The sequence below is a fragment of the Pseudomonas sp. zfem002 genome (assembly GCF_032621685.1).
Lineage (GTDB): Bacteria > Pseudomonadota > Gammaproteobacteria > Pseudomonadales > Pseudomonadaceae > Aquipseudomonas > Aquipseudomonas japonica.
The window spans coordinates 55631-111681 of record NZ_JAVYJH010000008.1 but is presented as its reverse complement, the minus strand read 5'-3'; the positions used below and the strand labels follow the sequence as shown (position 1 = coordinate 111681).

Annotated in this window: 56 protein-coding genes (2 of these 56 running past the window's edge); 26 read left to right on the top strand and 30 right to left on the bottom strand. The window is 65.9% G+C overall.

Features of this window, described 5'->3' with window-relative positions; genetic code table 11:
• Positions 1-935: the 3' portion of a TonB-dependent siderophore receptor gene (locus RTI28_RS11785; protein ID WP_316920609.1), read on the top strand. The gene continues 1537 nt to the left of window position 1, outside the view; the window shows 935 of its 2472 coding nt (coding positions 1538-2472); its start codon lies off the left edge, out of view; the stop codon is at positions 933-935.
• A 190-nt stretch (positions 936-1125) separates the two neighbouring features.
• Here the strand turns inward: RTI28_RS11785 and RTI28_RS11780 are convergent, their stop codons facing one another.
• From RTI28_RS11780 to RTI28_RS11770, 3 genes are all read right to left on the bottom strand, one after another.
• The gene (locus RTI28_RS11780) at positions 1126-1716 is read right to left on the bottom strand and encodes an HAD family hydrolase (RefSeq protein WP_316920608.1); all 591 of its coding nucleotides are present in this window, start codon (positions 1714-1716) and stop codon (positions 1126-1128) included.
• Positions 1713-2582, bottom strand: coding sequence for an acyl-CoA thioesterase II (tesB, locus tag RTI28_RS11775; protein ID WP_316920607.1), 870 nt, complete (start codon positions 2580-2582; stop codon positions 1713-1715). The genes RTI28_RS11780 and tesB overlap by 4 nt, the downstream gene beginning before the upstream one ends.
• Before the next feature lie 75 nt (positions 2583-2657).
• Positions 2658-3227 carry a GNAT family N-acetyltransferase gene (locus RTI28_RS11770; RefSeq protein ID WP_316920606.1) on the bottom strand — a complete coding sequence of 190 codons (570 nt, stop codon included), beginning with the start codon at positions 3225-3227 and terminating at the stop codon, positions 2658-2660.
• Positions 3228-3336: 109 nt separating this feature from the next.
• On the opposite strand from RTI28_RS11770, the gene RTI28_RS11765 reads away from it, so the two are divergent.
• Together RTI28_RS11765 and RTI28_RS11760 are read left to right on the top strand one after the other, a co-directional pair.
• Positions 3337-4251, top strand: a complete 915-nt coding sequence (locus RTI28_RS11765) for a histone deacetylase (RefSeq protein WP_316920605.1) — start codon at positions 3337-3339, stop codon at positions 4249-4251.
• A gap of 151 nt (positions 4252-4402) precedes the next feature.
• Positions 4403-5650, top strand: a complete 1248-nt coding sequence (locus RTI28_RS11760; protein ID WP_316920604.1) for a TIGR03862 family flavoprotein — start codon at positions 4403-4405, stop codon at positions 5648-5650.
• 129 nt (positions 5651-5779) lie between these two features.
• On the opposite strand, the gene RTI28_RS11755 is transcribed toward RTI28_RS11760, so the two are convergent.
• Together RTI28_RS11755 and yedA are read right to left on the bottom strand one after the other, a co-directional pair.
• Positions 5780-7102 (bottom strand): DEAD/DEAH box helicase, encoded by a 1323-nt coding sequence (locus tag RTI28_RS11755; protein ID WP_316920603.1) that lies wholly within the window; start codon positions 7100-7102, stop codon positions 5780-5782.
• Positions 7103-7160: 58 nt separating this feature from the next.
• Positions 7161-8084: a drug/metabolite exporter YedA gene (gene yedA, locus RTI28_RS11750; RefSeq protein ID WP_316920602.1), complete on the bottom strand. Its 924-nt coding sequence runs from the start codon at positions 8082-8084 to the stop codon at positions 7161-7163.
• 143 nt (positions 8085-8227) lie between these two features.
• Here yedA and RTI28_RS11745 point away from each other — a divergent pair, with 143 nt between their 5' ends.
• Positions 8228-8686 (top strand): Lrp/AsnC family transcriptional regulator, encoded by a 459-nt coding sequence (locus RTI28_RS11745; protein ID WP_042123797.1) that lies wholly within the window; start codon positions 8228-8230, stop codon positions 8684-8686.
• Here RTI28_RS11745 and RTI28_RS11740 read toward each other — a convergent pair.
• From RTI28_RS11740 to RTI28_RS11730, 3 genes are all read right to left on the bottom strand, one after another.
• Positions 8673-9278 (bottom strand): 3'-5' exonuclease, encoded by a 606-nt coding sequence (locus tag RTI28_RS11740; RefSeq protein ID WP_316920601.1) that lies wholly within the window; start codon positions 9276-9278, stop codon positions 8673-8675. The genes RTI28_RS11745 and RTI28_RS11740 overlap by 14 nt on opposite strands.
• Positions 9279-9289: 11 nt before the next feature.
• Complete coding sequence (locus RTI28_RS11735) at positions 9290-9769, bottom strand: NYN domain-containing protein (protein WP_316920600.1); 480 nt, start codon at positions 9767-9769, stop codon at positions 9290-9292.
• Positions 9770-10065: 296 nt separating this feature from the next.
• Entirely contained in the window at positions 10066-10779 is a 714-nt protein-coding gene (locus RTI28_RS11730) for a DUF2076 domain-containing protein (protein WP_316920599.1), read from the bottom strand.
• 141 nt (positions 10780-10920) lie between these two features.
• Between RTI28_RS11730 and RTI28_RS11725 the strand changes: the two genes are divergently transcribed.
• The 3 genes from RTI28_RS11725 (at position 10921) to RTI28_RS11715 (ending at position 14279) form a co-directional block, all read left to right on the top strand.
• A complete protein-coding gene (locus RTI28_RS11725; protein ID WP_316920598.1) occupies positions 10921-11586 on the top strand; it encodes a hypothetical protein in 666 nt (221 codons plus the stop codon).
• Positions 11587-11632: 46 nt separating this feature from the next.
• Positions 11633-12718: an endonuclease/exonuclease/phosphatase family protein gene (locus tag RTI28_RS11720; protein ID WP_316920597.1), complete on the top strand. Its 1086-nt coding sequence runs from the start codon at positions 11633-11635 to the stop codon at positions 12716-12718.
• A gap of 208 nt (positions 12719-12926) precedes the next feature.
• Entirely contained in the window at positions 12927-14279 is a 1353-nt protein-coding gene (locus RTI28_RS11715; RefSeq protein WP_316920596.1) for an APC family permease, read from the top strand.
• Between the two features lie 6 nt (positions 14280-14285).
• Here RTI28_RS11715 and hrpB read toward each other — a convergent pair whose 3' ends face one another.
• Positions 14286-16805 (bottom strand): ATP-dependent helicase HrpB, encoded by a 2520-nt coding sequence (hrpB, locus tag RTI28_RS11710; RefSeq protein WP_316920595.1) that lies wholly within the window; start codon positions 16803-16805, stop codon positions 14286-14288.
• Positions 16806-16924: 119 nt separating this feature from the next.
• On the opposite strand from hrpB, the gene RTI28_RS11705 reads away from it, so the two are divergent.
• Both RTI28_RS11705 and RTI28_RS11700 read left to right on the top strand, forming a co-directional pair.
• Positions 16925-17344, top strand: a complete 420-nt coding sequence (locus RTI28_RS11705) for a polyribonucleotide nucleotidyltransferase (RefSeq protein ID WP_316920594.1) — start codon at positions 16925-16927, stop codon at positions 17342-17344.
• Position 17345: 1 nt separating this feature from the next.
• Entirely contained in the window at positions 17346-18245 is a 900-nt protein-coding gene (locus tag RTI28_RS11700) for a cation diffusion facilitator family transporter (RefSeq protein ID WP_316920593.1), read from the top strand.
• A gap of 123 nt (positions 18246-18368) precedes the next feature.
• Here the strand turns inward: RTI28_RS11700 and RTI28_RS11695 are convergent, their stop codons facing one another.
• Positions 18369-19187, bottom strand: a complete 819-nt coding sequence (locus tag RTI28_RS11695) for a DUF6515 family protein (protein ID WP_316920592.1) — start codon at positions 19185-19187, stop codon at positions 18369-18371.
• A 399-nt stretch (positions 19188-19586) separates the two neighbouring features.
• Between RTI28_RS11695 and RTI28_RS11690 the strand changes: the two genes are divergently transcribed.
• Both RTI28_RS11690 and RTI28_RS11685 read left to right on the top strand, forming a co-directional pair.
• Entirely contained in the window at positions 19587-20063 is a 477-nt protein-coding gene (locus tag RTI28_RS11690; protein WP_009394930.1) for an Lrp/AsnC family transcriptional regulator, read from the top strand.
• Between the two features lie 39 nt (positions 20064-20102).
• The gene (locus RTI28_RS11685; protein WP_316920591.1) at positions 20103-20309 is read left to right on the top strand and encodes a DUF2788 domain-containing protein; all 207 of its coding nucleotides are present in this window, start codon (positions 20103-20105) and stop codon (positions 20307-20309) included.
• A gap of 3 nt (positions 20310-20312) precedes the next feature.
• Here RTI28_RS11685 and RTI28_RS11680 read toward each other — a convergent pair whose 3' ends face one another.
• The 4 genes from RTI28_RS11680 to RTI28_RS11665 all read right to left on the bottom strand — a co-directional run bounded on the left by RTI28_RS11680 (position 20313) and on the right by RTI28_RS11665 (position 26195).
• Positions 20313-20942, bottom strand: a complete 630-nt coding sequence (locus tag RTI28_RS11680; protein WP_316920590.1) for a pseudouridine synthase — start codon at positions 20940-20942, stop codon at positions 20313-20315.
• Positions 20943-20948: 6 nt separating this feature from the next.
• Positions 20949-22421, bottom strand: a complete 1473-nt coding sequence (amn, locus tag RTI28_RS11675; RefSeq protein WP_316920589.1) for an AMP nucleosidase — start codon at positions 22419-22421, stop codon at positions 20949-20951.
• A gap of 66 nt (positions 22422-22487) precedes the next feature.
• Positions 22488-24140 (bottom strand): acyl-CoA dehydrogenase family protein, encoded by a 1653-nt coding sequence (locus RTI28_RS11670; protein WP_316920588.1) that lies wholly within the window; start codon positions 24138-24140, stop codon positions 22488-22490.
• A gap of 81 nt (positions 24141-24221) precedes the next feature.
• Positions 24222-26195, bottom strand: a complete 1974-nt coding sequence (locus RTI28_RS11665) for a sensor histidine kinase (RefSeq protein WP_316920587.1) — start codon at positions 26193-26195, stop codon at positions 24222-24224.
• 260 nt (positions 26196-26455) lie between these two features.
• Between RTI28_RS11665 and RTI28_RS11660 the strand changes: the two genes are divergently transcribed.
• From RTI28_RS11660 to RTI28_RS11645, 4 genes are all read left to right on the top strand, one after another.
• Positions 26456-27253 carry a hydroxymethylpyrimidine/phosphomethylpyrimidine kinase gene (locus RTI28_RS11660; protein WP_042123765.1) on the top strand — a complete coding sequence of 266 codons (798 nt, stop codon included), beginning with the start codon at positions 26456-26458 and terminating at the stop codon, positions 27251-27253.
• Between the two features lie 25 nt (positions 27254-27278).
• Positions 27279-27905: a thiamine phosphate synthase gene (thiE, locus tag RTI28_RS11655; protein ID WP_316920586.1), complete on the top strand. Its 627-nt coding sequence runs from the start codon at positions 27279-27281 to the stop codon at positions 27903-27905.
• Positions 27906-27921: 16 nt separating this feature from the next.
• The gene (gene hemL / locus RTI28_RS11650) at positions 27922-29205 is read left to right on the top strand and encodes a glutamate-1-semialdehyde 2,1-aminomutase (protein WP_316920585.1); all 1284 of its coding nucleotides are present in this window, start codon (positions 27922-27924) and stop codon (positions 29203-29205) included.
• A gap of 267 nt (positions 29206-29472) precedes the next feature.
• Positions 29473-30027: a tetratricopeptide repeat protein gene (locus RTI28_RS11645; protein WP_316920584.1), complete on the top strand. Its 555-nt coding sequence runs from the start codon at positions 29473-29475 to the stop codon at positions 30025-30027.
• Between the two features lie 6 nt (positions 30028-30033).
• Here RTI28_RS11645 and RTI28_RS11640 read toward each other — a convergent pair whose 3' ends face one another.
• A complete protein-coding gene (locus RTI28_RS11640) occupies positions 30034-30360 on the bottom strand; it encodes a DUF1820 family protein (RefSeq protein ID WP_042123754.1) in 327 nt (108 codons plus the stop codon).
• A gap of 206 nt (positions 30361-30566) precedes the next feature.
• On the opposite strand from RTI28_RS11640, the gene RTI28_RS11635 reads away from it, so the two are divergent.
• Genes RTI28_RS11635 through lnt form a run of 4 tightly spaced genes read left to right on the top strand, consistent with a single transcriptional unit; the run spans position 30567 to position 34423 of the window.
• Positions 30567-31565, top strand: a complete 999-nt coding sequence (locus tag RTI28_RS11635; protein ID WP_042123752.1) for a PhoH family protein — start codon at positions 30567-30569, stop codon at positions 31563-31565.
• Complete coding sequence (gene ybeY / locus RTI28_RS11630) at positions 31558-32052, top strand: rRNA maturation RNase YbeY (RefSeq protein ID WP_316920583.1); 495 nt, start codon at positions 31558-31560, stop codon at positions 32050-32052. The genes RTI28_RS11635 and ybeY overlap by 8 nt, the downstream gene beginning before the upstream one ends.
• A gap of 5 nt (positions 32053-32057) precedes the next feature.
• Positions 32058-32897: an HlyC/CorC family transporter gene (locus tag RTI28_RS11625; protein WP_042123748.1), complete on the top strand. Its 840-nt coding sequence runs from the start codon at positions 32058-32060 to the stop codon at positions 32895-32897.
• Between the two features lie 8 nt (positions 32898-32905).
• On the top strand, positions 32906-34423 hold the full coding sequence (gene lnt, locus RTI28_RS11620) for an apolipoprotein N-acyltransferase (RefSeq protein WP_316920582.1): 1518 nt from the start codon (positions 32906-32908) through the stop codon (positions 34421-34423).
• 3 nt (positions 34424-34426) lie between these two features.
• Here the strand turns inward: lnt and RTI28_RS11615 are convergent, their stop codons facing one another.
• Entirely contained in the window at positions 34427-35188 is a 762-nt protein-coding gene (locus RTI28_RS11615; protein WP_316920581.1) for a YdcF family protein, read from the bottom strand.
• A gap of 126 nt (positions 35189-35314) precedes the next feature.
• Positions 35315-35632, bottom strand: a complete 318-nt coding sequence (locus RTI28_RS11610) for a hypothetical protein (RefSeq protein WP_316920580.1) — start codon at positions 35630-35632, stop codon at positions 35315-35317.
• Between the two features lie 238 nt (positions 35633-35870).
• Here RTI28_RS11610 and leuS point away from each other — a divergent pair, with 238 nt between their 5' ends.
• The 5 genes from leuS (at position 35871) to RTI28_RS11585 (ending at position 41826) form a co-directional block, all read left to right on the top strand.
• A complete protein-coding gene (gene leuS, locus RTI28_RS11605; protein ID WP_316920579.1) occupies positions 35871-38477 on the top strand; it encodes a leucine--tRNA ligase in 2607 nt (868 codons plus the stop codon).
• A 67-nt stretch (positions 38478-38544) separates the two neighbouring features.
• A complete protein-coding gene (gene lptE, locus RTI28_RS11600; protein WP_316920578.1) occupies positions 38545-39150 on the top strand; it encodes an LPS assembly lipoprotein LptE in 606 nt (201 codons plus the stop codon).
• Positions 39151-39184: 34 nt separating this feature from the next.
• Entirely contained in the window at positions 39185-40222 is a 1038-nt protein-coding gene (gene holA, locus RTI28_RS11595) for a DNA polymerase III subunit delta (protein ID WP_316920577.1), read from the top strand.
• 67 nt (positions 40223-40289) lie between these two features.
• Complete coding sequence (gene arfA / locus RTI28_RS11590; protein ID WP_042123734.1) at positions 40290-40454, top strand: alternative ribosome rescue factor ArfA; 165 nt, start codon at positions 40290-40292, stop codon at positions 40452-40454.
• A gap of 61 nt (positions 40455-40515) precedes the next feature.
• Positions 40516-41826 carry a lytic murein transglycosylase gene (locus RTI28_RS11585; protein ID WP_316920576.1) on the top strand — a complete coding sequence of 437 codons (1311 nt, stop codon included), beginning with the start codon at positions 40516-40518 and terminating at the stop codon, positions 41824-41826.
• 162 nt (positions 41827-41988) lie between these two features.
• Here the strand turns inward: RTI28_RS11585 and lipA are convergent, their stop codons facing one another.
• From lipA to RTI28_RS11525, 12 genes are all read right to left on the bottom strand, one after another.
• On the bottom strand, positions 41989-42987 hold the full coding sequence (lipA, locus tag RTI28_RS11580) for a lipoyl synthase (protein ID WP_042123730.1): 999 nt from the start codon (positions 42985-42987) through the stop codon (positions 41989-41991).
• A gap of 2 nt (positions 42988-42989) precedes the next feature.
• Positions 42990-43637: a lipoyl(octanoyl) transferase LipB gene (lipB, locus tag RTI28_RS11575; RefSeq protein ID WP_316920575.1), complete on the bottom strand. Its 648-nt coding sequence runs from the start codon at positions 43635-43637 to the stop codon at positions 42990-42992.
• The gene (locus RTI28_RS11570; protein ID WP_316920574.1) at positions 43637-43912 is read right to left on the bottom strand and encodes a DUF493 domain-containing protein; all 276 of its coding nucleotides are present in this window, start codon (positions 43910-43912) and stop codon (positions 43637-43639) included. The genes lipB and RTI28_RS11570 overlap by 1 nt, the downstream gene beginning before the upstream one ends.
• 72 nt (positions 43913-43984) lie before the next feature.
• Positions 43985-45145 (bottom strand): D-alanyl-D-alanine carboxypeptidase family protein, encoded by a 1161-nt coding sequence (locus tag RTI28_RS11565; RefSeq protein WP_316920573.1) that lies wholly within the window; start codon positions 45143-45145, stop codon positions 43985-43987.
• A gap of 146 nt (positions 45146-45291) precedes the next feature.
• A complete protein-coding gene (locus tag RTI28_RS11560; RefSeq protein WP_316920572.1) occupies positions 45292-46290 on the bottom strand; it encodes a septal ring lytic transglycosylase RlpA family protein in 999 nt (332 codons plus the stop codon).
• Positions 46290-47300, bottom strand: coding sequence for a lytic murein transglycosylase B (mltB, locus tag RTI28_RS11555; RefSeq protein ID WP_316920571.1), 1011 nt, complete (start codon positions 47298-47300; stop codon positions 46290-46292). Before mltB ends, RTI28_RS11560 begins: the two co-directional genes overlap by 1 nt.
• 17 nt (positions 47301-47317) lie before the next feature.
• On the bottom strand, positions 47318-48421 hold the full coding sequence (gene rodA, locus RTI28_RS11550; protein WP_316920662.1) for a rod shape-determining protein RodA: 1104 nt from the start codon (positions 48419-48421) through the stop codon (positions 47318-47320).
• A 38-nt stretch (positions 48422-48459) separates the two neighbouring features.
• Positions 48460-50361: a penicillin-binding protein 2 gene (mrdA, locus tag RTI28_RS11545; protein ID WP_316920570.1), complete on the bottom strand. Its 1902-nt coding sequence runs from the start codon at positions 50359-50361 to the stop codon at positions 48460-48462.
• A gap of 17 nt (positions 50362-50378) precedes the next feature.
• Positions 50379-50846 (bottom strand): 23S rRNA (pseudouridine(1915)-N(3))-methyltransferase RlmH, encoded by a 468-nt coding sequence (rlmH, locus tag RTI28_RS11540; RefSeq protein ID WP_042123718.1) that lies wholly within the window; start codon positions 50844-50846, stop codon positions 50379-50381.
• Positions 50847-50855: 9 nt separating this feature from the next.
• Positions 50856-51278, bottom strand: a complete 423-nt coding sequence (gene rsfS / locus RTI28_RS11535; RefSeq protein ID WP_042123715.1) for a ribosome silencing factor — start codon at positions 51276-51278, stop codon at positions 50856-50858.
• A gap of 50 nt (positions 51279-51328) precedes the next feature.
• Complete coding sequence (nadD, locus tag RTI28_RS11530; RefSeq protein WP_316920569.1) at positions 51329-51982, bottom strand: nicotinate-nucleotide adenylyltransferase; 654 nt, start codon at positions 51980-51982, stop codon at positions 51329-51331.
• Between the two features lies 1 nt (position 51983).
• On the bottom strand, positions 51984-53255 hold the full coding sequence (locus tag RTI28_RS11525) for a glutamate-5-semialdehyde dehydrogenase (RefSeq protein ID WP_316920568.1): 1272 nt from the start codon (positions 53253-53255) through the stop codon (positions 51984-51986).
• 211 nt (positions 53256-53466) lie between these two features.
• On the opposite strand from RTI28_RS11525, the gene RTI28_RS11520 reads away from it, so the two are divergent.
• Both RTI28_RS11520 and RTI28_RS11515 read left to right on the top strand, forming a co-directional pair.
• Positions 53467-54159 carry a DNA-3-methyladenine glycosylase gene (locus tag RTI28_RS11520; protein WP_316920567.1) on the top strand — a complete coding sequence of 231 codons (693 nt, stop codon included), beginning with the start codon at positions 53467-53469 and terminating at the stop codon, positions 54157-54159.
• Between the two features lie 4 nt (positions 54160-54163).
• Positions 54164-55480, top strand: a complete 1317-nt coding sequence (locus tag RTI28_RS11515) for a bifunctional DedA family/phosphatase PAP2 family protein (RefSeq protein ID WP_316920566.1) — start codon at positions 54164-54166, stop codon at positions 55478-55480.
• A gap of 3 nt (positions 55481-55483) precedes the next feature.
• Here RTI28_RS11515 and RTI28_RS11510 read toward each other — a convergent pair whose 3' ends face one another.
• A protein-coding gene (locus tag RTI28_RS11510; protein WP_316920565.1) for an LON peptidase substrate-binding domain-containing protein crosses the window boundary here: on the bottom strand, positions 55484-56051 show its 3' portion. Its footprint extends 23 nt past the window's final position; the window shows 568 of its 591 coding nt (coding positions 24-591); its start codon lies beyond the right edge, outside the window; its stop codon occupies positions 55484-55486.

Genomic DNA, 56051 nt, shown 5'->3' with positions numbered 1-56051 from the left:
CGAAGAATGGCAAGTACGAACAGAACAAACGCCAGAACGGCGCATACATCGCGACGCGGCTGAAGCCGGTCGACGACCTGTCGCTGATCCTCGGCACCCGGGTCAGCACCTTCAAGTACGACGAGAACTACGACTACGACGGCCTCAGCCCGAGCTTCCCGGACAGCCAGGCCGACTACGAGCAGCACGGCGTGGTCACGCCCTACGCCGGGATCGTCTATGACCTCGACGAGACCTGGTCGGTGTATGCCAGCTACACCTCGATCTACCAGCCGCAGACCTACAAGGACAGCACGGGCGCGACGCTCGATCCGGTGGAAGGCAAGAGCTACGAAACCGGGCTCAAGGCGGCGTTTCTCGGCGGCAAGCTGAATGCCAGCCTGGCGCTGTTCCGCATCGAGCAGGACAACGTCGCGCAGTCCATCGGCAGCAACCCGCTGACCAACGAAGGCATCTACGAAGCCATCGACGGCGCCACCACCAAGGGGCTGGAACTGGAGATCGCCGGCGAACCGCTCGATGGCTGGAACCTCGGTGCCGGCTACACCTACGCGCGCACCCGCGATGCCGACGAGCAGCGCATCTTCGGCTTCCCGATGAGCACCAGCAAACCCGAGCACCTGCTGCGCCTGTTCACCACCTACCGCCTGCCCGGCGCACTGGAGCGGGTCACCGTCGGTGGCGGGCTGAACTGGCAAAGCGCGTTCTACGGCAACATCTGGAACCCGGCGGACAACGACTACAGCCGCATCAAGCAAGGCGGCTACACCCTGGTCGACCTGATGACCCGCTACCAGTACGACGAACACCTGAGCTTCACGCTCAACGCCAACAACGTGTTCGACAAACGCTACCTTAGCGGGCTGGGGAACTTCGATACGACCTGGTATGGCGAGCCGCGCAACCTGATGCTCACCACGCGCTGGGATTTCTGAGGGGGACTGCGGGGACCGCTATGCGGTCCTTTCGCAGCGGTTCGGCGCCCCGACGAGCCACGCTCCTACGAGGGACATGGCCGCCTGCGCGAATCCGCCGATCCCATGAGGGCGGCGGCCCAGCCACCTGTAGGAGCTGGCTTGCCTGCGAACGGGCGCGAAGCGGCCGCAAATCCGGCAAGCCAGGCGCCTACCCGAGCAGAGCCCGCAACGCCCGGCAATCCGCCGCATGCCAGTCGGTCAGCTCCGGCCACGGGTTGTCCGGCAGATTGACCAGCACCGTGTGCGTCCCCGCCGCGCGACCGCAATCGAGGTCGAAACGGTAATCCCCCACCATGACCATCTCCGCCGGCGCCACCGCCCAGGCTTCGGCCAGCTTCAGCAACCCGCCCGGGTGCGGCTTCGGCGGCGCTTCGTCGCGGCCGAGAATGCTCTCCCGGGCAAAGCAGTCGGCCAGGCCGATGGCTTCCAGGGTGACATGGGCCAGCTCACGGGCATTGCGAGTCAGGATGCCCAGTCGGCAACCGCGCTCGGCCAGCCCGCGCACCAGTTCCACCGCACCGACCGCCGGCTGCGAGGCGATCGCCAGGTCGCGTTCGTGTTCCAGCAGCCAGGCGTGCTTGGCCTGTGCCTCCGCCGCGGGCAAGGCGGCGAGGTGGGTGAGGATGTCGTCTTCGGGCGGAATGTTCAGCGCCACGCGGATCGCGGCGAAGTCGTGCACGGCCACGGTCAGAGTGCCGTCCATGTCGAACACCCAGTGGCGAATCCCCGCGAGACTCATGTCCAGTCCTTGCGATGACGGATCAGGCCTTCCTGGCAGGACGACGCCACCAGTTTGCCCGAGCGATCGAAGATGCTGCCGCGGGTGAACCCGCGACCGTTGCCGGCCCAGGGGCTGTCCATGGCGTACAGCAGCCACTCGTCCGCGCGCAGGTTGCCGTGGAACCACAGGGCATGGTCGAGGCTGGCGACCTGCATGTCCTTGTGCCACACCGACTTGCCATGGGGCATCAGCGAGGTGGTCAGCAGGCCGAAGTCCGAGGCGTAGGCAAGCATGTACTTGTGCAGGGCCTGGGAGTCCGACAGGGTGCCGTCGGCGCGGAACCAGGCGTACTTCACCGGATCGCCGGGCTTGGGATTGAACGGGTCTTTCTCGGTGACCGGACGCACCTCGATCGGCTTGGCGCAGAGCAGCTTGTCGCGGATCGATTCGGGCAAGCGGTCGGCCATGGCCTGGACCACCTCCACTTCCGTGGGCAGGTTTTCCGGACCGACCACGTCAGGCATCTGACCCTGATGCTCGAAGCCTTCTTCGTCGTACTGGAACGAGGCGCTGCAGGTGAAGATCGGGTTGCCCTTCTGGATCGCGGTCACCCGGCGGGTGCTGAAGCTGCCGCCATCGCGCACGCGATCGACCGAATAGACCACCGGCATGCTGGCATCGCCCGGACGCAGGAAGTAGCCGTGCAGGGAGTGCACGTGCCGCGCTTCATCGACCGTCTGGCTGGCCGCCGACAACGACTGGCCGAGCACCTGGCCACCGTAGAGCTGGCGAAAGCCAAGGTCCTGGCTACGGCCGCGGAAGAGGTTTTCCTCGATCGCTTCCAGACTCAACAGATCGACCAGATCGTCCAACACATGGCTCATTCGAGATTCTCCAAAGCAGGGCCCAGACAGCAAATGATACAGGATCTGTCATTGCTGGCCCGTATGTTCGCTGATTCAGCCGCGCAGGGTCGCCTGCCACTGGGCGCGGTCGATGCGGTACAGCACGTGCGGGCGCAGCGGGTGGCCCGGGGCGAGTCGCGGATGCTCGAAGTCGCCGGCGGGATCGGCCTGCATGCCGATGGCCTGCATGACTTTCTGCGAGGCCAGGTTGTCGCGTGTGGTGAACGACACCACCTCCTTCAGGCCGAGCTGGGCGAAGCCGCAGCGCAGGCTGGTCCAGGCCGCCTCGCTGGCAAAACCCAGCCCCCAGTGGCGGCGGGCCAGGCGCCAGCCGATCTCGACCGCCGGGGTGAAGGCGGCGTCGAAACTCACGTTGAGCAGACCGGTCATGCCGATGAAGGCCCCGGTGTCCTTGCGTTCCAGGGCCCACAGGCCAAAGCCGTATTCGGCGAAATGACCGCGTAGGCGACCGATCAGCGCGGCGCTTTCCAGGCGGGTCAGCGGCGCGGGGAAATAGCGCATCACCTGCGGGTCGGCGCACAGCGCGGCGAACTCCCTGAGGTCGTCGTCCTGCCACTGACGCATGACCAGGCGGGCACTTTCCAGTTCGAGTATCGGCGTCATCGAGGGCTCCAGGATCGGTGATCCAGCACTCTACAGCGTAGGCAGGCAATGCTGGCGCTGCCCGCCGGGCAACTGGCAAGATCGCCCGACGCCCACCGCCGGACCCACCATGCGCCTGCCCCTGGTTTACCACGACGACTACAGCCCGGCGTTTCCCGCCGAGCACCGCTTTCCCATGGACAAGTTCCGCCTGCTCCACGATCACCTGATCGCCAGCGGGCTGACCACCGACGCCCAGCTGCTGCGCCCGCAGATCTGCCCCAACGACATCCTCGCCCTGGCCCATGACCGCGCCTACATCGAGCGCTACATGAACGGCGACCTGTCCCGCGAAGACCAGCGCCGCCTCGGCCTGCCCTGGAGCGAAGCCCTGGCCCGGCGCACCGTGCGCGCCGTCGGCGGCTCGCTGCTGACCGCGGAACTGGCCCTGCAGCACGGCATCGCCTGCCACCTGGCCGGCGGCACCCACCATGCCCATTACGACCACCCGGCGGGCTTCTGCATCTTCAACGACCTCGCGGTGATCAGTCGCTACCTGCTGGAAGCCGGGCGGGTGCACCGGGTGCTGATCTTCGATTGCGACGTGCACCAGGGCGACGGCACCGCGCGGATCCTCGAACACACCCCGGAAGCCATCACCGTGTCGCTGCACTGCGAACAGAACTTCCCCGCGCGCAAGGCCCGCAGCGACTGGGACATCCCGCTGCACCGGGGTATGGGCGACGCCGAGTACCTGAAGGTGGTGGACGATGCGCTGAACTACCTGCTGCCGCTGTACCAGCCTGACCTGGTGCTGTACGACGCCGGCGTCGATGTGCACAAGGACGATGCCCTCGGCTACCTGCAGCTCACCGACGAAGGCGTCGCCGCCCGCGATACCTGCGTGCTGCGCCATTGCCTGGGGCGCGATATCCCGGTGGTCGGGGTGATCGGTGGCGGCTACAGCAAGGACCGCGAAGCCCTGGCGCGGCGCCACGGCATCCTCCACCACTGCGCGCAACAGGTGCTGGATTACCCACAATGACTGTGGAACCGCTTGTGGATAACCTGCGGGAAAGCCGTTTTGCCCCCGTGAAACCGGGACTGCGCGGCAACTGAGCATTTTTTGTACAGTGCCTTGCCCAGCGCGCCTCGGGTAGAATGGCCGGCTCACTTATCCCCAGCCTGCCGCCGCCATGACCGATTCCCGCGCCACCCTCCCCGCCCACGTCGCCATTATCGGCGGCGGTCCCGCCGGCCTGATGGCGGCCGAAGTCCTCAGCCAGGCCGGGGTGCAGGTCGATCTGTACGACGCCATGCCCTCGGTGGGGCGCAAGTTCCTCCTGGCCGGGGTCGGCGGCATGAACATCACCCACTCCGAGCCCAGGCCCGCCTTCATTTCCCGCTATGCCGAGCGCGCCGGCGAGATCGCTACGCTGCTCGAAGACTTCGACGCCGATACCCTGCGCGAATGGATTCACGGCCTGGGGATAAGTACCTTCGTCGGCACCTCGGGGCGGGTATTCCCGACGGACATGAAAGCCGCGCCGCTGCTGCGCGCCTGGCTCAAGCGCCTGCGCGACGCCGGGGTGGTTATCCACACCCGGCATCGCTGGCTGGGCTGGAACGCGGACGGCAGCTTGCGGATCGGTTATCCACAGGGCGAACTGGCGGTCCGCGCCGATGCCGTGGTCCTCGCCCTGGGTGGCGGCAGTTGGGCCCGCCTGGGTTCCGACGCGGCCTGGCTGCCATGGCTGGCCGAACGGGCTGTGGATATCGCTCCGCTGCAGGCGGCCAACAGCGGTTTCGAAGTGACGGCGTGGAGCGATCTGCTCAAGCAGAAGTTCGCCGGGGCGCCGCTGAAGAACATTGCCCTGAGCCTGCCGGGCCAGGAACCCCGGCCGGGTGAGTTCGTCCTGACCGAGACCGGGGTGGAAGGCAGCCTGGTGTACGCCTGGTCGGCGCAGATTCGCGAAACCATCAACCGCGACGGCCGCGCCACCCTGTTGCTGGATCTGCTGCCGAACAAGCCTGTGGACAAGATTGCCGCGGCCCTGGCGAAACCGCGCGGGTCGCGGTCGATGGCCAAGCATCTGCACGGGCAGTTGGGGCTGGATGGGGTGAAGGCTTCGCTGTTGCGCGAGCTGACCGGGCCGGAGGTGTTCGCCGATCCGCAGAAGCTGGCGGCGGCGATCAAGGCGCTGCCCATCGAACTGGTACGGCCGCGGCCGCTGGACGAAGCGATCAGCAGTGCTGGCGGGGTGAAGTTCGAGGCGCTGGATGAAGGCTTGATGCTCAAGCAAGTGCCGGGGGTGTTCTGCGCCGGGGAGATGCTCGACTGGGAGGCGCCGACCGGGGGGTATCTGCTGACGGCTTGCTTTGCCAGTGGCAGGCAGGCGGGGTTGGGGGTTCTAAACTGGCTTGCCGAGCCCCGTCCATTGTAGGAGCTGGCTTGCCTGCGAAAGGAGCGCGTAGCGGTCCCAAAGACCTTGGGTCTTCACCATTCTGGGACCGCTCTGCGGTCCTTTCGCAGGCAAGCCAGCTCCTACAAGGGTCAGGCGAGCCCGGTGTTGTCAGGGCTTGCGCTTCTTGGGCCCGGTATTGAAAGCCGGCACCTTGCGCACCGGCTTGGCCGCCACCGGCGCATCACCACTGTCCACCCAGCGCCCCAGATTGCCCTTGGCCCCACCCTGCTTCGGCTTCTTCGGTTTCTTCGGCTTTTTCAGGATCTGCCCGCTGGCATCGGTCACCGGCACCCGGTGATCCGGCTCGAAGCCCGGCTCGTCATGTCGTGGCAAGGTCTTGCGGGTCAGGGTCTCGATCGCCGAGAGCAACTGCACTTCATCGGCGCAGACCAGCGACAGCGCCTCGCCGGTATTCCCCGCCCGACCGGTACGGCCAATGCGGTGCACATAATCCTCGGCGACGATCGGCAGGTCGAAGTTGACCACCAGCGGCAGGTCGTCGATATCCAGCCCGCGCGCCGCCACGTCGGTGGCCACGAGAATCTGCACTTCCCGCGCCTTGAAGCTGTCCAGCGCGCGCTGGCGGGTGGCCTGGGGCCGATCGCCATGAATGCCGTCGGCGTTGATGCCCATGCCCAGCAGGCGCTCGACCAGTTGATCGACGCCGTTGCGGGTCTTGGCGAACACCAGCACCTGGCCCCAGCGCTGCTTGCGCAGCAGGTGGCAGAACAGCTCGGTCTTGCGCTTCTTGTCCACGGTGACGATCCACTGCTTCACCGTGCTGGCCGTGACGTTGCGCGGGCTGACTTCGACGCTCAGCGGCTCCTTGAGCATCTGCCCGGCCATCAGGCGGATCTCGTCGGAGAAGGTGGCGGAGAACAGCAGGGTCTGGCGCTTGACCGGCAGCGCGGCGTAGATCGAACGCAGTTCCTCGGCGAAACCGAGGTCGAGCATGCGGTCGGCCTCGTCCAGCACCAGGGCCTGGAGCTGGTTGAACTTCACCGCGTTCTGGCGGAACAGGTCGAGCAGCCGGCCCGGGGTCGCCACCAGCAGGTCGATGCCCTTGCGCAGCTTCATCATCTGCGGGTTGATGCTGACGCCGCCGTACACCGCGTAGGTGCGCAGCGGCAGGTGCTCGGCATATTCGCGGATATTCTCGTGGACCTGCTCGGCCAGTTCGCGGGTCGGCACCAGCACCAGCGCGCGCACCGAGTTGCTGGCGACCTGGGCGCCTTCCAGGGTCAGGCGCTGCAGCAGCGGCAGGGCGAAGCCGGCGGTCTTGCCGGTGCCGGTCTGGGCCGCGGCCATCAGGTCGCGACCGGCCAGCACGGCGGGAATCGCCTGGGCCTGGACCGGCGTCGGGGTGTTGTAGTTCAGGCCGTCGAGGGCGCGCAGCAGCGGTTCGATCAGGCCGAGTTTGGCGAATGTCATGGCAATACCGTCAGGGGAAATCGTGCAATGGCGCGGAGTTTACCCTGTTCGCCGACGATCACCGAGTGCCGGACATCTCGCCTTCGATCACCGCCGCCTGCGGCGCCTTGCGCCACTGCGGGAGGCCGATCAGCACCACCGCGCCGATGATCACCGCCATCGCCAGGCACTCCTCGGCGCCGATCTGTTCGCCGGCGAAGAGAATCCCCAGCAGCACCGCCACCGCCGGGTTGACGTAGGCGTAGCTGGTGGCCGCCGCCGGGCGCACGTGCTTGAGCAGGTACATGTAGGCACTGAAGGCAATGATCGAGCCGAATACCACCAGGTACGCCAGTGCGCCCCAGCCCGCGGCGCTGGGCATCTGGGTCAGGCGCTCGCCACTGAAGAAGCTGCTCGCCAGCAGCACGACGCCGCCCACCAGCATTTCCGCGGCACTGGCCATCGGTCCCTGGGGCAGCGGCAGGCTCTTGCTCCACACCGAGCCGAACGCCCAGGACGCCGCGGCGAACAGGATCAGCGCCGCGCCCAGCGGACTGGCCTGCAGGTTCGAACCCAGGTTGAGCAGGGCGATCCCGGCCAGGCCCATGAAGATCCCGGCCCATTCCAGGCGGGTGTTGCGCTGGCCCCAGAGCAGGCCGAACAGCAGGGTGAACAGCGGCACCGTGGCCACCGCCAGCGCCGCCACGCCGGAGGCGACCCCGGCATGCTCGGCCACCGTCACCCCGCCGTTGCCGCAACTGAGCAGCAGGAAGCCGATGACCCCGGCCGCCTTCCACTGTTGCCAGGTCGGCGCCGGCACCCCGCGCCAGCGCAGAAAGCCATACAGCAAGGCGCCAGCCACCACGAAGCGCACCCCGGCCATGAGCATCGGCGGCCAGGACTCGACCCCGATGCGAATGGCCAGGTAGGTCGACCCCCAGACCAGGTACAGGGCAAGGAAGGCACCGATCAACAACCAGGGAAAACGACGGGAGGCAGGCATGGGGGGCTCGAATTTGAGTAGTTGTGGCGTTAGTTTAAAAAGCCACGCGGGTAAAATTAAGTTTCAAAATATGCTTATCCAGCCCCTGGACTTTCGAAAGAACGGATCTTCAGGCCATTTCCCTTTGTTTCAACGAGACTTCGATGGACAAGTACGATCGCATGCTCCTCGCCGCCCTTCTGGAGAACGGCCGCGCCTCCTTCGCCCAACTGGCGCGCACCGTCAACCTGTCGGCCCCGGCGGTGGCGGAACGGGTGGCGAAGCTGGAAGCCAGCGGGGTGATCACCGGCTATCAGGCCAAGGTCGACATGAGCAAGATCGGCCTGCCGATCCAGTGCGTGATCGAGCTGCGCCTGGCCAGCCACGGCAACCAGCAGGCCTACGAAGCCCTGACGCAGATTCCCCAGCTCACCGAATGCCACCGGGTCACCGGTGACCCCTGCGTGATCATGCAGGCGGCGGTGGGCTCGATGCCGGAGCTGGAGGAGCTGATCAACCGCGTCGCGCAGTTCGGTTTCAGCAAGACCTCGATCATTCTCTCCAGCGCGGTGGAGCGGCGGGTGCCGCTGGGGCAGTTGGAGAAGAAAGCTAACGGTGCTTGAGCAGGGCGTCGCGAATCTTCGCCGCGGGGACCTTCTGCAGCTTGCACAGGAAGGCGTGGTCGAGTTGCTGCACACCGTGGGTCTGGCGCAGCTCGCCGACCAGGTGCTGCAGCAGGTTGGCGGCCATTTCCGCGTCGGCCATGGCCCGGTGCGCGGTGCCGGTGTCGGGCAGCCCGGCCCAGCGGGTCAGGGTGCCGAGCTTGTGGTTCGGCGCCGCCGGCAGCAGGCGCCGCGACAGCAGCAGCGAACAGGCGAAGGACTGGCTGCGGCTGCGGCCGATGCGGCTCAGTTCGTAGTCCCAGAACTTCTGGTCGAAGGCGGCGTTGTGCGCCAGCAGCGGCGTGTCGCCGACGAACTCGGCCACTTCGTTCATCACCCGTTCCACCGGCGGTGCGCTGCGCAGCATCGCCGTGGTGATGCCGGTGAGTCCGGCGACGAAGGCCGGCACCGGCACGCCGGCGTTCATCAGGCTCTGGTAGCGCTCGACGATGCGCCCCTGCTCGAGCATCACCACCGCCACCTCGGTGGCCCGGCAACCGGTGCCGGGGGTGATGCCAGTGGTTTCGAAGTCGATGACGGCGATACGTTCCAAGAAGAAAAACCTCAATGCTTGAGCAAAAGCGCGCCTTCGACGGGCACGTAGCGACTGGCGGCGCGGATCAGCGAATTGGCGGTGAGCCCCGGCACGCCGTAGGCCACTGCCTCGACGCCGTGGCGCTGGATGACCCGCTGCAGCAGCAGGTCGAAATCGCCATCGCCGGAGGCCAGGACCACCTGGTCGACCCGTGCGGCGGCATCCACCACATCGAGGGTGATGCCCACGTCCCAGTCGCCCTTGGCCGAGCCGTCGCTGCGCTGGATATAGGGCTTGAGCTTCACGGTGAAACCGAGGTTGCGCAGGATCTGCTGGAATTGCTGCTGCTTGCTGTCGCCACGGTCGATGGCATAGGCGAAGGCCTCGACGATCTCGCCGTCACGGCTGACCTCGGCCCAGAAGGCGGCGTAGTTGAAATGGCAGCCATAGGCCTGGCGCACGGTGTAGTAGAGGTTCTGGACGTCGACGAACAGCGCGATTTTCTTCATCACCACCTCCTTCTCGCTGGGCCTGGGCCGATAAAGGCGCCCAGTATGCCAGTGTGGAGGCGCTGCTGCTTGGTGTGATCGACTGGCGCCCTCCCCATGTGATCGCTGGCACCCTCCCCGTGTGATCGGCTGGCGCCCTCCCCGTAGGAGCGAGGCTTGCCCGCGAAAGGACCGCACAGCGGTCCCGATCCAGATACTGCACAGAGACAGCCAAATCGGGTTGTCAGGTTTGGGACCGCTGTGCGGTCCTTTCGCGGGCAAGCCGCGCTCCTACGCAGAGGGGGCGTCAGATGAAATCAGACGTAATCATCGTCCGAGAAGAAACCACCACCATCATCGCTGTAGTCGTTGCCGTTGTCGGCCACATAGCGCTGGCTGTCATCGTTCCAGCCCCCGCCCTGGTCGCTGGCCGGTGCCGGCTCTTCCTTGATCACCTCGACGACTTCCTCGGGCTGCGCGTTGTGATGGAACAGGCTGCTGATGCCCTGCGCCAGCATCACCCCGCCCGCTACACCGGCTGCGGTCTGCAAGGCTCCACCGAGGAAGCTGCTGGCCCCGCTGCGCGCCGGGGCGGCCTGGGCTTGCGGAGGCGCAGCGCCCCAGTTGGATTGCGGCGCCACACCGCCACCGCTACCCGGGCCATCACGCCAGCCGCCCGAGGACGAAGGTGGCGCGACCGCCGCTGGCTGGCTCGGCGCCGGCCGGGCACTGGAACCGAAGATGCTCGACAGGAAACCACCACCGCCCTGCTGTGCCGGTGCGGGATTCGCCACCTTGGCCCTGGCCTCGGCCAGCTCGGCCTGGAGCTGGCGGTTCTGTTCGTCGAGACGCTTGAGCGCCGCTTCCTGGACCAGGATCGCCTGGGCCATGTAGTAAGGCGCGGCGGCATGCTGCTGCACGAGGCCGGCGATATGCGCCTGGGCCTCGGCATCGCGCGGAGTGCCTTCGGCCTCGGCCTGGCGCAGCCTGGCGAACAGGCCCTCGATCAGGTTCCGTTCTTCGTGATTCATGACGCGACCTCTCTGCTGTACGGGTTGCAGTGAACATAGGGACAAGCATCCGCGTTTCAATACGCCCTGCGCATGAAACTTTGTTCAGGTTCGACCCACTGAGCTAAAGTGACCGCCTGCTCCGGACACCGACATCGACCCATGAATCCCCTCTCCGTTCTACGCGACTCCCTGTACTTCTTCCGCCGCCACCTGGTCAGCATCGCCGGACTGTGCCTGCCGCTGGTGATCCTCGAAGCCCTGTGCACCCAGCTGCTCTACAGCCAGCTGGAGGACAACGCTTCGCAGGGCTACGGCCTGCTGGTGGGCCTGCTGTTCTATCCGCTGTACAGCGCGGCGCTGATCCTCTACCTCGACGCCCGCACCGACGGCCACGAGCCGCTCAAGCGCAACCTGCTGGCCCGCGCCGTGCAGCTGTGGCCCTCGTTCGCCCTGCTGGTGATGCTCAGCTCGCTGCTGATCATGGCCGGCATCTCGCTGTTCATCCTGCCGGGCATCTGGGTGATGACCAACCTGGTGTTCGCCGAGTACCTGCTGGTGCTGCAGGGCCGTGCGCCGATGGCCGCCATGCGCGAGAGCTTCCAGATGGTCAACGGCAACTTCTGGCGGATCCTGATGTGCATGCTCGGGGTCATGACGCCGCTGTGGCTGTTCAACGGCATCACCCTCGGCCTGCTGCCGGAACAGGTGAGCCCGGCCCTGGAGCTGCTGGTCAATGTGGTCAACAGCTTCCTGCAACTGTTCAGCACCGTGGTGCTGTTCCGCCTGTACATGCTGATCAGCGAGTCCAGCCCGGCGCGCTCCTGAATCCGGGGGCTATGCTCAACCGTCAAACCCGACCTGTCCGAGCCCGATGACCCGACTACTGCGCAACGCCCTGCTGCTGCTCCTGCTGATCATCGTCCTGCTCTGGCTGCTGGCCTGGCAGGCGGGCTGGCGGCCCGAGCCGCTGGAGGAGGTGCCGGTGGCCTGCACGGGCCCGGCCAAGCCATTGGCGCCGGGCCAGCAGTTGAAGGTGATGACCTGGAACCTGCAGTACCTGGCCGGCAAGCGCTACGTGTTCTGGTACGACGAGGCCGCCGGCGAGGACATCCGCCCCACCGCGCAGGACCTGGCCTTCAACCTCGACGAAGTGGCGCGGGTGATCCGTGCCGAACAGGCGGATATCGTCCTGCTCCAGGAACTGGACCAGGGCGCCAAGGCCAGCGACTACCAGGACCAACTCGCCCTGCTCCGCGAACGCCTCGCCGACCTCTACCCCTGCGCCGTGCAGGCCTGGGACTGGAAAGCCGAATTCGTTCCCGACCGGCATATCGCCGGCAGCGTCGGCCGCACCCTGGCCACCCTCAGCCGCTACCCGATCCAGCAGGCCCAGCGGGTGCAGTTGCCGCGTGCGTCCGACAACGTCCTCAGCCGTCTGCTCGAACCGCAGCAGGCCGTGCTGGTCAGCTACCTGCCGCTGCGCGAAGGCGGACAGCTGGCGGTGCTCAATACGCAGTTGGCCAGGCATGTGCCGGGCAACGATGTGCAGCCGCGCCAGGTGCGCGAGCTGGAGACCCTGCTCGACCGCTTCGAACGCCAGGGCACGCCGTGGATCGCCGGCGGCGACTTCAACCAGCTGCCGCTCGGCCAGTACCACCGTCTCAAACCCGAACAGCGGCGCTTCTATGCGCCGGACAGCGAGCTGCACCGGCTGTGGGACAAGTACCCGATGATCCCGGCCAACGCCGAAGCCACCGGTGCCGATCGCCAGCAGTGGCTGACCCATTTCCCCAATGACCCGCGCCTGGACGCTCCGGACCGGACCCTCGACTACCTGTTCCACAGCCCCAAGCTCAGGCGCGTCGCCGCGCGGGTGGTGCAACAGGACACCCTGGAGATCTCCGATCACCTACCGGTAACGGCACGCCTGCTGCTGCCGACGCCGCCGGAATCCTGAAGACCCTCAAGAACCCCGCGCAAGCGCCGGGCCGCAACGATGCAACCCGGCAATCCCACCTTGTAGCGATGCAACATCAATTCGCTAACCACGCCCGCCCCCGGCTGCTAGCCTAGGCCGCAAACACGGATTGACCGGCAGGTATCGCCACCTCACCCATGCGCGATTCGATTGCGTGCGACCCTATAAAAAATACAAAGGGACATCCATGAGCAGTAACCACCACACGACTCCGGCCGGTGGCGACGAACAGCTTCGTCGCGTGCTCGGCCTCCCGGCCCTGGTCTTCTTCGGCCTGGTCTACATGGTCCCGCTGACCATCTTCACCACCTACGGCATCGTCACCGAAACCACCGGTGGCCGCACCGCTGGCGCCTACCTGGTGACCCTGGCGGCCATGCTCTTCACCGCGGCGTCCTACGGCATCATGGTCAAGCGCTATCCGGTGGCTGGCTCGGCGTACTCCTACACCAATATCGCCTTCGGCTCGAACGTGGGCTTCCTCGCCGGCTGGTCGCTGCTGCTGGATTACCTGTTCCTGCCGATGATCAACTACCTGCTGATCGGCCTGTTCCTCAACATCGCCTTCCCCGCCGTGCCGACCTGGGTCTTCGTCATCGGCTCCATCGTCCTGGTGACCCTGCTCAACGTCATGGGCATCCGCTCGGTGGCCAAGGCCAGCAACCTGATCGTCGGCGCCCAGGTGGTCTTCATCGGGGTATTCGTCGCGCTGTCCTGCAACTCGCTGAGCAACGGCCCGGTGGACTGGCTGTCGCCGCTGCTCGGCGATGGCAGCAAGCCAGGCTTCGATCCGCTGATGGCGGGGGCCGCGGTGCTGTGCCTGTCGTTCCTCGGCTTCGACGCGGTCTCGACCCTGGCCGAGGAAACCCGCGATGCACGGCGCAACGTACCGCGGGCGATCATGCTTACCACCCTGGCCGCCGGCGCGCTGTTCACCCTGCTGGCCTACCTCAGCCAGCTGGTGATCCCGGGCAGCCATTTCGAGAACACCGACACCGCCGCCAACGAAGTGATGCTGAAGATCGGCGGCCAGTTCCTCGCCAACTTCTTCACCGCGACCTTCGTCGCCGGCAGCCTGGGCTCGGCCCTGGCCTCGCAGGCGGCGGTATCGCGGATCATCTACAGCATGGGCCGCGACAAGTTGCTGCCGCAGCGCGTCTTCGGCAGCCTGTCGCCGCGCTTCGGCACGCCGATCAACGCCACCCTGCTGGTCTCCCTGGTGTCGCTGATCGCCCTGGTGATCGATCTGGGAACCCTGGCCTCGCTGATCAGCTTCGGCGCGCTGGTGGCCTTCTCGGCGGTGAACATGGCGGTGCTGCGCACTCACCTGCCGGGCAAGGGGCAAGAGCGCAATGTGCTGCTGCACGGTGTGGTGCCGCTGGTAGGACTGGGGCTGACCCTGTGGCTGTGGACCAGCCTGTCCAGCCTGACCCTGAGCATCGGCCTGAGCTGGTTCGGCGTCGGCGTGCTGTACCTGCTGGTCCTCACCGGCGGCTTCCGGCGCAACGTCAAGGTCGCCGACTTCTCCGAAGCCGGCTGATCCCTCTCAAGTCCCGCGCGGCTTGGCCCGCGCGGTGGCTTCCGCTACCAGCGGGTCGTCCGGCCAATAGTGCTTCGGATAGCGTCCCTTCAGATCCTTCTTCACCTCGCTGTAGGTGGATTTCCAGAAGTTCGCCAGATCCTGGGTCACCTGCACCGGCCGCCGCGCCGGCGACAGCAGGTGCAGCAGGACCTGCTGGCGACCCTGGGCGATACGCGGGGTGTCGGCGAGGCCGAAGAGTTCCTGCAGGCGCACCGCCAGCACCGGCGGGTGCTCGCTGTAGTCGATGCGGATGTTCGACCCCGAAGGCACGCTGAGGTGAACCGGCGCCCACTCGTCGAGGCGCTGCGGCAGCGGCCAGGGCAGCAGGTTGCGCAGGATCGAGGCGAGGTCGAGATTGGCGAAATGACTGAGCCGGGTGACCTTGCCCAGGTACGGTTGCAGCCAGTCCGCCAGGGTCGCCAGCAGGGCATCGTCGCCGAGATCCGGCCATTCGCTGCTGCCACCACTGGCCAGGTCCAGCTGACGCAGCAAGGCCACCCGCGCCTGCCACTGGCGCAGCTCCGGGGTCCATGGCAACAACGCCAGGCCCTTGCGCCGGACCAGGTCGAGCAAGGCGCGGGCACGGGCCTCGTCGTCGAGGCCGGTCAGCGGCTCGCGCGCGAGGATCAGTTCGCCGACCTTGCGCTGGCGCTCGGCGCGCAGGACGTTTTCCTTCTCGTCCCACTCCAGTTGCTCGACCACGCTGACCTGCTCGGCCAGCACCTCGTCGAACAGCGTCGGATCGAGTTCGGCCGCCAGGTAGATGCGCTCCTCGCGCTGGCCCTGACGGCTGCCAAGATCGGCGACCACCAGCCACGCTTCCTTCATCAGCGCATCGACCTCGCCGAACTGCGCGGCGCGGCCATTGGCCAGGCGATATTCCGCACCGCCGGCCCGACGCTGCTGGGCGACCCGGTCCGGATAGGCCAGGGCCAGCAGCGCGCCGAGCCAGCGCGGGTGCTGTGGATCGCTCACCGCCGCGCCGGGTTTGTCACGCAGCAAGCCGCGGTATTGCCGGGCCAGTTGTCTCGCTCGCTGCACGCCACCCTGGCTGCCGCGCGCGGCGCGGGTCTCGCCGCTGAGCAGGCTCAGGCGGCTGTGCAGGTCGGCGCCGGCACCACGCAGAATGTCGCGCTCGCCGAGCAAGGCGGCGACGTCGCAGGCCATGGCGCTCAGGCCGAGGTCCTGGCCGCGCAGCAACAGATGGGCGATGCGTGGATGGGCCGGCAGCTCGGCCATTGCCTGGCCATGGGCGGTGAGACGCTCGCCGCTCAGCGCGCCGAGGCGCCGCAGCAGATCCTGCGCCTGGCCGTAGGCCGCGGCCGGCGGCACATCGAGCCAGCGCAACTGCGCCGGGGTGACGCCCCAGCGATTGAGCTGCAAGGCCAGCCCGGCCAGATCGGCCTGGATGATTTCCGCGGTGCCGTAGGCGGCCAGCTGTTCATGCTGGGCCTCCGACCACAGGCGGTAGCACACCCCCGGTTCCAGACGCCCGGCACGGCCGGCGCGCTGGGTGGCGCTGGCGCGGGAGATGCGCTGGGTGTCGAGGCGGGTCATGCCACTGCCCGGGTCGAAACGCGGCACCCGCGCCAGCCCGGCATCGACCACCACGCGCACGCCGTCGATGGTCAGGCTGGTCTCGGCGATATTGGTCGCCAGCACCACCTTGCGCGTGCCCGCCGGCGCCGGCTCGATGGCGGCACGCTGGGCGGACAGGTCCAGCTCGCCGTGCAGCGGACAGAGCAGGATGTCGGCACGCTCGCCCAGGGCATCCTGCAACGACTGGTGCACGCGACGGATCTCCGCCTGGCCCGGAAGGAACACCAGCAGGCTGCCGCTCTCTTCGTCCAGCGCCTGCAGCACGGCGTCGGTGACCCGTGGCTCGATGTACTCGCCGGGCTGGAACGGCCGGCCCCAGCGCATCTGCACCGGGAACATGCGCCCTTCGCTGCTGATCACCGGGGCATCGTCGAGCAGCGCGGACAGGCGCTCGCCTTCGAGGGTCGCGGACATCAGCAGGATCTTCAGCGGCGGCTCGTCGCGCAGCAGCTCGCGGCCGTTCAGGCTCAGGGCCAGGGCGAGATCGGCGTCGAGGCTGCGTTCATGGAATTCGTCGAAGATCAGCAGGCCGACACCGTCCAGCGCCGGGTCGTCCTGCAGGCGGCGGGCGAGGATGCCTTCGGTGACCACTTCGAAACGGGTTTTCGGACCGACCTTGCTGTCCAGGCGGATGCGATAGCCCACGGTTTCGCCGACCTTCTCGCCCAGCTCGCTGGCCAGGCGCTCGGCGGCGGCACGGGCGGCCAGGCGGCGCGGTTCGAGCATGAGGATCGTCTGTCCCGCCAGCCAGGGTTCGTCGAGCAGCGCCAGCGGCACACGGGTGGTCTTGCCGGCGCCGGGCGGCGCTTCGAGCACGGCTTCGTGACGCTGGCCCAAGGCTTCGCGCAGTGCCGGCAGTACGACATCGATCGGTAAGGAAATCATGGTAGCCCTCAAACAGTCGGGCGAGTATAACGGCGAACCCGGCCTGCCCTATCATGGTCTTATGCCCTGAAGCCGGCCTTTTGCCGGTATCGTTGCGGCTTTCCCTGCGGAGACTTTCAATGCGTATTCCATCCCGTGTCACTGGCGGTCTCCTGATCGCGAGTCTGCTGACCCAGCTCACGGCCTGCGGCACCCTGTTCTACCCTGACCGTCGCGGTCAGATCGAAGGCAAGATCGACCCGGTGATCGTCGCCCTCGACGCGGTCGGTATCCTCTTCTACGTAATTCCCGGGCTGATCGCCTTCGGCATCGACTTCGCCACCGGTGCCATCTACCTGCCGGGCGGGACAACCGCGCAGGTCGCGCCGGAAAAGCTCCAGCACGCCATCGGCGCCGACGGCAAGGTGGACAACACTCGCCTGCAGGCCATCCTCGAAAGCGAGCTGGGCCAGCGCCTGCCGCTCAACGACCCGCGCCTGATCCAGCACAAGGGCAGCGTCGAGCAACTGGCGGCCTACGGCCTGGTCCCTGCCGCCTGACATGACCACCTCCCGCGAACACGCGCGTCTGCTGCGCCTGGCCACCGGCGCTTCGCTGGCGGTGGCCTGCATCCTTATCGTCAGCAAGGCGATCGCCTGGTGGCTGAGTGGCTCGGTCAGCCTGCTGGCCGGCCTGACCGACTCGCTGCTGGATGGCGCGGCGTCGCTGCTCAACCTGCTGGCGGTGCGTTATGCGCTGCGCCCCGCGGATGAAGATCATCGTTATGGACACGGCAAGGCCGAGGCGTTGGCAGGGATGGCCCAGGCCTTGTTCATCGCAGTGAGTGCGCTGCTGATCGGGTTCCAGGCCTTCGAGCGCCTGCAGGACCCGCAGCCGCTGGGCAATGCCGGAGTTGGCGTGGCGGTGATGCTGTTGTCGCTGGTGCTGACCGTGGCGCTGCTGATGGTGCAGGGCCGGGTGATCCGCATCACCGGCTCCACCGCGGTGCGCGCCGACTCGCTGCACTACCGCTCCGACCTGCTGCTCAACGGCAGCATCCTGGTGGCGCTGCTGCTGGCAGCGTTCGGCTGGCCGCAACTGGATGCGTTCTTCGGGCTGGGGATTGCCCTGTATATCTTCTGGAGCGCGCTGAGCATCGCCCGGGAGAGCTTCGCCACCCTGATGGATGAAGAGCTGCCTGCGGATGTCAGCGAACGGATGCTGGCCCTGGCCTGCGCGGTGCCGGGGGTGGCGGGAGCGCATGACCTGCGCACGCGGGTATCGGGGAGTCGCTGGTTCGTCCAGGTGCACCTGGAGTTGCCGGGATCGTTGCCGCTGACCCAGGCCCATGCCTTGTGCGACGAGGCGGCGGCGGCGATCAGCAAGGTGTATCCGCGGGCCGAGGTGCTGGTGCATGCGGATCCGGTTGATGCTGACACAACGTGCGGGCCCGCCTTGTAGGAGCGTGGCTTGCCCGCGAAGGACCGCGCAGCGGTCCCAGACCTCAGCGCAATCCGGGACCGCTGCGCGGTCCTTCGCGGGCAAGCCACGCTCCTACGACGGGATTGTGCAAGGCCCGTTACATCAGTTGACGCTGTACCCCCGCCCCGCCATGCACGCCCCCAGCGCCCGCCGATAGATATCCGCCACCTGCGCCGGCGGCGCCTGGTTGGCGTAGGCCGGATCGAAGCCGCTCTGCTCCACCGCCCAGCGATGACACTGGTAGCGATCCTGCTCGACCTGCTGCGGCGGCTGCCCCTGCATCGGGTAGGCGATCACGTCATAACCGCTCTGCACCGGCACCGGCTGTTGCACCTGCGGCGGATTGACCACCACGTACTCCCGACTGTCCTGCTGGTACTGGTAATAGGTGTCCGCCACCAGGAAGAACAGCGCACCACCGATCCACATCTCCCGCGCATAGTCCGGCAGGTAGCTCACCCGCACACCGTAGGGCGGCGTCACCACCACGTACCCCGAGCCATGCGGGCGATACCAGTAGCCACCGGAGTAGAAATAATCCTGTCCGCGATACGGCACTTTCCAATAGCGATCCGGGAACCGATCGATGGCATGCCCCGGCCGATACTGCGGCCCCGGCCCCCAGCCATTGCCGTGACCGCTCGGGCGGCCCGCCCAGTTCGGCTGCTCGCCGCGCGGGCCGGTCTGCCAGTGCGGGTTACCGTCGTTGCGCCGCGGGATGTCCTGGTAATAACCCTGGCGCGGTTGCTGGGTCTGCCACACTTCGCCCGGTTTGGACTGCAAGGGCGAACCGGAAGACCGCTGCTCGCCTTCACCGCGCCCCTGATGCTCGCCACGATGGTCGTACTCGCCTTCGGCATGGACGTTCAGGCTCAGGCACAGCAGACCGATGGCTGCCAGGGGCCAGATACGCACTTTCATGCTGTTCCTCTATCAACGTAGGAATATTCTGTGCGCCACTCTAGCAGGCAGGATTGGCGCCAGCAGGTGAAATCTTGGACAGAAAAAAGGGCGACCCCATGGGGTCGCCCTTCGAGAAACTTGTCCTGGCTCGACGCTTGTGACGCCGGCTCACCTCACGCCTGTCTTGTGGACCGCGTGCAGCCCGGGGGCCAAGCACAACCCTGTGGGATTGCTGGCCGCGACCGTCCTGCTTGGGTCGGTCGCCGTGGACATGTGTCCGGGCAGTGATTCTGGAAACAATGATAGGGAAACCGTGGCGGCAGCGGATTGCGAAGATTGCGGAAGAAAACACTACTTGCGCAATATTTCTCCAATTATTAATAATTGTCAGCAATTCATACAGAAAAGGCCTGATCCATGAGCAAGCTGGACCGCTATGACCTGAGCATCCTCGCCGAATTGCAGCGCGATGCGCGCATCTCCAACCAGGAACTGGCCGAGCGCATCGGGCTGTCGCCGTCGCCCTGCTCGCGGCGGGTCAAGCAGCTGGAAGACGACGGCTTCATCTCCCGCCAGGTGGCCCTGCTCGACCGCAAGAAGCTCGGCCTGAGCCTGACCGCCTACGTGCTGATCGGCATGGACCGGCACACCCCCGAGCGCTTCGAGACCTTCGAGGCGGCGATCCGCAACCTGCCGCAGGTACTCGAATGCAGCCTGGTCACCGGGATGGATGCCGACTACCAACTCAAGGTGGTGGTGCCGGACATGGACCATTACCAGAAACTGCTGCTCGGCCACCTGACCCGCATCGAAGGGGTGACCAGCGTTCGCTCGAGTTTTGTCCTGAATCAAGTGTTGGCCAGCACCGAGCTACCCCTGACTCACCTGCGATAGGCGTATAATCCGGCGCCCTCACGCCGCCGGAGAGAAACGATGGATCCTGTGCTGTTCGAAGAGTGGATGATGACCGTCCTGGTCTCCGTCCTGATTGCCTTCATGGGCTTCATCGTCTACGACCTGGCGAAGAAGTCCAGGGCCGGTAAATTCGGCACCTTCATCCTGTTCTTCGTGCTCGGCCTGGGGATCTTCGCGTTCATCGTCAAGAGCGTGGTGATCACCTATATCGAGATGAACAAGTAGGGCTCAGCGCTTCGCCGGAACGTCTTTCCAATGCCCCGGCTCGAGCCCGTCGAGTGTCCAGTCGCCGATCCTCACCCGCACCAGACGCAGGGTCGGCAGCCCCACCGCCGCGGTCATTCGTCGCACCTGGCGGTTGCGCCCTTCCTTGATGATCAGTTCCAGCCAATGGGTCGGCACGCTCTTGCGAAAGCGTACCGGCGGATTGCGCGGCCACAGTTCGGGCTCGTCGAGCAGGCGGGCCTGGGCCGGCAGGGTCGGGCCGTCGTTGAGTTCGACGCCGTCGCGCAGGCGCTGGATCTGCTCGGCGCTCGGCTCACCTTCCACCTGCACCCAGTAGGTCTTCGGCAGCTTGTGCTTCGGGTCGGCGATGCGCGCCTGCAACTGGCCGTCGTTGGTCAGCAGCAGCAGGCCTTCGCTGTCGCGGTCGAGACGTCCGGCGGGATAGACCCCGGGCACCGCGATGAAGTCCTTGAGCGTCGCCCGCCCCTCGCCGTCGCTGAACTGGGTCAGCACGTCGAAGGGCTTGTTGAACAGGATCAACCGCGGCTCGGCCGGCGGCGCCTTGGGCTGGCGTCGCGGACCGGCGGTTTTCGCCGCGGGGCGGCGCGGCGTGGAGCGTGGGGGTAACGGCATGAAACCTCAGCGGAACGGCGGCTCGTCGAAACTGCGCAGTTTACGCGAGTGCAGCGAGTTCAGTTCGGTGCGCAGCAGGTCGAGGGCGGCGATGCCGATCTTCAGGTGCTGGCTGACCGCGCGGTTGTAGAACGCATTGGCCGCGCCCGGCAGCTTGATCTCGCTGTGCAGCGGCTTGTCCGAGACACACAGCAGCGTGCCGTAGGGCACCCGCAGTCGATAACCCTGGGCGGCGATGGTGCCGCTTTCCATGTCCACCGCCACGGCCCGCGACAGGTTGATCAGCGGTCGCTCCTGGGCCCAGCGCAGCTCCCAGTTGCGGTCGTCGTAGGTCAGCACGGTACCGGTGCGCAGGCGCTTCTTCAGCTCGTCGCCACGCTCGCCGGTGACCTGCGCCGCGGCTTCCTGCAGCGCCAGCTGCACCTCGGCCAGGGCCGGGATCGGGATGTTCGGCGGTACCACGCGATCGAGAATGCCGTCGCGGCGCATGTAGGCGTGGGCCAGCACGTAGTCGCCGATGGTCTGCGACTGCCGCAGGCCGCCGCAGTGGCCGATCATCAGCCAGCAGTGCGGACGCAGCACCGCCAGGTGGTCGGTGATGTTCTTGGCGTTGGACGGGCCGACGCCGATGTTGACCAGGGTGATGCCGTCGCCATCGGCGGCGATCAGGTGATAGGCCGGCATCTGGTAGCGGTGCCAGACCACGCCGGCGACCAGCGCCTGCGCCTCGCCGTTGTCCATCGCCTTCTCGATGATGACGTTGCCCGGCAGGACCATGCGCACGAAACGCGGGTCGTCGCGCAGTTGCTCCAGGCCGTGGCTGATGAACTGGTCGACGTAGCGGTGGTAGTTGGTCAGCAGGATCCACGGCTGCACATGGCGCCAGTCGCTGCCGGTGTAGTGCACCAGGCGGCGCAGCGAGAAGTCCACCCGCGCGGCGTCGAACAGCGCCAGCGGCAGGGTCTCGGCATTGCCCCAGTCGTACAGGCCGTCGGCGATGCCATCGGTGGCGGCGGACAGGTCGGTGCTGGGGAAGACCCGCGCCAGCGCCGCGGCGGTGATGCCGGAACCGGCCAGTTCATCGCCCTGCTCGACCACATAGGGATAAGGAATGTTCTGATCGCTGACACCGACTTCGACGCGCACGGTGAAGTCGTTCATCAGCGGCCGCAACTGATCCAGCAGGTAACCGCGGAACGCCGCCGGATGGGTCACGGTGACGCTGTAGGTACCCGGCAGCTGCACCTTGGCGTAGGCCCGGGTGGTTGCGGGCACTTCGCCATGGCAGTGGTAGGTCAGGCGCAGCTCGGGATAGCGGAACAGCGAACGCTCGTCGGCGTCCGGCTCGGTGCGGTCCTTCAGGTAGCGCTTGAGCGCCTGGCTCAAGGCGGCGGTCGCGGTTTCGTGCAGAGTCGCCAGACGATCGACGGCCTGCTCGGCGGTTTCTACGACAACGAAGGCTTCATCAAAACGGCTCACTGGTTACTTCCTGTCTGACATGCAGGCTTCCATCTTGCCTACATCCGCTGCTAAAGGCACGCCCGTTCAGAGCGGCCAGGCCGGTGTTGCCCGTTGCACCAGCGCAGCGACATCGACGCCCCGCGGCAGCGTGCCGTAGACCCGCCCGCCCTCGCCCAGGCGACTGCCGATGAAGGCATCGCTGACCGTGGCATTGCCGGCCTCGAGCAACAGCTTGGCCTGCAGGCCGACGGCGATGTCCTCGGTCAGTTGCCGGGCGCGGTACTGGATGTCGCAGGTGTCGGCGAAGGCGGCCTTGAGGCTGGCGATATGCGCGGCCAGGCGGCGGTCGCCGTGGCCGTCACCCAGCTCGGCGAACAGGCTGTCGAGCACGCCCGGTTCCTTGGACAGCGCGCGCAGGACATCCAGGCACTGCACATTGCCGGAGCCTTCCCAGGTGGAATTCACCGGCGCCTCGCGGTAGAGGCGCGGCAGGATGCTGTCCTCGACATAGCCGGCGCCGCCCATGCATTCGGCGGCCTCGTTGATCATGGCCGGGGCACGCTTGCAGATCCAGTACTTGCCCACCGCCGTCACCAGCCGCGAGAAATGCGCCTGGCGCGGATCGTCGAGATGGTCCAGGGCCTGGCCCATGCGCAGGCTCAGGGCCAGCGCCGCTTCGCTCTCCAGGGCCAGGTCGGCGAGGACGTTCTGCATCAACGGCTGCTCGGCCAGCAGCCGTCCGCCGACCTGGCGATGGGCGCAGTGGTGCGCTGCCTGGGTCAGGGCCTGGCGCATCAGCGCGCTGGAGCCGACCATGCAGTCGAAGCGGGTCATCGCCACCATCTCGATGATGGTCGGCACGCCGCGACCTTCCTCGCCGATCATCCACGCCAGGGCGCCGCGCAGTTCCACCTCGCTGGAGGCGTTGGACCAGTTGCCCAGCTTGTTCTTCAGGCGCTGGATGTAGAACTGGTTGCGCTGGTCGTCCGGACGGTGGCGCGGTAGCAGGAAACAGCTCAGGCCCTTGTCGGTCTGCGCCAGGGTCAGGAAGGCGTCGCACATCGGCGCCGAGCAGAACCACTTGTGGCCCACCAGCTCATAGACCTGGCCCGGACCCGAGGCGCCCACCGGATAGGCCCGCGTGGTATTGGCGCGCACATCGGTACCGCCCTGTTTCTCGGTCATGGCCATGCCGAGGGTGACGCCGGCCTTGTGCCGGTCGCCGACATTGCGCGGGTCGTACTCGGTGGCGAGGACCTTGGGCAGCCAGTACCTGGCCAGCTCCGCTTGCATTTTCAGCGCCGGCACCGCGGCGAAGGTCATGGTCAGCGGACAGCCGCTGCCGGCTTCGGCCTGGCTGTGCAGGTAGGTCATGCAGGCACGGGCGACATGGGCGCCGTCCCGCGGTTCGCGCCAGGGCAACGACGGCAGGCCGTGCTCGATGGCCGTGCGCATCAGCTGGTGATACGCCGGGTGGAACTCCACCAGATCGACGCGGTGACCGTAGCGGTCATGGCTGACGAACTGCGGCTTGTTCTGATTGGCGAGGAAGCCCGCCTCCATCAGCGGCCCACCGGCCAGGGCGCCGTACGCATCGATCCGCGCCTGCGCCCAACCGGCCCCGTAGCGGCGCCCCCATTCCTGCAGCGGCAGGTCGAGGCGGTAGAGGTTGGCGCCGTCCAGGGCGGGCGGCTGGTTGGTCACCTGGTGGGTTTCAGCGTACTGATGCAGGTTCATCCGAGGGCTCCTGATCGATAGGACGTGTCTGAAAAATCCAGTGAATCACGCCCGCCCCCGGACACAAAGTGACAAAAATGCCTAACGCGGCGCGATATATCCCCCGTCCAGCGCGGCCGCGACGGGCAGCGCGATATGCAATTCGAAACGGCTGCCCTGCCCCGGCACCGAACTGTGCTGCAGCCGTGCGCCGAGCAGATCGGCGAGCTTGCGGCAGATTGCCAGGCCGATGCCCAGGCCGCCGTATTCACGGCTCATGGAACCGTCGACCTGGAAGAAACGCTGGTACAGCAGCGCTTCGTCCAGCTCGACGAAGCCGATGCCGCTGTCGCGCACGGTGAAAGTCAGCGCCAGCAGGTGCTGGCTGACCTGGCCGCGGACCTGCAGGCTGACCCCGCCGCGGTGGGTGAACTTGATGCCATTGTCCAGCAGGTAACCGAGGCACTGCGCCAGCCTGTGACGGTCGCCGAGCAGGCGATCCGGCAGGTCGTCGGCGACGTCCAGGTGCAGCAGCAGGTCCTTGTCCATGGCCGGCGAGAGGAAGCGCGTGCGCAGCTCCTGGACCAGCCCGCGCAGGCTGAGCGATTCCACCCGCGCGACCACGCGCCCGGCCTGCAGCTCGCTGAGGATGAGGATGTCGTCGACCATGCGCATCATGTTCTGCGCGGCGATGCTGGCGGTGTGCTGGTACTGCCCCAGTTCCGTGCCCATGGGCAAGCCCTGCATCAGCTCGAGCGAGCCGATCACGCCGTTCATCGGCGTGCGCAGCTCGTGGGTCACGGTGGCGAGGAACTGGTCCTTGAGCTGGTTGCTGTGGGCCAACTGGCGGTTCAGTTGTTCGAGCTTCTGCCCGGCCTCGCGCAGCACCCGCGCGCGCTCCTCGCGCATGGCATTGATGCGGTCGGCCAGGGCCAGGGACAGCAGGCCGACCTCCAGGGCCGCACCGATCTGGCTGGCGTACATGGTCAGGAACACGTTGGGCAGATAGCCGAGGACCATCAGGGTATTGATCAGCCCACCGAGGAGGAAAGTGCTCCAGGCGATGATGAAATAGCGCGCCACGCGCACCCCGCGCCACCAGGCGAACAGCCCGGCGGCGAAGATGCACAGGGTGAAGGCCAGCGCCAGCGCGGTGGCCAGGCGCAAGGCCAGGCCATAGTCGGACGCCAGCGCCATCACCATCACCAGCGCCGAACTGGCCACCAGCATCAGCAGCAGCCGATCGAAGGCGCGGCTGAGCCGGGCCATGCCCAGGAAACTGCGCGCGAACTGACAACCGAACAACCCCGCGGCGCCGATGAACAGGGGCGTCGCGGCGTTCGCCCACCACGGGCTGTTCGGCCAGAAGTACGCCACCGCGGCGCCATTCACCGACAGCTGGTAGAGCCCGAACGAGGCGATATAGAGGATGTACCAGAGGTAGCTGGTGTCACGCACGCTGACATAGATGAACAGGTTGTACACCAGCATGCCCAGGAGCACGCCGTAGATCAGCCCGAGCACATAGATCTTCGCCGGCAACGCCTCCAGGTAGGCCTGGGTCGACCACAGGCTCAGCGGGGCCTGGACTGAGCCTGCGCTGTGCAGGCGCAGATAGACGGTCAGCGCCTGGTCCGGACGCATCGGCAGCTCGAACAGGTAGTTGCTCTGCTCGATCTGTCGGCTGGCATAGGGCAAGGCATCGCCGGTGCGCTGGACCAGTCGATAACTGCCGCTGGCGTCCGGCAGATAGAGCTCCAGATGATCCAGCGGCGGATAGGCGAGTTCGAGCAACCAGGTGCGCGGCGCGGCCTCGGGCATGGCCAGGTAGTGCAGGTCGACCTTGAGCCAGAACACCGAGCTCGAATAGCCGGCATTGAGCACATCGGCCTGATGCGCAGTGAAGTGACGAGCGAAGTCCGGCGCACTGACCTGGGCGATGGAGGCGCTGCCATCAGGGTCTTCGAACACCTGCATGACGCGGCCCAGTGGCAGGTTTCGGGTCGAGTCGTCGAAGTCGACGGCTCCGGCCAGCAAGGGCAGCCAGCCCAGCAGAACGATCAGCAAATAGCGCATACAGCCCCAGCGTGGCCCGAGCGGTCGCGTCGTGGTGCCTCCAGTCCCTTGAGACGACGAAATCCGTCAGTGCCTGATGTCATTTTCAAAGCACGCTAGCATAGCCTTTTCGGATGATCGACAGCCAGGCAAAAATCCGCAGCAGAGGCTCTATCTCGGCCATTACAGCGATTTTCAAGAAATTTTCTGACCGGTCGTTCAGAAAACCGCCTTGCAACGGCAGACCCGGCAAAAGCGATTGGTGGTAAGCTCGCGCACCTATGAATACCTACAGCTCCCGCCCCGTTGTCCTCTGTCTCTCCGGCCACGACCCTAGTGGCGGCGCCGGCCTGCAGGCAGATATCGAAGCCCTGATCGCCCAAGGCTGCCACGCCGCTCCGGCCGTGACCGCCCTGACCGTGCAGGATACCGTCAATGTGCAAGACTTCCGCGTGCTCGACCGCGAGTGGGTGCTGGCCCAGGCCAACATCGTCCTCGCCGACTCGCAGGTCGCCGCCGTCAAGCTCGGCATGCTCGGCTCGCTGGAGATGGTCGATACCGTCGTCGAGCTGCTCAGCGCCCATCCGCACCTGCCCCTGGTCTGCGATCCGGTGCTGCGGGCCGGCGGTGGCGGGCGCCTGGGCAAGGACGAAGTCGGCTACGCCATGCGCGAACGCCTACTGCCGCTGGCGACCATCGCCACGCCGAACCTGCCGGAAGCGCGCATCCTCGCCGAACTGCCGCAGGGCAGCGCCGACGAATGCGCGGAAAAACTCCTGCCGTACGTCGAGCACCTGCTGATCACCGGCGGCCACGGCGACGAAACCGAAATCCACAACCGCCTGTACAGCCGCGACGGCCAGCGTCACACCTGGACCTGCCAGCGCCTGCCGGGCAGCTACCACGGTTCCGGCTGCACCCTGGCCAGCGCCCTGGCCGGCCGCCTGGCCCTCGGCGAGCAACTGCACAGCGCGGTGCGTTCGGCCCTCGACTACACCTGGCGGACCCTGCGCGACGCCGAACAACTGGGCAAGGGCCAGTTCGTGCCGCGCCGCCTGCCCCTGGATTTCTGCTCCTGAAACATTGATCGCTGTGAGGCCTGTAATGAAGCTACGCGGTTTGTATGCCATCACCGACAGCCAGTTGCTGGCCGGGCGGTTTCTTCCTTATGTCGAAGCGGCCCTCGACGGCGGCGTGACCCTGCTGCAATACCGCGACAAGAGCGACAACCAGGCCCAGCGCCTGCGTGAAGCCGAAGCCTTGCTGCACCTGTGCGAGCGCTACAAGACCCAGCTGATCATCAACGACGACGCCGAACTGGCCGCGCGCCTCGGCGTCGGTGTGCACCTGGGCCAGACCGACGGCCCGCTGACCCCGGCGCGTACCCTGCTCGGCAAGGACGCGATCATCGGCTCCACCTGCCACGCACAACTGGAGCTGGCCGAACAGGCCGCCAGCGAAGGTGCCAGCTACGTCGCCTTCGGTCGCTTCTTCAACTCGCAGACCAAACCCGGCGCGCCCGCCGCCGACATCGAGCTGATCCGCCAGGCCAAGGCGCGGATCAAGCTGCCGGTGGCGGTCATCGGCGGCATCACCCTGGACAATGCCGCACCGCTGGTCGAGCACGGCGCCGACCTGCTGGCGGTGATCCACGGCCTGTTCGGTGCCGACAGCGCCCAGGAAGTCAGCCGTCGCGCGCGCGCCTTCAACGCCCTCTTTTCCAGTATCTGATTCGAGAGAGACCATCATGTCCCGTTCCGAAAGCCTGTTCGCCAACGCACAGAAGCACATCCCCGGCGGCGTCAACTCGCCGGTGCGTGCGTTCCGCAGCGTCGGCGGCACCCCGCTGTTCTTCAAGCATGCCGAAGGTGCCTACGTCACCGACGAAGACGACAAGCGCTATGTCGACTACGTCGGCTCCTGGGGCCCGATGATTCTCGGCCACGGCCACCCGGACGTGCTGGAAGCGGTGCGCAAGCAACTGGTCCACGGCCTGTCCTACGGTGCGCCGACCGCGATGGAAACCGAGATGGCCGACCTGGTCTGCTCGCTGGTGCCATCGATGGAGATGGTCCGCATGGTCAGCTCCGGCACCGAGGCGACCATGAGCGCCATCCGCCTGGCCCGCGGCTACACCGGTCGCGACAGCATCATCAAGTTCGAAGGCTGCTACCACGGCCACTCCGACAGCCTGCTGGTGAAAGCCGGCTCCGGCCTGCTGACCCAGGGCGTACCGAGCTCCGCCGGCGTTCCCGCCGACTTCGCCAAGCACACCCTGACCCTGCCGTTCAACGATATCGACGCGGTCGCCGAATCGCTGGCCAAGGTCGGCCAGCAGGTCGCCTGCATCATCGTCGAGCCGGTGGCCGGCAACATGAACTGCGTGCCACCGGCACCGGGCTTCCTCGAAGGCCTGCGCAGCCTGTGCGACCAGCACGGCGTGGTGCTGATCTTCGACGAAGTGATGACCGGCTTCCGCGTTGCCCTCGGTGGTGCCCAGGCCCACTACGGCGTCACCCCGGACCTGTCGACCTTCGGCAAGATCGTCGGCGGCGGCATGCCGGTGGGCTGCTTCGGCGGCAAGCGGCACATCATGGAGCAGATCGCCCCGCTGGGTCCGGTCTACCAGGCCGGCACGCTGTCCGGCAACCCGCTGGCCATGGCCGCCGGCCTGACCACCCTGAAGCTGATCAGCCGTCCGGGCTTCCACGATGAACTGAGCGCCTTCACCAGCCGCCTGCTCGACGGCCTGCAGCAGCGCGCCGATGCCGCTGGCGTACCGTTCGTCACCACCCAGGCCGGTGCGATGTTCGGCCTTTACTTCACCGGCGCCGACGACATCGTCACCTTCGACGATGTGATGGGCAGCGATGTCGAGCGCTTCAAGCGCTTCTTCCACCTGATGCTGGAAGGCGGCGTGTACCTGGCGCCGAGCGCCTTCGAAGCCGGCTTCACCTCGATCGCTCACGGCGAAACCGAGCTGAAGATCACCCTGGACGCCGCCGAACGCGCGTTTGCCCAGCTGAAGTAAGCCGAACCAGACAGGGGCCGCTTTGCAGCCCTTCGCGAGCAAGCTCGCTCCCACAGAAGGCCTGTGCATCTGTTGTGGGAGCGAGCTTGCTTGCGAAGGGTCGCAAAGCGGCCCCTGCTTTCGTAGGAATCCCCCTCAATCCTGCGCAACAATTGCGTCGCATTGGCAGAAAATCTGGTAAAGACTTTGTAAGGTTGGCGCTGCTTAACCCATAATGTGCCACCAGACACACATTGGCCGCAGCTTTGCAGAGGTAAGTCGATCACCATGAACCGCGCCGGCCGCGCCCTCGCCCTGGGCTGCCTGTTGCTACTTCAGCCCCTGCTGGCCATCGCGGCGGGCGGGGGTAACTCGTTGCTGATCCCCACCACGGGCCGCTGCACCCTCAACACGTCCCCCGAAGAACTCGCCGACGCCGTGAGCCGCTGCAAGCAGGCCGCGCAATCCGGCGACGCCCAGGCCCAGTACGAACTGGGCGACTTCTATTACGAAGGCAAGAACGCCCCGCGCGACCTCAACCAGGCGCTGAGCTATTTCGAGCAGGCGTCGCTGCAGGGCCACGCCGATGCGCAGTTCAAGCTGGGCACCATGTTCTATCGCGGCGAAGGCGTGCCGGCGAACAATATCCAGGCCTATATCGTGCTGAAGATGGCCGCCGTCAACGGCGCCGAGGATGCGCTGGACCTGGCCGACCAGGTGTCGGCGCAGATGCAGCGCGATGAGCTGGAAACCGCCACCCAGGTGCTGGGGCAGATCTTCCGCAAGTACCTGCTGGAGCTGCAGACCGTCGACGGTCGCACGCCCTTCTCACCGCTTCCCTGAAGCGTCTTATCTTTCCGGCATCGGCATGGGGAACGGCATGACATTGCCGACACCCTTGGCATCGCTGATCTTCGGCGTACCCAGACGCTCCACCTCGTCGATACGCACGATCGAGTGCATCGGCACGAAGCTGCGGGTCACCCCTTCGAACTGCGCCTTCAGTTTCTCCTCGCTGGGATCGACCACCACCTGGGTGCGCTCGCCGAAGACGAATTCCTCGATTTCCAGGAAGCCCCACAGATCGCTCTGGTAGATCTGCTTGGCGTACATTTCGAACACCTGGCCCTGGTTGAGGAAGATCACTTTGTAGATGGGGGCTTCGCGCTTGGACATGGTCGGCAGGCAGAATGGCTGGCAAAAAGGGCGCGAATAATACCACAAGGGCCATCGACCAACGGCACGATGCCGGTCGAGGCAAGATAACCGTTTCGTCAACTTCCGCTGCAATAATCCATTGATCGTTTCAGCGCTTTCGCGGCTCCGCAGTCGGCGTTATCCTTGACTTCATATTTCTTGCCCAAGGGCGGCTTAAAACAACCTTGAACGCACCTATCGAACCCCATCGTTTCATTCTCGAGCCCTTCGAGGCTCACCGCTTCGCCAACCTGTGCGGTCAGTTCGACGAGCATCTGCGCCTGATCGAACAACGCCTGGCCATCGAAATCCGCAATCGCGGCAACCAGTTCGAGCTGATCGGCGAACCGCGGGTCACCTCCACCGCCGAGCAACTGCTGCGCCGTCTCTATCGCGAGACCAAGGCCACCGAGCTGTCGCCGGAAACCGTTCACCTGTACCTCCAGGAATCCTCGGTCGAAGCGCTGGAAAACCCGGCACACAACGAAGTCAGCGTATCGCTGCGCACGCGCAAGGGCGCCATTCGTCCGCGCGGCCTCAACCAGCAGCGCTACGTCAAGGAAATCCTCGGCAACGACATCAACTTCGGCATCGGCCCCGCCGGTACCGGCAAGACCTACCTGGCGGTGGCCTGCGCGGTGGACGCGCTGGAGCGCGAACAGGTGCGCCGCATCCTGCTGGTGCGCCCGGCGGTCGAGGCGGGCGAAAAGCTCGGCTTCCTGCCCGGCGACCTCGCGCAGAAGATCGACCCGTACCTGCGCCCGCTCTACGACGCCCTGTACGAGATGCTCGGCTTCGAACATGTGGCCAAGCTGATCGAACGCCAGGTGATCGAGATCGCGCCGCTGGCCTACATGCGTGGCCGCACCCTGAACAACAGCTTCATCATCCTCGACGAAAGCCAGAACACCACCGTCGAGCAGATGAAGATGTTCCTCACCCGCATCGGTTTCGGCTCCACCGCCGTGATCACCGGCGACATCACCCAGGTCGACCTGCCGAAGGGCACAAAATCGGGCCTGGCTCATGTCATCCAGGTGCTCAAGGACGTCCCGGGCATCAGCTTCACCCACTTCCAGCCCAAGGACGTGGTGCGCCATCCGCTGGTGCAACGCATCGTCGAAGCCTACGAGCGCTTCGATGGCGAGCAGGCCAAGGCCGAAGGCACCCGACGCGATGCTTGAACTGGACCTGCAAGTCGCGACCGAAGCGACCGCGCCCGATGAAGCCCTGTTCCGCCGCTGGTGCGAGCTCGCCTTGCGCCAGCGCACGGCCGACTCGGAAATGACCATCCGCCTGGTGGACGAAGCCGAAGGCCGCGAACTGAACCACACCTACCGGCACAAGGACTACGCCACCAACGTGCTGTCCTTCCCCGCCGACGTGCCCGACGACATGCTCGACATCCCGCTGCTGGGTGACCTGGTCATCTGCGTCGCGGTGGTCGAGCGCGAAGCCGCCGAGCAAGGCAAGTCCCTCGAAGCCCACTGGGCGCACCTGGTCATCCACGGCTGCCTGCACCTGCTGGGCTACGACCACATCGAAGACGATGAGGCCGAGGAAATGGAAGCACTGGAACGAACGTTGCTTGCCGAACTGGGTCATCCGGACCCATACGCCGACGACGAAGACGACACACCTCAAACCGATATCTGCAAGGATCACGAGTAACCGCCATGAGCGAAGATCGATCGAGCAACGGGCAAAAGTCATGGCTGGGCAAGCTGACCCAGGCTTTTGCCCATGAGCCGAAAAACCGCCAGGAGCTCCTCGAGCTGCTGCGCGAAGCGCACCAGAACAAGCTGCTCGACAGCGAAGCCCTGACCATCGTCGAAGGCGCCATCCAGGTCGCCGACCTGCAGGTCCGCGACATCATGGTGCCGCGCTCGCAGATGATCAGCATCAAGGCCTCGCAGTCGCCCCGCGAATTCCTCCCGGCGATCATCGAAGCCGCGCACTCGCGCTACCCGGTGGTCGGCGAAAGCCACGACGATGTCCTCGGCGTCCTGCTCGCCAAGGACCTGCTGCCGCTGATCCTCAAGGAGAACGGCGACAGCTTCAACATCAAGGACCTGCTGCGCCCGGCCACCTTCGTGCCGGAGTCCAAGCGCCTCAACGTGCTGCTGCGCGAGTTCCGCGCCAACCACAACCACATGGCCATCGTCATCGACGAATACGGCGGCGTGGCGGGCCTGGTGACCATCGAGGACGTGCTGGAGCAGATCGTCGGCGACATCGAGGACGAGCATGACGTCGAGGAAGACAGCTACATCAAGCCGCTGCCCAGCGGTGACTTCCTGATCAAGGCGCTGACGCCGATCGAGAACTTCAACGAGTTCTTCGACAGCGAGTTCTCCGACGACGAGTTCGACACCGTCGGCGGCCTGGTCATGAGCGCTTTCGGCCATCTGCCCAAACGCAACGAAACCACCGAAATCGGGCCTTACCGCTTCCGTATCCTCAACGCCGATAGCCGGCGGATACATTTGCTGCGCCTGACTCCCGTCACCCGTTAAGGACAACCATGCGCTGGATCACCCGCCCCGGCTGGCCCGGTAACCTGCTGGCCGTGGCGGCCGGCGCCCTGACCACCCTGACCCTGGCCCCGTTCGACATCTGGCCCCTGGCCCTGGTGGCGCTGGGCCTGTTCTACCTCGGCCTGCGCGAGCTGAGCCCGCGCCAGGCCCTGGGTCGCGGCTGGTGCTACGGCTTCGGCCTGTTCGCCGCCGGCACCTGGTGGATCTACGTCAGCATCCACGACTACGGCGGCGCTTCGGCGCTGCTGGCCGGCGCGCTGATGCTGGCGTTCTTCGCCGCCATCGCCTGGTTCTTCGCCCTGCCGGCCTGGCTCTGGGCGCGCTGGCTGCGCCGCAACGAAGCGCCCCTGGCCGACGCCCTCGGTTTCGCCGCGCTGTGGCTGGCCCAGGAAGCCTTCCGTGGCTGGTTCCTGACCGGTTTCCCCTGGCTCTATGCCGGCTACAGCCAGCTCGACGGCCCCCTGGCCGGGCTCGCACCGCTGGGCGGCATGTGGCTGATCTCCTTCACCCTGGCCCTGACCGCCGCGCTGCTGTGCAACCTGCACCGCCTGCGCCAGCGCAAATCCTTCCTCGCCATCGGCGTTGCCCTGCTGATCGGCCCCTGGGTCGTCGGCCTGGCGCTCAAGGACCATGCCTGGACCACCCCGTCCGGCGATCCGCTGCGGGTCGCGGCGATCCAGGGCAACATCGAGCAGAGCTTGAAGTGGGAGCCGAGCGAACTGCGCCGGCAGCTGGAGCTGTACCGCGACATGACCTTCACCAGCAAACCGGTGGACCTGGTCGTCTGGCCGGAAACCGCGGTGCCGGTGTTCAAGGACACGGTCCAGGGCTACCTGGACATGATGAGCGGATTCGCCGCGGACCGGCATGCGGCATTGATCACTGGTGTTCCGGTGCGCCAGTTCGAACACGGGCAGCGCCGCTACTTCAACGGCGTCACCGCGATCGGCGAGGGCGACGGCACCTACCTGAAACAGAAGCTGGTGCCGTTCGGCGAATACGTTCCCCTGCAGGACCTGCTGCGCGGCCTGATCGAATTCTTCGACCTGCCGATGTCCGACTTCGCCCGCGGCCCCGCCGACCAGGCGCTGCTCCAGGCCAAGGGCTACCAGCTGGCGCCGTTCATCTGCTACGAAGTGGTCTATCCGGAACTGGCCGCGAGCCTCGCGGCGCGCAGCGACATCCTCCTGACCATCAGCAACGACACCTGGTTCGGCAAGTCCATCGGCCCCCTGCAGCACCTGCAGATGGCGCAGATGCGTGCGCTGGAGGCTGGGCGCTGGATGATTCGCGCGACCAACAACGGCGTGACCGGGCTGATCGACCCGTTCGGTCGCATCACCGCGCAGATCCCGCAGTTCGAACGCGCCATCCTGTACGGCGAAGTGGTGCCGATGCAGCAGCTCACGCCGTATCTGCAATGGCGCTCCTGGCCTCTCACCCTTCTCTGCGTGGTCCTGCTGGGCTGGGCATTGCTGGCCAGCCGCATCGCCAGAACGGTGTAGGTCTCAGTAGAAAAGCCGGTAGCCGATCAGGCCAGCGACTTCATTGAAGAGCTGGCCGTTCTGCCACACCGCCTTGCTGTCCGGTACCCAGCCCGCGAACGGCCGCCCGTGATCACCTCCCAGGAAGCCCACGGGCGCCGGCACCACCTCGAAACCGGCGCGCTGGAAACTCCAGACCGAACGTGGCATGTGCCAGGCCTGGGTCACCACCACGACCCGCCTGACACCCTGCGGCAGCAGCATCGCCGCGCTCAGCTCGGCGTTTTCCCAGGTGGTGCGGCTTTCCTCCTCCAGCCAGCGCACTGGAACGCCGAAGTCACGCTGCATCACCTCCGCCATCAGCCGCGCTTCGCTGGGGGGCGCGCCGTAGTGCAGGCCGCCACTGGTCAGCACCGGCAAGCCCGATGCCTTGGCCAGTTGCGCGGCATAACGCATGCGTTCCACGGCTACCCCGGTAGGTTGGTCCTGCATGCCCCAAGCGGGGTCGCCGCGCTCGCGGCTCGAACCGAGAATCACGATGGCATCGGCCCGCTGGGACAGCCCAGCCCACTCATCCATACGCAGTGCCGGCAGCGTTTCGATCCGCTGGGCAAGCTGCTGCACCACCAGCGGCAAGCTCATCAACCACAGCCCGCCCAGCCCGGCGACAAAACACAGGCGCGCCATGCGCGGCCAGGACTTGCGCAGCCACCAGGCAGCGATGAGCAAGAGAAGCAGGACACCGGGCGGCATCAGCCATTGTTTGATGAAGAAACGCAGAGGCATCGGGCATCTCCCTGAAAAGTGCTCGAAGCCTAGAGAAATAGGCGCCTGACAACAATTGTCAGGCGCCGTGAAGTAGAAAGAATTCCCGTGGCGCACTCCATCCTGCGCCGTTGATATGCCGAACGGTTATTTGAAGTGCAGCGTTCTGGATTTGAGCGCTGTGGCGGAATCGGCCTTGTCCTTGAGCCAGATGACCCGGCCCGGGGCTGGCGTTTCCTCTTTGGTCAAGACACCGGAAAGGTTCTGTCCGCGGGCCGGAGCGGCCTCGAGATAGGCTTTGATGACGTCGAACTCGGCGCGGCTCAGACCGCGAAGTTCCAGTTCGGCGGGCATCTCGTCGCGCAATCGGACCGAGGCGCGGGCCACATCCAGGGCCAGTCCGAGACGGTCGATCAGGCGTTCGTAGATTTCCGGTTTCGGTGCATGCTGCTGCGACTCTCCCATCCGTTCACCTCATTGAAGATAGAATTCATCTCCCCCACACCTGAGCTTAGCGTCACCCGTGAAACGGGCCGGATGCCGCGACCAACGGCCCCCGGCGCGGTCTGGCGTGCAATCAGGGTTTCCCACGACTGGCGGGGCTCATGTATGCTACGGCGTTCACTCTTGACACCGGATTGCCGGGCGAAACGGTTTCCGACCGGCCTGGATAAGGTCTCCCATTTCTCAGCGCAAAGTAGCCATGCACGAACACTATCAGCCCCGCGAAATCGAAGCCGCCGCCCAGTCCTACTGGGACGAGCACAAGTCTTTTGAAGTCAGTGAACAGCCAGGCAAGGACACCTACTACTGCCTGTCGATGTTCCCGTACCCGAGCGGCAAGCTACACATGGGCCACGTGCGCAACTACACCATCGGCGACGTGATCGCGCGCTACCAGCGCATGCTCGGCAAGAACGTCCTGCAACCGATGGGCTGGGACGCCTTCGGCATGCCGGCGGAAAACGCCGCGATGAAGAACAACGTCGCGCCGGCCAAGTGGACCTACGAGAACATCGCCTACATGAAAGCCCAGCTGAAAAGCCTGGGCCTGGCGATCGACTGGTCCCGCGAAGTCACCACCTGCAAGCCGGACTACTACCGCTGGGAGCAGTGGCTGTTCACCCGCCTGTTCGAAAAAGGCGTGATCTACCGCAAGAACGGTACCGTGAACTGGGACCCGGCAGACCAGACCGTACTGGCCAACGAGCAGGTCATCGACGGCCGTGGCTGGCGTTCGGGCGCGCTGATCGAGAAGCGCGAAATCCCGATGTACTACTTCAAGATCACCGACTACGCCGACGAGCTGCTGGAAAGCCTCGACGAGCTGCCGGGCTGGCCCGAGCAGGTCAAGACCATGCAGCGCAACTGGATCGGCAAGTCCCGCGGCATGGAAGTGCAGTTCCCCTACGATGAAGCCAGCATCGGCCAGGCCGGTGCGCTGAAGGTCTTCACCACCCGTCCGGACACCCTGATGGGCGCAACCTACGTCGCCGTCGCCGCCGAGCACCCGCTGGCCACCCTCGCCGCCCAGGGCAACCCGGCGCTGCAGGCGTTCATCGACGAGTGCAAGAGCGGCAGCGTCGCCGAAGCCGACATCGCCACCCAGGAGAAGAAAGGCGTCGCCACTTCCCTGCTGGTCCGTCACCCGCTGACCGGCGAAAAACTTCCGGTATGGATCGCCAACTACGTGCTGATGCACTACGGCGACGGCGCGGTCATGGCCGTTCCGGCCCACGACGAGCGTGACTTCGAGTTCGCCAGCAAGTACCAGTTGCCGATCAAGGCCGTGATCCGTACCAGCGCCGGCGACGACGTCGGCAGCGAATGGCAGGCCGCCTATGGCGAGCATGGCCAACTGATCAACTCCGGCGAATTCGACGGCCTGGACTTCGCCGGCGCCTTCGACGCCATCGAAGCCGCGCTGATCCGCAAGGAGCTGGGCAAGTCCCGCACGCAGTTCCGCCTGCGCGACTGGGGCATCAGCCGCCAGCGCTACTGGGGCTGCCCGATCCCGATCATCCACTGCCCGTCCTGTGGCGACGTGCCGGTACCGGAAGACCAGTTGCCGGTCACCCTGCCGGAGAACGTGGTGCCGGACGGCGCCGGTTCGCCACTGGCGCGCATGCCCGAGTTCTACGAGTGCACCTGCCCGAAATGCGGTAGCGCGGCCAAGCGCGAAACCGACACCATGGATACCTTCGTCGAGTCGTCCTGGTACTTCGCCCGCTATGCGTCGCCGAACTACGAAGGTGGCCTGGTCGATCCGAAAGCGGCCAACCACTGGCTGCCGGTCGACCAGTACATCGGCGGTATCGAACACGCCATCCTGCACCTGCTGTACGCGCGCTTCTTCCACAAGCTGATGCGCGATGAAGGCCTGGTCAGCTCCAACGAGCCGTTCAAGAACCTGCTGACCCAGGGCATGGTGGTCGCCGAGACCTACTACCGTGTCGCCAGCAACGGCGGCAAGGACTGGTTCAACCCGGCCGACGTCGAGATCGAGCGCGATGCCAAGGCCAAGATCGTCGGCGCGCGCCTGAAGACCGACGGCCTGCCGGTGGAAATCGGCGGCACCGAGAAGATGTCCAAGTCGAAGAACAACGGCGTCGACCCGCAAGCGATGATCGATGCCTACGGCGCCGACACCTGCCGCCTGTTCATGATGTTCGCCTCGCCGCCCGACATGAGCCTGGAATGGTCCGACTCCGGCGTCGAAGGCGCGAGCCGCTTCCTGCGCCGCGTCTGGCGCCTGGCCCAGGCCCACGTTGGCCAGGGCCTGCCGGCCAAGGCCGACTTCAGCGCCCTGAACGACGCGCAGAAAGCCGTGCGCCGCGCCACTCACCTGGCGATCCGCCAGGCCAGCATCGATGTCGGCCAGCACCACAAGTTCAACACCGCCATCGCCCAGGTGATGACCCTGATGAACGTGCTGGAAAAGGCCTCGCAGGACACCGAACTGGACCGCGCCCTGATCCAGGAAGGTCTGGAAGCCGCCACCCTGATCCTCGCGCCGATCACCCCGCACATCAGCCATCAGCTGTGGCAGGCCCTGGGTCACCCGGGCGCGGCGATCGACGCCGGCTGGCCGGCGGTGGACGAAAGCGCGCTGGTGCAGGACAGCATCCAGCTGGTCATCCAGGTCAACGGCAAGCTGCGCGGCCAGATCGAAATGCCGGCCGGCGCCAGCCGCGAGGAAGTCGAAGCGGCCGCGCGCGGTAACGAGAACGTGCTGCGCTTCACCGAAGGCCTGACCATCCGCAAGGTCATCGTGGTCCCCGGCAAGCTGGTCAACATCGTCGCCAACTGACAGGAGCGAGCGCCCCGCGGGGCGCTCGCACAGAAACGTCCCCAAAGGTTTTCCAGGGAGCAACAAGATGATCAAACGCAATCTGCTGGTGATAGGCCTGGCCGTGATGCTCAGCGCCTGCGGTTTTCACCTGCGTGGCACCGCTACCAACGACCTGGCGATCAAGGAACTCGACCTGAGCGCCCGCAACGCCTATGGCGAAACCGTCAACCAGCTGCGCGACCTGCTGAAAAGCAGCGGCGTCAACGTGCATGCCGGCGCGCCGTACAAGCTGGTGCTGACCAACGAGGCCGAAACCCAGCGCGCGGCCAGCTATGCCGGTTCCGCCCGTTCGGTGGAGTACGAGCTGCAGACCCAGCTGTCCTATGACATCCAGGGCCACAACAACACCACGCTGCTCAGCGACAAGCTGGAAGTGCAGAAGACCTACGTGCACGACGGCAACAACATCACCGGATCGACCCAGGAAGCGTCCCAGATCCGCAACGAAATGCGTCGTGACCTGGTCCAGCGCATGGCCCAGCGCCTGCAACAGCTGACCCCGGAACGCCTGGACGAACTGCAGGCCAAGGCCGACGAACGCGCTCGCGCCGAAGCTGCAGCCCTGGAAGCGGCACAACGTGCCCAGGACGCCCAGCCTCAGCAGTCGCCACTGGAAGTACCGGCCAACTGAGCCTGAACGGGGCGCTTCGGCGCCCCGACTCTTTATGAAACTTGCCCCCGCCCAACTCAACAAGCACCTGCAAGGCAGCCTCGCCCCCGTCTACGTGGTCAGCGGCGATGACCCGCTGCTGTGCCAGGAAGCCGCCGACGCCATTCGCCAGGCTGCTCGCCAGCAGGGCTTCGACGAGCGCCAGGTATTCAGCGCCGACGCCAACTTCGACTGGGGCACGCTGCTCCAGGCCGGCGCCAGCCTCTCGCTGTTCGCCCAGAAGCGTGTGCTTGAACTGCGCCTGCCCTCCGGCAAGCCTGGCGACAAGGGCGCCGCGGCGCTGATCGAGTACTGCTCGCGCCCCGCCGACGACACCCTGCTGCTGATCAGCCTGCCCAAGCTCGATGGCAGCGCGCAGAAGACCAAGTGGGGCAAGGCGCTGGTCGAGGGCCAGCAGGTCCAGTTCATCCAGATCTGGCCGGTCGACACCCAGCAACTGCCGCAGTGGATCAATCAGCGCCTGGCCCAGGCCGGGCTCGCCGCGCAGCGTGATGCCGTGGAACTGATCGCCGCGCGGGTCGAAGGCAACCTGCTGGCCGCCGCCCAGGAAATCGAAAAACTCAAGCTGCTCGCCGATGGCAACACCATCACGGTGGAAACGGTGCAGTCCGCCGTCGCCGACAGCGCGCGCTTCGATGTCTTCGGCCTGGTCGACGCCATCCTCAACGGCGAAGCGGCCCATGCCCTGCGCATGCTCGAAGGGCTGCGCGGTGAAGGCGTGGAGCCGCCGGTGATTCTCTGGGCCCTGGCCCGCGAGCTGCGGGTCCTCACCGGCCTGGCGCAGCAATACAGCCAGGGCGTGCCGCTGGAGAAGGCCTTCAGCCAGGCCCGGCCACCGGTCTGGGACAAGCGCCGCCCGTTGATGAGCAAAGCCCTGCAACGCCATTCCGCGCAGCGCTGGGGCCAACTGCTGCACGATGCCCAGCGCATCGACGCGCAGATCAAGGGCCAGGCCCAGGGTTCGCCATGGACCAGCCTGACCCGCCTGTCCCTGCTGATGGCCGGACAGCGCCTGGCACTGCCCGCCGAATAAGGCGCTTGCCGGGAAGGTTCGGCAGTCCTATAGTGCGCGCGAACCCACCCCGCCAGGAGCTCCAGGCATGCCCAAGAAACCGGCAAAATCCCGGCCGAACAAGGCCAAGTCCATCATCGCCCAACCCCTGTTCCGCAGTCGCCAGGAACGTCCGGGCAAAGGCAAAGGCAGCTACCGCCGCGAAGCCTTCCAATCGAGAGATTGGGAGGCTTCGTCCTTTATGGCGGCATGAAAGCAGGAAAGTCACAGGCATGGTATGGTCGTCACCTGACCCGTATTACCTGGATTCGTGCATGCCCCTCTGCCTTACCCGTCGCTGGCAACTTCGCCACCTGACCGCTGCTTCCAGCCTCGTTCTGCTCGTCGCCTGCGCCGAACACCCGACCGCCGCCGACGCCCTGCCCATCGCTCCGCTGCCCGCCGCCCCGAGCGTGGTACAGCCGACACCCAACGCCGATATCGAAGTCCAGCCACAGCAGACCTTCGCCGAGTGGCAGGCCAGTTTCCGCCAGCAGGCCTTGCAGGCCGGTGTAGCGCCGAGCCTGTTCGACCGCATCTTCGCCGGCATGACCCCGGACATGGACGTGATCAAGGCCGACCGCAGCCAGCCCGAGTTCACCCGCCCGGTCTGGGAATACCTCGACGGCGCGCTGTCGCCGGTGCGCGTGCGCAACGGCAAGGCCCTGCTGACCCAGAACAGCGAACTGCTGGCGCGCATCGAACAGCGCTATGGCGTCGACCGCAACGTGCTGGTCTCGGTGTGGGGTATGGAAAGCAATTTCGGCCAGTTCCAGGGCAACAAATCAGTGATCCGCTCCCTCGCCACCCTGGCCTACGAAGGCCGCCGCCCTGCGTTCGCCCAGGCGCAATTGCTGGCGGCCCTGAAGATCCTGCAGAACGGCGACATCGCGCCCGAGGCCATGCGCGGCTCCTGGGCCGGCGCCATGGGCCAGACCCAGTTCATTCCGACCACCTACGATACCCACGCAGTGGATTTCGACGGTGATGGCCGCCGCGATATCTGGAACAGCTCCGCCGACGCCCTCGCCTCCACCGCGCACTACCTGCAGAGCTCGGGCTGGCAGCAAGGCCAGCCATGGGGCTTCGAGGTCAGCGTACCCACCGGTTTCGACTACTGGATCGCCGATGGCACGCAGCGCAAGACCGTCGCCGAGTGGCTGCGCCTGGGCCTGCAACTGCCTGCCGGCAGCCGCCTGCCCGTCGGTGGCGAACAGCTCTCCGCTGCGTTGCTGCTCCCCGCCGGCTACCGTGGCCCAGCGTTCCTGGTGCTGGACAACTTCCACACCATTCTCAAGTACAACAACTCGTCGTCCTATGCCCTGGCGGTCGGCCTGTTGAGCGAACGCTTCGATGGCAGTGGCTTTATCCGCGGTGCCTGGCCGAAGGATGACCTCCCCCTGAGCCGCAGCGAGCGCATCGAACTGCAGGACCTGCTCAATGCCGGCGGACATGACGCCGGCAGCGCCGACGGCATCATCGGCGCCAATACCCGCAAGGCCATTCGCAATGCCCAGCAGGCGCTGGGCTGGCCGGCGGACGGCTATCCGACGCACAAGTTGCTCGACAGCTTGCGCCAGCGCTGAGATCTATTGCTGACACCTGATTTTGTAGGAGCTGGCTCGCCTGCGAAGGCCTGCACAGCAGGCCCACTCCAAGCGCCACCGATTCAAGACCGTCGCTACCCCCCAAAGAAAAAGCCCCCGCACCTTCACAAGTGCAGGGGCTTTTTCATGCAAGGCCGCTGATCAGAGCTTGATCTTGGCCTCGTGCGCCTGCTGGTCGGCGTGGTACGAAGAACGCACCAGCGGCCCGGAAGCGACGTTCTTGAAGCCCATCCGATAACCTTCCTCGGCGAACCAGGCGAAGGTGTCGGGGTGGACGAAGCGCTGCACCGGCAGGTGGCTGCGCGAGGGCTGCAGGTACTGGCCGAGGGTCAGCATGTCGATGTTGTGCTCGCGCATGCGCTGCATCACTTCGATCACTTCCTCATCGGTCTCGCCCAGGCCAAGCATCAGGCCGGACTTGGTCGGAACGTGTGGCACGCGCTCCTTGAACTTCTCCAGCAGGGTCAGCGACCACTGGTAGTCCGAGCCCGGACGCGCGGCCTTGTACAGGCGCGGCACGGTTTCCAGGTTGTGGTTGAACACATCCGGCGGCTCCTGGGCGGTGATGTCCAGGGCGACGTCCATCCGGCCACGGTAGTCCGGAACCAGGGTTTCCAGCTGGACGCCCGGCGACAGTGCGCGGATCTCGCGGATGCAGTCGGCGAAGTGCTGGGCACCACCGTCGCGCAGGTCGTCGCGGTCCACCGAGGTGATCACCACGTACTTCAGGCGCAGGTCGGCGATGGCGATCGCCAGGTTCTTCGGCTCGTCGACGTCCAGAGGCTTCGGCCGGCCATGGCCAACGTCGCAGAACGGGCAGCGACGGGTGCAGATGTCACCCATGATCATGAAGGTCGCGGTACCGCCGGAGAAGCACTCGCCCAGGTTCGGGCAGGACGCCTCTTCGCAGACGCTGTGCAGCTTGTGCTTGCGCAGCAGTTGCTTGATCCGGTCGACTTCCGGGGAAACCGGGATGCGCACGCGGATCCAGTCAGGTTTCTTCGGCAGTTCTTCGGTAGGGATGATCTTGACCGGGATACGCGCGACCTTTTCCGCGCCGCGCAGCTTCACACCCGCTTCAACTTTCGGCCGAGGGGCCGGTGTCACGGTGCTTTGCACCGGATCTTGCACAATAGTCATATTCAGTCGATTCCGCCCGCAAGGGTCGTCTGCTCAGCATAATCGAGGTGCTTGACCAGCTGTCCGCGCAGCCTTGCCCTTACCTCGGAGAGTTCGATCGGACCTGCCTGGTCGCGCAGCTGGGTCATGGCCAGCCCCGCATACCCGCAGGGGTTAATTCGGCGGAATGGCGCAAGGTCCATGTCCACATTGAGGGCAAGGCCGTGGAACGAACAGCCATTGCGAATCCGCAAGCCGAGGGAGGCGATCTTCGCTCCATCGACGTAAACGCCCGGCGCATCGGGCTTGGCCGCCGCTTCCACGCCATAGCTGGCGAGCAGCTCGACCAGGCAGCGCTCGATGCGCGTCACCAGGTCACGCACGCCGAAACCGCGCCGACGCACATCCAGCAGCAGGTAGGCGACCAGCTGGCCCGGGCCGTGATAGGTCACCTGGCCGCCGCGATCGGTCTGCACCACCGGAATATCCCCGGGCACCAGCAGGTGCTCGGCCTTGCCGGCCTGGCCCTGGGTGAACACCGGCGGGTGTTCCACCAGCCAGATCTCGTCGCCATCGCCCGGTTTGCGCTCGTCGGTGAAGCGACGCATCGCCTCCAGCACCGGCTCGTAGGGCAGCAGGCCGAGGTCGCGAAAGCCGAGGCTCGCAGCCATCACAGCACCATGTGCACGATACCGGTCGCGCGCAGGGCGCTGTTGATATCGTGCAGTTGGTCTTCGCTGGTGGCAATGATGTGCAGTTGCACGGTGGTGTACTTGCCGTTGGAGCTCTGGCGCTCGGCCAGGGTCGCCATGTCGACTTCCGCGTACTTGCGCAGGATCTCGATCACGGTGTCCTTGAAATGGACCACGGTGTCGCCGATCACCTTGATGGGGTAATTCGGGCAGGGAAATTCGATTTTTGGTGCGTTGACGTCAGCTTTGCTCATGGCGGTAACGGCCTCGTAAGCCGTGGCAACAACAACGCCCCTGCGGGTGGCAGGGGCGTGCAGGTCACGATATCAGTTGAACAACCCGTAGAAGAACAGGCGGATGCTATCCCACACCCGACGGAAGAAACCACCTTCCTCGACCGCGTCCAGCGCGATCAGGTCGGCGCTGTGAACCACATTCTCGTCCAGTTTGACTTCGACTTTACCGATCACGTCACCTTTGGCGATCGGCGCCATCAGTTGCGGGTTCATGGTCATGCTCGCGGCCAGTTTCTTCAATTGGCCTTTAGGCAAAGTCATGCTCAGGTCTTCGGCCAGGCCGGCCTTCACCTGGTTGCTGGTACCTTTCCAGACCGGCGCCTGGGCCAGTTCGGTGCCCTTCTGGTAGAAGGTCTGGGTTTCGAAGAAGCGGAAACCGTAGGTCAGCAGCTTCTGGGTCTCGGCGGCGCGGGACTGCTCGCTGTTGGTACCGAAGACCACGGCGATCAGGCGCATGCCATCGCGAACGGCGGACGACACCATGCAGTAGCCGGCTTCGTCGGTGTGGCCGGTCTTCAGGCCGTCGACGGTCTTGTCACGCCACAGCAGCAGGTTGCGGTTGGGCTGCTTGATGTTGTTCCAGAAGAACTCCTTCTGCGAGTAGATCGCATAGTGGGCCGGATCTTCGTGGATGATCGCGCGGGCCAGCACGGCCATGTCGTGGGCCGAGGAGTAGTGCTCCGGGTGCGGCAGGCCGGTCGGGTTCATGAAGTGGCTGTTGCTCATGCCCAGGTCGCCGGCGGTCTTGTTCATCATGTCGGCGAAGGCGTCCTCGCTGCCGGCGATGTGCTCGGCCAGGGCCACGCTGGCGTCGTTGCCGGACTGGATGATGATGCCGTGCAGCAGGTCGCTGACGCTGACCTGGGTGCCCACCTTGATGAACATCCGCGAACCGCCGGTACGCCAGGCATTCTCGCTGACGGTCACCGGATCGTTCTCGCCGATCTGGCCGCGACGGATATCCAGGGTCGCGATGTAGGCGGTCATCAGCTTGGTCAGGCTCGCCGGAGGCAGACGCTGGTCGCCATTGTTCTCGACCAGGATGTTGCCGCTGGAGGCTTCCATGAGCACGTAGGACTTGGCTGCCAGTTGCGGCGGCGACGGCATCATCTGCTCCGCCGCGAAGGCGGCAGGGGTGATCAGCAGCGGAACAAGCAGGCAAAGGCGTTTGGCAAAGGTGGTGATGTTCATCCGTCTCTCGAAATGGCTAATGGGCTCATGCCCCAACGGGGCAAAACGTTATCAAGGCTGCGGCAATCCGCCGCGCCTGCGAGCAAAACCGCCATTGTACATGGCTGTTCGGCCCGCTTGCATGACAAACCGACCAGTCCCCCCGGTCAGTCCGCCGTGACTACTTTGGCCTGTCCCAGGTTGGCCAGGCGCACACTGTCCTGCATCTGCTGGACTTCTCCCTGGCTGCGGATCGGCCCCATGCGCACCCGGTGCAGGGTCTGCTGGTTACGCACGATGGAACTGATGAACACCGGCGCGCTGACCATGCCGCTCAGCTTGGAGCGTAGCAACTCCGCGGCGTCCGGGTTGGCGAATGCGCCGACCTGCAGATAGGTGCCGTTGCCGGCCGGCACGCTGTTGCTGGCAACCTGCACCGGCAGGACCGCGGCAGCGTGCTGCTGCGGTGGCGGTGTCCACTGCTCGACGGCACCGGTATTGGCGGGAATCGCCCGGGTCTGCGCCACTTGCGGCTGGTCCAGGACCAGCGGCGCCTGGCGACCGCGCTGGGCCCACCATTGCTGCGGGTCGATACCTTCGACCCGGACCCGCGCGGTGCCGGTTTCGGCATAGCCGAGCTTCTTCGCCGCGGCGTAGGACAGGTCGATGATGCGGTCGGAATAGAACGGGCCGCGGTCGTTGACCCGCAGGATCACGCTGCGGTTGTTGTCCAGGTTGGTCACCCGCACGTAGGCCGGTAGCGGCAGGGTCTTGTGCGCCGCGCTCATGCCGTAGAGGTCGTAGACCTCGCCGTTGGCGGTGTTCTGCCCGTGGAACTTGGTGCCGTACCACGACGCGGTGCCCTCGGCGACATAGTTGCGCGACTCGGGAATCGGGTAGTAGGTCTTGCCCAGCACCGTGTACGGGTTGGCCTTGTAGGCACCGGTGTGCACGGTCGGGGTGGCGTCGGGGATCTTGGTGACATCGACGTCCCACCACGGCGCGCCGTCCTTGTGCGCCCGGTTGATGTCCAGGCCGGGCTTGGAACGGACGATGTTGCCGCTGCCCTGGGAGGTCGGACGGCTCGACGAGCAACTCACCAGCAGCACGCCGATGACCGCACAACTCAGCAGTTTGAGGGATGAAGCACAAAACAGTACGCGCATTACCGGGCGCCCCTTGCCTGAACCAGCAGGTCTGATAGTTGATGTACCGCCATGGCGTACATCACGCTGCGGTTGTAGCGAGTGATCGCGTAGAAGTTCTTCAGGCCGAGCCAGTATTCGGGGCCATTGTCGCCTTCGAGCCGGAAAGCGGTGACCGGCAGATCATCGCGCAGCGCATCATGACTCGACCAACCCAGCGCCCGCAACTCCCCTACGGTCTTGACCGGATCGATGCCCGGGCTCAGGCCCTCGTCGACCCGTTCGCCGCGGACCATGGCACGGCTCACCACCGGCTGGCCGCTGACCCAGCCGTGGCGCTTGAAGTAGCTGGCGACACTGCCGATGGCGTCGTCGGGGTTGTTCCAGATGTTGATGTGGCCGTCACCGTCGAAGTCCACGGCGTAGGCGCGGAAGCTGCTCGGCATGAACTGCGGCAGGCCCATGGCACCGGCGTAGGAGCCCTTCAGGGTGAGCGGATCGACCTGTTCCTCACGGGACAGCAGGAGGAACTCGCGCAGCTCCTTGCGGAAGAACGGTGCCCGTGGCGGGTAGTCGAAGGCCAGGGTCGACAGCGCGTCGATCACCCGGTAGTTGCCGGTATTGCGGCCAAAGAAGGTTTCCACGCCGATGATCGACACGATCACCTGGGCCGGCACCCCGTATTCCTGCTCGGCGCGGGCCAGGGTGGCCTCGTGCTGGCGCCAGAAGTCCACGCCGCGGGCGACCCGGGCGTCGGTGAGGAACATCGGGCGGTATTCCTTCCACGGCTTGACCCGCTCCGCCGGCCGCGAAATCGCGTCGAGGATCGCCTGCTTGCGCTGGACTTCACGGAACACGCCCATCAACTGCTCACCGGCGAAGCCATGGTCGCGGGTCATTTCCCCGACGAACTCGGCGACCTGGGCTGAGCCCTCGTAGTCGCCGGCGCTGGCGTGCTGCACGCCGCCGAGCAGACCGACGAGACCCGCCAGGGGCACACAACGGGCCATCCAGCCCCGTATTGCTTGCATCAAGAAATTCACCTTACTCAAACCTGCGCGATCCATTTGCGGTGGGTATGGATCGACATGAGAACGCCAAACGCTGACAGCAGCGTCACCAGCGAAGTTCCACCATAACTAATGAAGGGCAGCGGTACCCCCACGACAGGCAGCAGACCGCTGACCATGCCGATATTGACGAAGACATAGACGAAGAAGGTCATGGTCAGGCTGCCGGCCAGCAGCTTGCCGAACAGGGTCTGGGCCTGGGCGGTGATGACCAGGCCACGGCCGATCAGCAGCAGGTAGATCAGCAGCAGCGCGCAGATGCCCACCAGGCCGAACTCCTCGCCGAGCACGGCGATGATGAAGTCGGTGTGGCTTTCCGGGAGGAAGTCCAGGTGCGACTGGGTGCCCAGCAGCCAGCCCTTGCCGAACACGCCGCCGGAACCGATCGCCGCCTTCGACTGGATGATGTTCCAGCCCGTGCCCAGCGGGTCGCTTTCCGGGTCGAGGAAGGTCAGCACCCGCTGCTTCTGGTAGTCGTGCATGACGAAGAACCACATCGCCACGGCCACCGGCACCGCCGCCGCGATCACGCTGACGATCCAGCGCCAGCGCAGGCCGCCCATGAACAGGACGAAGGCACCGGAGGCGAGGATCAGCAAGGCAGTGCCCAGGTCCGGCTGGCGGACGATGAGGATGAACGGCATGCCGATCAGGATCAGGCTGATCATGACGTGCTTCAGGTGCGGCGGCAGGGTGCGCTTGGACAGGTACCAGGCGATGGTCGCCGGCATGATGATCTTGAGGAATTCCGAGGGCTGGAAGCGAATCACCCCGGGAATGTTGATCCAGCGCGTCGCGCCCATGGCGTTGTGGCCCATGATGTCCACCACCACCAGCAGCATCACCCCGACCACGTAGGCCAGCGGTACCCAGCGCGCCATGAAGCGCGGTTCCAGCTGGGCGATGACGAACATCGAGACCAGGCCGATACCGAACGAGGAGGCCTGCTTGAGCAGCAGGTCCCAGTTCTTGCCGCTGGCCGAATAGAGCACGAACAGGCTGCCGGCGGCCAGGGTCAGCAGGAGGATCAGCAGGGGACCGTCGATATGGATGCGCTGCAGGAAGCTGGCGCGGCGGCGCATCACGTCCTCGCTGGAGAGCATGCGGTCGAAATTACTCTTCACTGGGCCGGTTCCTGGGCAACGGTGGCGGTGGTGGTGGGCGCGCTGTATTCAGGCTTGAGGCGGCCATGCTCGTCGAGCAGCCAGGCATCCATGACCTGGCGCAGCACCGGCGCGGCCACGCCGGAGCCGGACTCGCCGTTCTCGACCATCACCGAAATCACGATGCGCGGATCCTCGGCCGGGGCGAAACCGACGAACAGGGCGTGGTCGCGGTGGCGTTCCTGGACCTTGTTGCGGTCGTATTTCTCGCCCTGCTTGATCGCCACGACCTGGGCCGTACCGCTCTTGCCGGCGATGCGGTACTGGGCACCGATGGCGGCCTTGCGCGCGGTACCGCGGGCGCCCTGCATCACCTGCTCCATGCCGTGGGTGACCTTGGCCCAGTCGGACTTGTCGCGCAGGATGATGTCTTCCATCGGGTTCGGGTCCACCGGCGGCTGGCCTTCGATGGTCTTGGCCAGGTGCGGACGGTTCCACTTGCCCTTGGCGGCGATCAGCGCGGTGGCCTGGGCCAGTTGCAGCGGCGTGGCCTGCATGTAGCCCTGGCCGATACCGAGAATCAGGGTTTCGCCGGGGAACCAGGCCTGGCGGCGGGTGGCGCGTTTCCACTCGCGGGACGGCATCAGCCCCGGCGATTCCTCGAACATGTCGAGGGCGACCTTCTGCCCGATGCCGAAGCGGTTCATGTAGCTGGACAGCTTGTCGATGCCCATCTTGTGCGCGAGGTCGTAGAAGTAGGTGTCGTTGGACCGCATGATCGCCGTGTCGAGGTCGACCCAGCCATCACCGGTGCGGTTCCAGTTGCGGTATTTGTGGTCGTAGTTGGGCAGTTGGTAGTAACCCGGGTCGAACACCCGCGACGACGAGGTCACCACCCCGGCGTCCAGGCCGGCGATGGCCACTGCCGGCTTGATCGTCGAGCCCGGCGGGTACAGGCCGCGCAGGACGCGGTTGAACAACGGCCGGTCGATGGAATCGCGCAGCTCGGCATAGGCCTTGAAGCTGATGCCGGTGACGAACAGATTGGGGTCGAAGCTCGGCTGGCTGACCATCGCCAGCACCTCGCCGGTGCGCGGATCGAGGGCGACGATGGCGCCACGGCGCCCGCCCAGGGCCTGCTCGGCGGCCTCCTGCAGCTTGATGTCGAGGCTCAGGACAATGTCCTTGCCGGGAATCGGGTCGGTACGCTTGAGCACCCGCAGCACACGGCCGCGGGCGTTGGTCTCGACTTCCTCGTAACCCACCTGGCCGTGCAGCTCGGACTCGTAGAAGCGCTCGATGCCGGTCTTGCCGATATGGTGGGTACCGCTGTAGTTGACCGGGTCGAGGGTCTTCAGCTCTTTCTCGTTGATCCGTCCGACATAGCCGACCGAATGAGCGAAATGCGCGCCCTGTGGATAATGCCGCACCAACTGCGCGACCACTTCCACACCGGGCAGGCGGAACTGGTTCACCGCGATCCGGGCGATCTGCTCCTCGGTCAGCTCGAACAGGATCGGCACCGGCTCGAACGGCCGGCGCCCCTGCTTCATGCGTTTCTCGAACAGCGCGCGGTCGTCCGGGGTCAGTTCCAGCACCTCGACGATGACGTCGAGCACCTGCTGCCAGTCACCGGAGCGTTCGCGGGTCATGCTCAGGCTGAAGCTGGGCCGGTTGTCGGCGATGATCACGCCGTTGCGGTCGAAGATCAGGCCACGGGTCGGCGGAATCGGCTGCACGTGCACCCGATTGTTCTCCGACAGCGTGGAGTGATACTCGTACTGGATCACCTGCAGGTAATACAGCCGGGCGATCAGCACGCAGATCAGCAGCAGGATCGCCACCGCACCGACCACGACGCGGCTACGCACCAGACGGGCGTCTTTCTCGTGGTCCTTGAGGCGAATCGGCTGCGACATTGAAAGGGCTTACAGGCTTATTTGTGGTAAGGGTGCCCGGACAGCACGGTCCAGGCGCGATAGATCTGTTCGCCGATCAGTATCCGTACCAGAGGGTGCGGCAGGGTCAGCGGCGACAGCGACCAGCGCTGTTCGCTGCGCGCACAGACCTCCGGCGCCAGCCCTTCCGGGCCGCCGACCATGAGGTTGACGGTGCGCGAATCCAGCCGCCAGCGGTCCAGCTCGACCGCCAGTTGCTCCGTGCTCCAGGGCTTGCCATGGACCTCCAGGGTGACGATCCGTTCCCCCGGCTGGACTTTCGCCAGCATGGCCTCGCCCTCCTGACGGATCAGGCGGGCGACGTCGGCATTCTTGCCCCGGGTGTTGAGCGGGATTTCCACCAGCTCCAGGGACAGCTCCGCCGGCAGGCGCTTGGCATATTCATGCCAGCCTTCCTCGACCCACTTGGGCATGCGCGAGCCGACCGCGATCAGACGCAGACGCACGACGCTACCTCAGTCCAGGTCTTTGTTGAGCTTGACGAAGTGCTCGTGGGTGTTTTCCGGGCTGTGGTGCTTGCCGTCGGCGGCACGGCTCTGCTCGGCACCCAGCCACAGACGCTCCAGGTCGTAGAACTGGCGGGCAGCGGCGGTCATCATGTGCACGACGACGTCGTTCAGGTCGAGCAGTACCCAGTCGCTGTCGCCCTTGCCTTCTTCGCCCAGGGGCATGACGCCCTTCTGCTTGACGATCTCGCGCACCTTCTCGGCCATCGCGTTGATCTGCCGGTTGGACGTACCGGTGGCGATGATCATGTAGTCGGTCAGGCTGTGCTTGTCGCGCACGTCGATGACCTGGATGTCCTGGGCCTTGACTTCTTCCAGGGCCAGTTTGGCCAGCTGGACCAGCTCTTCGCCGGCGATGTTTTGCTTGGTCATAAAAAACTCGTTCAACTCATTGAAAGCGGCGCCATAAGGCGCCTGCCGTTCTACGCACGATACAGGCCGTGCGTCTCGATATAGGCCAGTACTGCGTCCGGCACCAGGAACCTCACCGACTTGCCGCTGGCCAGCAGCTGTCGGATCTGCGTGGCGGACACCGAAAGCGGTGTCTGCCAGACGAACGAAATGTGCCCCGCCGGGCCGGACATGGCGGTGGGATCGCTCTCCGAGCGCGCAGCCAGCAGGTTGCGCAGCTCGTCGGGTGGTTCGACATCGGCATCCGGGCGTTGCAGCACCAGGATGTGACAGTGTTTCAGCAGCTCTTCCCAGCGATGCCAGCCGGGCAGACCGCAAAAGGCATCCCAGCCCATCAGCAGGAACAGCTGGTCGCTGGCACCCAGCTCGGCGCGCAGCGACTCCAGGGTGTCGATGGTGTACGACGGCTTGTCGCGGGACAGCTCGCGGTCATCCACGCTCAGCCGCTCGACGCCGTCCACCGCGCAGCGGACCATGGCCAGACGATCCTGTGCAGCCACCTGCGGTGTGTCGCGGTGTGGCGGACGGGCGTTGGGCAGCAGGCGCAGCTCGTCGAGCCCCATGTACTCGGCCACCTCCAGCGCGCTGCGCAGGTGACCGATGTGCACGGGGTCGAAAGTACCGCCAAGAATGCCGATCCGCCGGACCGTCGGGGCCTTGCTCAACTCAGCAGGACTCCTGGCCGCGCAACTGGCCGTCGCCGACGACCACGTACTTCTCGCAGGTCAGGCCTTCCAGGCCGACCGGGCCGCGGGCATGCAGCTTGTCGGTGGAAATGCCGATTTCCGCGCCCAGACCGTACTCGAAGCCATCGGCGAAGCAGGTCGGGGTGTTGATCATCACCGACGCCGAGTCCACTTCGGCGACGAAGCGTCGGGCCAGGCCCTGGTGCTCGGTGACGATGGAGTCGGTGTGGTGCGAACCATAGTGGTTGATGTGCTCGATGGCCGCGTCGACGCCGTCGACGATACGGATCGAGAGGATCGCCGCCAGGTATTCGGTGTGCCAGTCTTCCTCGCTCGCCGGGAGCGCCTCGATGACCATGCGAGTGCGCTCGCAACCCCGCAGTTCGACGCCTTTTTCCCGGAATTGGCGGGCCATTTCCGGGAGAAACTCGGCAGCGACGCTGGCATCCACCAGCAGGGTTTCCATGGCGCCGCAGATGCCGTAGCGGTAGGTCTTGGCGTTGAAGGCGATGCGCCGGGCCTTGTCCAGCTCGGCGTGCTCAGCGACGTAGACGTGGCAGATGCCGTCCAGGTGCTTGATCACCGGTACCCGGGCGTCACGGCTGATACGTTCGATCAGGCCCTTGCCGCCGCGCGGCACGATGACGTCGACGAACTCCGGCATGCTGATCAGGGCGCCCACGGCTTCGCGGTCGGTGACCTCGACGACCTGGACCGCCGCCGCCGGCAGGCCGGCCTCGGCCAGGCCGCGCTGGATGCAGGTGGCGATGGCACGGTTGGAGTGGATGGCCTCGGAACCGCCGCGCAGGATGGTCGCGTTGCCCGACTTCAGGCACAGGCTGGCCGCGTCGATGGTCACGTTCGGCCGCGACTCGTAGATGATCCCGATCACGCCCAGCGGCACGCGCATCTTGCCAACCTGGATGCCCGACGGCCGATAGCTCATGTCGCGGATCGCACCCACCGGGTCCGGCAGACTGGCGACCTGGCGCAGACCGACGATCATGCCGTCGATGCGTGCCGGGGTCAGGGCCAGGCGATCGAGCATGGCCGGTTCCAGGCCATTGGCCCGGCCGGCGGCCAGGTCCAGCTCGTTGGCGGCGGACAGTTCGGCGCGAGCGGCGTCCAGGGCATCGGCGGCAGCATGCAGGGCGCGGTTCTTCTGCGCGGTGCTGGCACGGCCGATGACGCGGGACGCCTCGCGGGCGGCGCGACCCAGGCGGGTCATGTAGTCAAGAACGGACTCAGTCATGGGGCTCAGTGTCTTGGCGGAGGGGAAAATCGGATGAGTATAACTGTCACAGGGTTATACGCCCAGCGGTGACAGTCGGATGGTAGGAACCGCAGGAGCTGGCTTGCCTGCGAAGGACCGCAAAGCGCGCAACCTTCTTCTGTGCTGTTCAGCTTCGATAAAGCTTGAAGTTGCTATCATCCGCGAATCATTTCCCGATTCCAGACGCCCCATGCCGCAACCCGCCCCCTGCCCCACCCGCGCCCTGCCCGATTCGTTCTTCGACCGCGACGCCCAGGTCCTGGCCCGGGACCTGCTGGGCAAGATCATCCGCCATCGCCACGGCGCGTACTGGCTGTCGGCGCGAATCATCGAGACCGAGGCCTACTACCTCGACGAGAAAGGCAGCCACGCCTCCCTCGGTTACACCGAGAAACGAAAAGCCCTGTTTCTCGATGGCGGGCATATCTACATGTACTACGCCCGCGGTGGCGACTCGCTGAACTTCAGCGCCCACGGGCCCGGCAACGCCGTGCTGATCAAGTCCGGCTTCCCCTGGGTGGATGCGTTTTCCGATAGCAACAGCCTGGCACAAATGCAGTTGAACAATCCCGATGCCAGCGGTCGGATGCGTCCAGCAGAGCGCCTGTGCGCCGGCCAGACCCTGCTGTGCAAGGCCATGGGCCTGAAGGTGGCGAACTGGGACGCCAGGCGCTTCGACCCGGAGCAACTGTTCGTCGAGGATTGCGGAATCATCGTGCAACACATAATCCAGACCAGCCGGCTGGGCATTCCCCAAGGCCGCGACGAACATCTGCCGCTGCGTTTCGTCGACGCCGAATATGCCCGCTATTGCACGCGGAACCCGCTGCGTCGCGGCCAAGTCGAAGGGCGCGACTTCACTTTTCTGACACAAGGAAACTGACACGATGGGCCCATGGCTCGACAGCCTGACCGGCTGGCTCACCGCGAACCCGCAATGGCTGGGGTTGGCGATCTTTCTGGTGGCGTGCGTGGAGTGCCTGGCCATCGCCGGGATCATCGTGCCCGGCACCGTCCTGCTGTTCGCCGTCGCCGTACTGGCCGGCAGCGGCGCGCTGTCGCTGCATGAAACCCTGCTGCTGGGTTTCCTCGGCGGCCTGCTGGGTGACGCGATCTCCTACACCCTGGGTCGGCGCTTCCACCAGAACATCCGGCGCCTGCCGCTGCTGCGCCATCACCCGGAATGGATCGGCAGCGCGGAAACCTATTTCCAGCGCTACGGCATCGCCAGCCTGCTGGTCGGCCGCTTCATCGGCCCGCTGCGACCGATGCTGCCCATGGTCGCCGGCATGTTCGACATGCCGCTGCCGCGTTTCATCGCCGTCAGCCTGGTCGCCGGCGCCGGCTGGGCCGTGGCCTACCTGCTGCCCGGCTGGGCCACCGGCGCGGCCATGCGCCTGCCCCTGCCGGAAGGCTTCTGGCCACAGGCGGGGGTCGTGGCCGCGGGGCTGGCGCTTCTCGTCGGGCTGAGCATCAGCAGCAGCCTGCGCGCCCTGCCCCGCGGCACCCGCCTGATCGGCGCGGTGAGCCTGGCGATGCTGGTGGCGATGTTCATCGGCTGGCCCTATCTCAACCAGTTCGACCAGGGCCTGATGACGCTGATCCAGGAACACCGCAGCAGCTGGCTGGACAGCAGCATGGTGGTGATCACCCGCATGGGCGACTTCCGCACCCAGTTCATCGCCGCCGCCGTACTGGTCGCCTTGCTGTTCCTCGCCCGGCAATGGCGCCCGGCATGCTTCGCCGCCGCGACACTCGGTGGCACGGCGGTGTGCAACGCAGCACTGAAATGGTTCTTCGCCCGTGCCCGCCCGGAAGTGCTGACCGATCCCCTGACCACCTACAGCATGCCCAGCGGCCACAGTTCGGCGTCGTTCGCCTTCTTCCTGACCCTGGCGGTCCTGGCCGGTCGCGGCCAGCCGCCGCGCATGCGCCTGACCTGGATCCTGCTGGGCTGCCTGCCGGCGCTGGCGATCGCCACCTCACGGGTCTACCTCGGCGCGCACTGGCCGACCGACATCCTCGCCGGCGGCCTGCTCGCCTGCTGTGTCTGCGCAATCAGCCTGAGCGTGATCCAGTACCGTGAGCCGCTGACCGCCATGCCGCTGCGGGTCTGGTGGCTGATCCTGCCAGCCGCCGTCGGCGTGCTCGGCTTTTTTGCCCTGCACGCCCTGCCGCACGCCTTGCTGCGTTATCAGTACTGAGGTTCAGGCGAACAGTTCGCCCTGGATGCGATCGAGCAGCGACTGGATGGCCACCAGTCGCTGGGTCGGCGAGTCGATGGCCAGAAGCTTCAGCTTGTCCTGGTCATCGAACGGCAGCAGATAGGCCAGCTGATTGGCCAGGGCCTGCTTGCCGCTGACCCCGCTGGCCATGTCCAGACCCGAGACCATCGGGTGCTCGGCCAGGGCCATGAGCAACGCCAGCAGGTCATCGTCGTCCTCGTCGAGCGGCTCATCGGCCTGCTCGTCGAGCCAGCGCACGTCGGCCACCAGCAGATGGTCCTTGCGCACTTCGAAGTCATCGACCATGAAGCGTCGCTCGCCCTTGACGCGGATGCCCAGCAAGCCGTTGTCCTGTTGCTGGAAGTCCTCGATCAGCGCCTGGCAGCCGATGCCGGCGAAGGATTCCGGAGCCTTGCCGACCTGTTCGCCCTCGATGATGCAGACCACGCCAAAGCCTCCGCCCTGCTTCATGCAGCGGCCGATCATGTCCAGGTAACGCGCCTCGAAGATCTGCAAATCCAGGTTGCAGCCGGGAAACAGCACGGTATTC

Bases quoted from the DNA above. Each gene is read 5' to 3' on its own strand.
- RTI28_RS11780 (WP_316920608.1), bottom strand. From the start codon at position 1,716: ATGAGTCTCGCGGGGATTCGCCACTGGGTGTTCGACATGGACGGCACT.
- tesB (WP_316920607.1), bottom strand. From the start codon at position 2,582: ATGAGCCATGTGTTGGACGATCTGGTCGATCTGTTGAGTCTGGAAGCG.
- RTI28_RS11770 (WP_316920606.1), bottom strand. From the start codon at position 3,227: ATGACGCCGATACTCGAACTGGAAAGTGCCCGCCTGGTCATGCGTCAG.
- RTI28_RS11765 (WP_316920605.1), top strand. From the start codon at position 3,337: ATGCGCCTGCCCCTGGTTTACCACGACGACTACAGCCCGGCGTTTCCC.
- RTI28_RS11760 (WP_316920604.1), top strand. From the start codon at position 4,403: ATGACCGATTCCCGCGCCACCCTCCCCGCCCACGTCGCCATTATCGGC.
- RTI28_RS11755 (WP_316920603.1), bottom strand. From the start codon at position 7,102: ATGACATTCGCCAAACTCGGCCTGATCGAACCGCTGCTGCGCGCCCTC.
- yedA (WP_316920602.1), bottom strand. From the start codon at position 8,084: ATGCCTGCCTCCCGTCGTTTTCCCTGGTTGTTGATCGGTGCCTTCCTT.
- RTI28_RS11745 (WP_042123797.1), top strand. From the start codon at position 8,228: ATGGACAAGTACGATCGCATGCTCCTCGCCGCCCTTCTGGAGAACGGC.
- RTI28_RS11735 (WP_316920600.1), bottom strand. From the start codon at position 9,769: ATGAAGAAAATCGCGCTGTTCGTCGACGTCCAGAACCTCTACTACACC.
- RTI28_RS11730 (WP_316920599.1), bottom strand. From the start codon at position 10,779: ATGAATCACGAAGAACGGAACCTGATCGAGGGCCTGTTCGCCAGGCTG.
- RTI28_RS11725 (WP_316920598.1), top strand. From the start codon at position 10,921: ATGAATCCCCTCTCCGTTCTACGCGACTCCCTGTACTTCTTCCGCCGC.
- RTI28_RS11720 (WP_316920597.1), top strand. From the start codon at position 11,633: ATGACCCGACTACTGCGCAACGCCCTGCTGCTGCTCCTGCTGATCATC.
- RTI28_RS11715 (WP_316920596.1), top strand. From the start codon at position 12,927: ATGAGCAGTAACCACCACACGACTCCGGCCGGTGGCGACGAACAGCTT.
- hrpB (WP_316920595.1), bottom strand. From the start codon at position 16,805: ATGATTTCCTTACCGATCGATGTCGTACTGCCGGCACTGCGCGAAGCC.
- RTI28_RS11705 (WP_316920594.1), top strand. From the start codon at position 16,925: ATGCGTATTCCATCCCGTGTCACTGGCGGTCTCCTGATCGCGAGTCTG.
- RTI28_RS11700 (WP_316920593.1), top strand. From the start codon at position 17,346: ATGACCACCTCCCGCGAACACGCGCGTCTGCTGCGCCTGGCCACCGGC.
- RTI28_RS11695 (WP_316920592.1), bottom strand. From the start codon at position 19,187: ATGAAAGTGCGTATCTGGCCCCTGGCAGCCATCGGTCTGCTGTGCCTG.
- RTI28_RS11690 (WP_009394930.1), top strand. From the start codon at position 19,587: ATGAGCAAGCTGGACCGCTATGACCTGAGCATCCTCGCCGAATTGCAG.
- RTI28_RS11685 (WP_316920591.1), top strand. From the start codon at position 20,103: ATGGATCCTGTGCTGTTCGAAGAGTGGATGATGACCGTCCTGGTCTCC.
- RTI28_RS11680 (WP_316920590.1), bottom strand. From the start codon at position 20,942: ATGCCGTTACCCCCACGCTCCACGCCGCGCCGCCCCGCGGCGAAAACC.
- RTI28_RS11670 (WP_316920588.1), bottom strand. From the start codon at position 24,140: ATGAACCTGCATCAGTACGCTGAAACCCACCAGGTGACCAACCAGCCG.
- RTI28_RS11665 (WP_316920587.1), bottom strand. From the start codon at position 26,195: ATGCGCTATTTGCTGATCGTTCTGCTGGGCTGGCTGCCCTTGCTGGCC.
- RTI28_RS11660 (WP_042123765.1), top strand. From the start codon at position 26,456: ATGAATACCTACAGCTCCCGCCCCGTTGTCCTCTGTCTCTCCGGCCAC.
- thiE (WP_316920586.1), top strand. From the start codon at position 27,279: ATGAAGCTACGCGGTTTGTATGCCATCACCGACAGCCAGTTGCTGGCC.
- hemL (WP_316920585.1), top strand. From the start codon at position 27,922: ATGTCCCGTTCCGAAAGCCTGTTCGCCAACGCACAGAAGCACATCCCC.
- RTI28_RS11645 (WP_316920584.1), top strand. From the start codon at position 29,473: ATGAACCGCGCCGGCCGCGCCCTCGCCCTGGGCTGCCTGTTGCTACTT.
- RTI28_RS11640 (WP_042123754.1), bottom strand. From the start codon at position 30,360: ATGTCCAAGCGCGAAGCCCCCATCTACAAAGTGATCTTCCTCAACCAG.
- ybeY (WP_316920583.1), top strand. From the start codon at position 31,558: ATGCTTGAACTGGACCTGCAAGTCGCGACCGAAGCGACCGCGCCCGAT.
- RTI28_RS11625 (WP_042123748.1), top strand. From the start codon at position 32,058: ATGAGCGAAGATCGATCGAGCAACGGGCAAAAGTCATGGCTGGGCAAG.
- lnt (WP_316920582.1), top strand. From the start codon at position 32,906: ATGCGCTGGATCACCCGCCCCGGCTGGCCCGGTAACCTGCTGGCCGTG.
- RTI28_RS11615 (WP_316920581.1), bottom strand. From the start codon at position 35,188: ATGCCTCTGCGTTTCTTCATCAAACAATGGCTGATGCCGCCCGGTGTC.
- RTI28_RS11610 (WP_316920580.1), bottom strand. From the start codon at position 35,632: ATGGGAGAGTCGCAGCAGCATGCACCGAAACCGGAAATCTACGAACGC.
- leuS (WP_316920579.1), top strand. From the start codon at position 35,871: ATGCACGAACACTATCAGCCCCGCGAAATCGAAGCCGCCGCCCAGTCC.
- lptE (WP_316920578.1), top strand. From the start codon at position 38,545: ATGATCAAACGCAATCTGCTGGTGATAGGCCTGGCCGTGATGCTCAGC.
- holA (WP_316920577.1), top strand. From the start codon at position 39,185: ATGAAACTTGCCCCCGCCCAACTCAACAAGCACCTGCAAGGCAGCCTC.
- arfA (WP_042123734.1), top strand. From the start codon at position 40,290: ATGCCCAAGAAACCGGCAAAATCCCGGCCGAACAAGGCCAAGTCCATC.
- RTI28_RS11585 (WP_316920576.1), top strand. From the start codon at position 40,516: ATGCCCCTCTGCCTTACCCGTCGCTGGCAACTTCGCCACCTGACCGCT.
- lipA (WP_042123730.1), bottom strand. From the start codon at position 42,987: ATGACTATTGTGCAAGATCCGGTGCAAAGCACCGTGACACCGGCCCCT.
- lipB (WP_316920575.1), bottom strand. From the start codon at position 43,637: ATGGCTGCGAGCCTCGGCTTTCGCGACCTCGGCCTGCTGCCCTACGAG.
- RTI28_RS11570 (WP_316920574.1), bottom strand. From the start codon at position 43,912: ATGAGCAAAGCTGACGTCAACGCACCAAAAATCGAATTTCCCTGCCCG.
- RTI28_RS11565 (WP_316920573.1), bottom strand. From the start codon at position 45,145: ATGAACATCACCACCTTTGCCAAACGCCTTTGCCTGCTTGTTCCGCTG.
- RTI28_RS11560 (WP_316920572.1), bottom strand. From the start codon at position 46,290: ATGCGCGTACTGTTTTGTGCTTCATCCCTCAAACTGCTGAGTTGTGCG.
- mltB (WP_316920571.1), bottom strand. From the start codon at position 47,300: ATGCAAGCAATACGGGGCTGGATGGCCCGTTGTGTGCCCCTGGCGGGT.
- rodA (WP_316920662.1), bottom strand. From the start codon at position 48,421: ATGCGCCGCCGCGCCAGCTTCCTGCAGCGCATCCATATCGACGGTCCC.
- mrdA (WP_316920570.1), bottom strand. From the start codon at position 50,361: ATGTCGCAGCCGATTCGCCTCAAGGACCACGAGAAAGACGCCCGTCTG.
- rsfS (WP_042123715.1), bottom strand. From the start codon at position 51,278: ATGACCAAGCAAAACATCGCCGGCGAAGAGCTGGTCCAGCTGGCCAAA.
- RTI28_RS11525 (WP_316920568.1), bottom strand. From the start codon at position 53,255: ATGACTGAGTCCGTTCTTGACTACATGACCCGCCTGGGTCGCGCCGCC.
- RTI28_RS11520 (WP_316920567.1), top strand. From the start codon at position 53,467: ATGCCGCAACCCGCCCCCTGCCCCACCCGCGCCCTGCCCGATTCGTTC.
- RTI28_RS11515 (WP_316920566.1), top strand. From the start codon at position 54,164: ATGGGCCCATGGCTCGACAGCCTGACCGGCTGGCTCACCGCGAACCCG.